General features: G+C 51.5%; 38 protein-coding genes (2 of these 38 only partly in view). 4 read left to right on the top strand and 34 right to left on the bottom strand.

The window, feature by feature from the left end; translation table 11 throughout:
- The 5 genes from GZZ87_RS18065 to GZZ87_RS18045 all read right to left on the bottom strand — a co-directional run.
- Positions 1–366 carry the start of an alpha-L-fucosidase gene (locus GZZ87_RS18065; protein WP_162025949.1) on the bottom strand. 1053 nt of this gene lie to the left of the window's left edge, so 366 of the gene's 1419 nt are visible here — the first part of the coding sequence; its start codon is at positions 364–366; its stop codon lies beyond the left edge, outside the window.
- The gene (locus GZZ87_RS18060; RefSeq protein WP_244648069.1) at positions 363–1886 is read right to left on the bottom strand and encodes a sulfatase-like hydrolase/transferase; all 1524 of its coding nucleotides are present in this window, start codon (positions 1884–1886) and stop codon (positions 363–365) included. Before GZZ87_RS18060 ends, GZZ87_RS18065 begins: the two co-directional genes overlap by 4 nt.
- A 4-nt stretch (positions 1887–1890) precedes the next feature.
- Positions 1891–3408, bottom strand: a complete 1518-nt coding sequence (locus GZZ87_RS18055; RefSeq protein WP_162025950.1) for an arylsulfatase — start codon at positions 3406–3408, stop codon at positions 1891–1893.
- A 1-nt stretch (position 3409) separates the two neighbouring features.
- Complete coding sequence (locus tag GZZ87_RS18050) at positions 3410–5005, bottom strand: alpha-L-fucosidase (RefSeq protein ID WP_162025951.1); 1596 nt, start codon at positions 5003–5005, stop codon at positions 3410–3412.
- A 230-nt stretch (positions 5006–5235) separates the two neighbouring features.
- The gene (locus GZZ87_RS18045; RefSeq protein ID WP_162025952.1) at positions 5236–5886 is read right to left on the bottom strand and encodes a hypothetical protein; all 651 of its coding nucleotides are present in this window, start codon (positions 5884–5886) and stop codon (positions 5236–5238) included.
- Positions 5887–7021: 1135 nt separating this feature from the next.
- On the opposite strand from GZZ87_RS18045, the gene GZZ87_RS18040 reads away from it, so the two are divergent.
- A complete protein-coding gene (locus GZZ87_RS18040) occupies positions 7022–9022 on the top strand; it encodes a histidine kinase (RefSeq protein WP_162025953.1) in 2001 nt (666 codons plus the stop codon).
- A gap of 1 nt (position 9023) precedes the next feature.
- Positions 9024–9686, top strand: coding sequence for a response regulator transcription factor (locus GZZ87_RS18035; protein WP_162025954.1), 663 nt, complete (start codon positions 9024–9026; stop codon positions 9684–9686).
- Positions 9687–9824: 138 nt separating this feature from the next.
- On the opposite strand, the gene GZZ87_RS18030 is transcribed toward GZZ87_RS18035, so the two are convergent.
- The 15 genes from GZZ87_RS18030 to GZZ87_RS17960 form a co-directional block, all read right to left on the bottom strand.
- A complete protein-coding gene (locus tag GZZ87_RS18030) occupies positions 9825–11393 on the bottom strand; it encodes a sialate O-acetylesterase (RefSeq protein WP_162025955.1) in 1569 nt (522 codons plus the stop codon).
- 161 nt (positions 11394–11554) lie between these two features.
- A complete protein-coding gene (locus GZZ87_RS18025) occupies positions 11555–13078 on the bottom strand; it encodes an alpha-L-fucosidase (RefSeq protein WP_162025956.1) in 1524 nt (507 codons plus the stop codon).
- Between the two features lie 20 nt (positions 13079–13098).
- Entirely contained in the window at positions 13099–14598 is a 1500-nt protein-coding gene (locus GZZ87_RS18020) for an alpha-L-fucosidase (RefSeq protein WP_162025957.1), read from the bottom strand.
- A 6-nt stretch (positions 14599–14604) separates the two neighbouring features.
- Positions 14605–14883 (bottom strand): hypothetical protein, encoded by a 279-nt coding sequence (locus GZZ87_RS18015; protein WP_162025958.1) that lies wholly within the window; start codon positions 14881–14883, stop codon positions 14605–14607.
- Positions 14884–15015: 132 nt separating this feature from the next.
- Positions 15016–16188, bottom strand: a complete 1173-nt coding sequence (locus tag GZZ87_RS18010; RefSeq protein WP_162025959.1) for an alpha-L-fucosidase — start codon at positions 16186–16188, stop codon at positions 15016–15018.
- A 2-nt stretch (positions 16189–16190) separates the two neighbouring features.
- Entirely contained in the window at positions 16191–18221 is a 2031-nt protein-coding gene (locus GZZ87_RS18005) for a GDSL-type esterase/lipase family protein (protein WP_162025960.1), read from the bottom strand.
- A gap of 188 nt (positions 18222–18409) precedes the next feature.
- Positions 18410–19975 carry an arylsulfatase gene (locus tag GZZ87_RS18000; protein ID WP_162025961.1) on the bottom strand — a complete coding sequence of 522 codons (1566 nt, stop codon included), beginning with the start codon at positions 19973–19975 and terminating at the stop codon, positions 18410–18412.
- A gap of 27 nt (positions 19976–20002) precedes the next feature.
- Positions 20003–21511, bottom strand: coding sequence for a sulfatase-like hydrolase/transferase (locus tag GZZ87_RS17995; RefSeq protein WP_244648068.1), 1509 nt, complete (start codon positions 21509–21511; stop codon positions 20003–20005).
- A gap of 30 nt (positions 21512–21541) precedes the next feature.
- The gene (locus GZZ87_RS17990) at positions 21542–23083 is read right to left on the bottom strand and encodes a hypothetical protein (RefSeq protein ID WP_162025963.1); all 1542 of its coding nucleotides are present in this window, start codon (positions 23081–23083) and stop codon (positions 21542–21544) included.
- A 430-nt stretch (positions 23084–23513) separates the two neighbouring features.
- Positions 23514–25016 carry a sulfatase-like hydrolase/transferase gene (locus GZZ87_RS17985; RefSeq protein ID WP_162025964.1) on the bottom strand — a complete coding sequence of 501 codons (1503 nt, stop codon included), beginning with the start codon at positions 25014–25016 and terminating at the stop codon, positions 23514–23516.
- A gap of 19 nt (positions 25017–25035) precedes the next feature.
- Entirely contained in the window at positions 25036–25905 is an 870-nt protein-coding gene (locus GZZ87_RS17980) for an alpha/beta hydrolase (RefSeq protein WP_162025965.1), read from the bottom strand.
- 40 nt (positions 25906–25945) lie between these two features.
- Positions 25946–27319, bottom strand: coding sequence for a sulfatase-like hydrolase/transferase (locus GZZ87_RS17975; RefSeq protein ID WP_162025966.1), 1374 nt, complete (start codon positions 27317–27319; stop codon positions 25946–25948).
- A gap of 527 nt (positions 27320–27846) precedes the next feature.
- Positions 27847–29373 carry an arylsulfatase gene (locus GZZ87_RS17970; RefSeq protein WP_162025967.1) on the bottom strand — a complete coding sequence of 509 codons (1527 nt, stop codon included), beginning with the start codon at positions 29371–29373 and terminating at the stop codon, positions 27847–27849.
- A 279-nt stretch (positions 29374–29652) separates the two neighbouring features.
- Positions 29653–31197 carry an alpha-L-fucosidase gene (locus GZZ87_RS17965; protein ID WP_162025968.1) on the bottom strand — a complete coding sequence of 515 codons (1545 nt, stop codon included), beginning with the start codon at positions 31195–31197 and terminating at the stop codon, positions 29653–29655.
- A gap of 156 nt (positions 31198–31353) precedes the next feature.
- Positions 31354–32193, bottom strand: a complete 840-nt coding sequence (locus GZZ87_RS17960; protein WP_162025969.1) for a PEP-CTERM sorting domain-containing protein — start codon at positions 32191–32193, stop codon at positions 31354–31356.
- A 153-nt stretch (positions 32194–32346) separates the two neighbouring features.
- Here GZZ87_RS17960 and GZZ87_RS17955 point away from each other — a divergent pair, with 153 nt between their 5' ends.
- Complete coding sequence (locus GZZ87_RS17955) at positions 32347–34335, top strand: histidine kinase (RefSeq protein WP_162025970.1); 1989 nt, start codon at positions 32347–32349, stop codon at positions 34333–34335.
- Positions 34317–34991: a response regulator transcription factor gene (locus tag GZZ87_RS17950; RefSeq protein WP_244648067.1), complete on the top strand. Its 675-nt coding sequence runs from the start codon at positions 34317–34319 to the stop codon at positions 34989–34991. The genes GZZ87_RS17955 and GZZ87_RS17950 overlap by 19 nt, the downstream gene beginning before the upstream one ends.
- 229 nt (positions 34992–35220) lie before the next feature.
- Here the strand turns inward: GZZ87_RS17950 and GZZ87_RS17945 are convergent, their stop codons facing one another.
- From GZZ87_RS17945 to GZZ87_RS17880, 14 genes are all read right to left on the bottom strand, one after another.
- Entirely contained in the window at positions 35221–36033 is an 813-nt protein-coding gene (locus GZZ87_RS17945) for a LamG domain-containing protein (RefSeq protein WP_162025971.1), read from the bottom strand.
- Positions 36034–36685: 652 nt separating this feature from the next.
- Complete coding sequence (locus GZZ87_RS17940; protein ID WP_162025972.1) at positions 36686–37840, bottom strand: putative glycoside hydrolase; 1155 nt, start codon at positions 37838–37840, stop codon at positions 36686–36688.
- Between the two features lie 839 nt (positions 37841–38679).
- A complete protein-coding gene (locus tag GZZ87_RS17935; protein ID WP_162024798.1) occupies positions 38680–40164 on the bottom strand; it encodes an arylsulfatase in 1485 nt (494 codons plus the stop codon).
- A gap of 24 nt (positions 40165–40188) precedes the next feature.
- Positions 40189–41718: a sulfatase gene (locus GZZ87_RS17930; RefSeq protein WP_162024799.1), complete on the bottom strand. Its 1530-nt coding sequence runs from the start codon at positions 41716–41718 to the stop codon at positions 40189–40191.
- Positions 41719–41793: 75 nt separating this feature from the next.
- Positions 41794–42510: a GDSL-type esterase/lipase family protein gene (locus GZZ87_RS17925; RefSeq protein WP_162024800.1), complete on the bottom strand. Its 717-nt coding sequence runs from the start codon at positions 42508–42510 to the stop codon at positions 41794–41796.
- Positions 42511–42519: 9 nt separating this feature from the next.
- Complete coding sequence (locus tag GZZ87_RS17920; protein WP_162051257.1) at positions 42520–43986, bottom strand: phosphoglycerate mutase family protein; 1467 nt, start codon at positions 43984–43986, stop codon at positions 42520–42522.
- A gap of 63 nt (positions 43987–44049) precedes the next feature.
- Positions 44050–46158: a sulfatase-like hydrolase/transferase gene (locus GZZ87_RS17915; protein ID WP_162024802.1), complete on the bottom strand. Its 2109-nt coding sequence runs from the start codon at positions 46156–46158 to the stop codon at positions 44050–44052.
- A gap of 97 nt (positions 46159–46255) precedes the next feature.
- Positions 46256–47545 (bottom strand): Gfo/Idh/MocA family oxidoreductase, encoded by a 1290-nt coding sequence (locus GZZ87_RS17910; protein WP_162024803.1) that lies wholly within the window; start codon positions 47543–47545, stop codon positions 46256–46258.
- Positions 47546–47837: 292 nt separating this feature from the next.
- A complete protein-coding gene (locus tag GZZ87_RS17905; protein ID WP_162024804.1) occupies positions 47838–49334 on the bottom strand; it encodes an arylsulfatase in 1497 nt (498 codons plus the stop codon).
- A gap of 52 nt (positions 49335–49386) precedes the next feature.
- Positions 49387–50889, bottom strand: a complete 1503-nt coding sequence (locus GZZ87_RS17900; protein ID WP_162024805.1) for an arylsulfatase — start codon at positions 50887–50889, stop codon at positions 49387–49389.
- A gap of 4 nt (positions 50890–50893) precedes the next feature.
- Positions 50894–52408 carry a sulfatase gene (locus tag GZZ87_RS17895; RefSeq protein ID WP_244648066.1) on the bottom strand — a complete coding sequence of 505 codons (1515 nt, stop codon included), beginning with the start codon at positions 52406–52408 and terminating at the stop codon, positions 50894–50896.
- Between the two features lie 62 nt (positions 52409–52470).
- Entirely contained in the window at positions 52471–53718 is a 1248-nt protein-coding gene (locus GZZ87_RS17890) for a hypothetical protein (RefSeq protein WP_162024807.1), read from the bottom strand.
- Positions 53715–55919, bottom strand: a complete 2205-nt coding sequence (locus tag GZZ87_RS17885) for a right-handed parallel beta-helix repeat-containing protein (RefSeq protein ID WP_162024808.1) — start codon at positions 55917–55919, stop codon at positions 53715–53717. Before GZZ87_RS17885 ends, GZZ87_RS17890 begins: the two co-directional genes overlap by 4 nt.
- Positions 55920–55955: 36 nt before the next feature.
- Positions 55956–57671, bottom strand: the 3' portion of a protein-coding gene (locus GZZ87_RS17880) for a glycoside hydrolase family 97 protein (RefSeq protein WP_162024809.1). 189 nt of this gene lie beyond the right edge of the window; the window shows 1716 of its 1905 coding nt (coding positions 190–1905); its start codon lies beyond the right edge, outside the window; it ends in the stop codon at positions 55956–55958.

Below are 57671 nucleotides of genomic sequence, written 5' to 3'. Positions count from 1 at the left end.
GTAATCACTCACGTCCGAATCAAACATCGCAAAGCCATCGTGGTGCTTACTAGTGATGGTGATGTATTTCATACCAGCGTTTTTAGCGACCGCCACCCACGCATCCGCATCGAATTTGGTCGGATTAAACTTCGCAGCCATCTCCTTGTATTCCGCAACAGGTATTTTGCTTCGTGCCATCACCCACTCGCCATTGGCCAAAGTTGAATAGACCCCCCAGTGGATGAACATGCCATACTTCGCTTCGTCGAGCCAAGCCGCGCGGCCCGTGCTGGGGTCTGCACTCGGTGCTGGAACAACTTGAGCGAACAAGGGGGCAGACAGCACGCCTGCGAATGCTGCGATTTTTAATAGATTATTTTTCATTCGTTGTTCATGAACCGGTTAAAGGCCTCGCTCACATCGACAGGATCATTCATCTCCGCCTGCAGTGTTTGGAATTGTGTAAACAGTGTATTGAGCAATTCCACGGGACGCGTGCGCCCTTCCGCGAGGTCGTTGGTTTCAAGCGGATCTTCGATCATATCGTAGAGGCGAACGATATTGATTGTCGGGTAAATGATCATCTTGTAGCGATCATTTCGATACATTCGCTGACAACCGAAATAGGCACCATAGATGACATCATAAGCACCTTTGTCAGTTTGACCAGTGGCCAGTGGCAGCAGACTATTGAACTCCACCTGAGCGGGTTTCTCAAAACCAGCAATATCCAGCGAAGTGGCCATCGCGTCTTGCAAATAGATCGGCGCATCGACTGTGCTATCCGCGGGCACGCTCGGGCCGGCCATCAAAAACGGCACGCGCATACTGCTGTCATACATGTTCTGCTTGCCAAGGAAACCGTGGTCCCCGACTGCCAACCCATGGTCAGCGGTGAAGAAAATGTAGGTATTGTCCGCTTTACCCGTCGCTTCGAGCGCATCGAGAATACGGCCAATCTGCAAATCCATGTGGGTGATCAGCGCGTAATACTCTTGGCGCGTCACTTGAATCGCATGCTCGGTGCGTGGGAACGGCGCAGTGCGTTCATCGCGTAGTCCACGCCCGGCTCCAGCAGCTTCGTTATAAGGATACTCGGGCAGGAAATTGACCGGCACGTCCATCTCATTGACATCATACATGTCTAGAAACTCCTTCGGTGCCTGACGCGGATCGTGCGGGGCATTGAAGGCCAGATACATGAAGAACGGCTTGTCGCTTGTAGCTGCCTGTTGGAGAAAGGCCTCCCCATCCTCTCCAAGCACTTCGCTCCAGTGCTTGCCGCCCCTCCAAAATCCGCCCTCGGATGTATCATACGACCAGCCATCCGGCTCGCCGGGAATGAATTTCCTCGAGTAATTTTTCTTCGCTCCACCTGGCATGCCGCCACGCTCATGCACCACATGATCAAAGAGTTGCTTAGCCCTCACGCCTGGAACATGCCATTTGCCGGACATATAGGTTTCATAGCCAGCCTCTTTCATCCATTGAGCCCAATAGCCTTTAGGCTTCCCTGTTGGGACTGAAAATTTCGGCATATCCTTGGGAGCATTGGGATCTTTCGCATTATTCCCCTTAGGAGAGATCGCTGCCGCATTCCAAACAGAGGCCCCCGTATTCAGCATCGTGCGACTGGCCACACAAACAGCCGGTGTAAAAGAACCCTGATTATAGGCGTGGGTAAACAACGCCCCCTGCGCGCGGAGGCGATCTAGGTTCGGCGTGATCACCGAGCTCTCCTCTAAGCAGCCTAGGCTGTTCCACATCTGGTCATCCGCGAAGATGAAGAGAATGTTCGGCTTCGACTCACTCACCACAGACGGTTTATCAGCAGCGAATGCATCGCCACTGGCACTGAGTCCACTCAACAGAACCAACGAAATTCTAAATAACTGCTTCATCATAATCTTAATTTTTCTTCCTTAATTTTTCTTCCTTCGCCAGCGCGCGGTCGACGATGGATTGGTGACCACGTTTCATGGGATCCATCTTCTTGAGCATGGCTGCACTCGGCCCCCCGCCGAACTGTTCCCAGTAAGCGACTTTCAACGGATTCATTTTCGGGCCGATCACATCTTCATTCACAAAATCGGGCTGCACACTCTGCCACCACTGATCATACGTGGCGCGGAACTCCGCCACCACTTCTGGGTATTGATCGATCACGTTATTCTGCTGTCCTGGATCCGCGACGAGGTCGTAGAGTTCATCATAGTTCACCAGTGCAAAACGACTGTTTTGGATAGAGCACTCTCGGTGTTTGAATTTTTCCGAGGCACCCGTCGCCCAGCTGCCTACATGTTGAATCAAGGTTCGTTCCGGCCAATCTGACTCAGGGTTCTTCAGCAGAGGCAGCATACTGCGGCCTTCGAGTTGCTGTTTGACCGCGTCCGATAGCTCGGCACCGGAAACTTCAGCGAAGGTCTGATAAAGGTCAATATGTGCGGTCAGCTTATCCGACTCCCCCCCTGCTGGCACTTGCCCAGTCGGCCAACGGATAAATGCAGGCACGCGATGCCCGCCCTGATAAGGAGACATTTTTTCGCCCTTCATGCCGGCATTGAAGATCTTAGTGGCGGGTCGATGCCCACCGTTATCGCTACCGAGGTAGATGAGCAGCGTGTTATCGGCGATGCCGAGCTCGTCCAACAGGACTAGTAGCTGGCCGAAGTTGGTATCGATGTTCTCGATCATACCATAGAATTTGGCGACGCTCTTCGCCTCTGGGATCTTAAGATAATGCTCATAATACTCCTTAGGCAGCACATGCGGACCATGAGGCGCGTTCGGAGCGATGAAGGCAAAAAACGGTTTCTTTTCCGCGACTGCGGACTGGATCCACTGCTCCGCCTGACCGAAAAAGAGATCGGTGCAGTAGCCCTCAGTCTTCACCCATTTGCCGTTGTGCCAAAGCGCCGGATTGATGTTTGAATTACCCGGGGCATCGCCGCAGGAACCTGAAAAAGTCTGCCCAATGCCGCCCGCGCCGTGAATATACACTTCGTCAAATCCACGGTTCTCTGGACGGTAGGCCTCTTCGTCGCCGAGGTGCCACTTTCCAAAAATCCCGGTCGTGTATCCAGCGGACTTAAGCATATCCGCCATCGTCACCTTATTCAGGTTCATCCGTTCGCGCTCGAGGATGGTATGTGTCACCCCACTGCGAAACTCATGCGCTCCACTCATCAGAGCGGCACGGGTCGGACCGCATTTGGGGCTGACGTGAAACTGCGTGAGCAGCAACGCCTCATCTTTGAAAGCATCGATCTGCGGCGTTTGAATGTAGGGATTGCCCAGACAGGCATAATCACCATACCCCGCATCATCCGGCATGATGAGGATGATGTTGGGCGGTTGAGCGGCCTGCACAGAGGCCGCATAGATACATAACAGCGAAGTCGCGATGGTTCGTTTGAAGTGACTCATGTTATTTTTTCTTCTGTTTCTTGGCGTTACCATCGAGATCCACGGCCTTCGTGCCCTTCAAGGCAGCCGAGGCATCTTTGACAATCACATTGGGATGATGTTGTTCGGCATCAGTCACAATCTCAAAGGACCAGGCGTGCTGACTCTGCCCCAAGTCTGCGGGCGGCGTAATGCGTAAGCCTTGCTCAGTCATCGTCCATTCAACTTTAGCACCCGAGCCTAACAAGCGAACGCTCTGAATCTGCTCCGCGCTCCAGCCTGCCGTGCCGGTGATGGTGAAGGCGGCCTTCGGTTCTTTCAGCTTGATCGCATAGAGCTTCTTACCGTTTGTTGTGAATGCGAGGTGTTCGTTTTTCTGCTCGCTTTGCTTCCAGTAACGACTGCCGTAGATGGCTGCGGCATTAATACGGAGCCAATCTCCCATGGCGTGCAAACGCTCCACTTGTGGCTCGGGAATCGTGCCGTCCGCCTTGGGGCCGATGTTCACGAGGAAGTTACCATTACGGCTGATCACTTCCACCATTTCATGGATGACGCTTTCGATCGATTTATAGGTATCGCCTTCTAAATAGCCAAACGACGTGCCAAAAGTGGTGCAACTCTGCCACTTAGGGCCGATCACCTTGAGCTTCAGATTATCTTTTTCAAGACAGCCGACACCGTCAGGCCAGTTGCGATTACCGCCCTTGTTGTTGACATATACCGCTGCGCCGCGCGCCGCGCCATCGTTCATAAAGTCAGTGATCATCAGGCGACATTGATCATAAAAATACTGCACTTCAGGCTTTGCCTTGCCCTTTAGCACTCGGTTGCCGTCGCGCGTCCAGATCGGAATGTCGTCGATCCATAAGAAGTCAGGCTGATACTTGGTCTGGATCTCCTGCCAACGCGCCACGTAGTCATCCACAAATTCCTTATTGATACCGAATGGACCGTAGAGCGAAGCCGCTTCTGGCACGCGCTTGATCTCCTCGGCAATTGCATCCTGTGGTTGTGCATCGACCACATAGAGCTTCTTCGCAAAAAATGAGGCATGACGCTCACGGTGATAGGACGGCGCATATTTGAGCCCCTGCCGCTTGAGCGACTTACCGAGATCGCCGACAAGGTCGCGCTTTGGCCCCATGTCCACCGCATTCCACGGCGTCAGATCCGAGTCCCAATTAGCCCATCCATCATGATGCTCCGCAGTCATCACGACATACTTCGCGCCGACTTCGGCAAAAAGCTCCGCCCACTCATCAGGGTTCCAGTTCTCCGCCTTAAACTCAGGAATCATATCTTTGTAGCCAAACTCTGGAGGTGTGGCTCCCCAGCGCTGCTCGACATAGGGATAGTAATGCTTTGGATCCGCATAAATCATTTTTGGCACGTGCTCGGAATAGCCACGCCCCCCCTTGCGGTAACCAATCACACTATAAGGCCCCCAGTGAATGAAGATGCCGACCTTGCCATCATCAAACCAGTCTGGGACTGGCATTGCCTGTAGCGACTCCCATGAGCCGTCATACGGTTGATTCGAGCTGTCTGCGTTTACATTCGCTTGCGGTAAGAGCGCTAACGCTAAGAGTGGAAGAGTTATTTTGAGGTGTTTCATAAAATAGTGAAAATGTGATAAATAGGGTGCTAAATCTCATCTAGCGCAGACGCTTGAGATAATTTCATCAGATTACCAGAACAAGCCCCACGCGTCAGTCCCCCGTATAGGGGACTGGCGGATCGTTTATTTGAATGGTGCCTGATCGAGGATAAACAAAAAAATATGGCTGCACTCGGAAGTGCAGCCATATCGTGAATAGAATTTAATCAAAAAAACTGATCTCTAACTTACTTGCGGCGACGCACCATCACGAAGCCTAGCCCAGTTAAACCTGCAAGCTGAGCGAAACTGCTTGGCTCGGGAATAGATGCCACCCAGAAAGTCGTATCAGCACTTTGGACACTTCCATTGAAAAACGCTTGGCCCCCGTCATAAGAGTTTGCACCAGATCGATCGATTCTGAAGCCTCCCGCGTCAGTAGTGCTGAGCGCAATCGTGTAAGTTGCGCCACTCGTTAGATTACCAAGAGCCGTTGACTCAGCCGATGTAAGTGCAAATGTGAGATAGTTATTTTCGGTGGCATCGAAAGTTCCAGTAGTAAATGAAAAGCTTTCAAGCTTATTAGCAAGGGCAACGCTCGTGCCAGTATAAATATCCATGGTCATCCCAGAAGCATCCTCATCTGAGGCACCCGTTGTATCATAAGAACGGAAGGTAATTGAACGAAGCTGCCATGCTTCGCCACCCGAGGTGGTGTGTGTAAACGATTGTCCAACAGGAGTTCTGGCACTGCTTAAAAGATATGCGCTTCCTTCGGTCGCACTGAAAGCGTCGCTCAAGAAATCCGTCGGTGCGTCAGTAGAAGTTGTAATGATAGCGGCATTGGCAATACAAGAGGCCAGCAGGCCAGCGGATAATGCGAGAAGTCGTTTATTCATATGTAGAGGGGTTCTATGTGGAGAGACTGAGGTAAACGGAGAATTTCTCCGGCAAAAGTATGCAGATTTATACCAAATGTTTCGACACCTGTCAGTCCCTCGTTTAGGGGACTCCTGCGAATTCGTTGATGCACTAGTGCCGCTCATCAAGAATTGTGATTTTTCGCTCAACCTATTTGGGAGGGACGAGTCCTGCTCTCTGATCTTTACCCATATTTTTGTGTGTTCTAGTTGCCGCGATGAACGCGGTTCTTTGAGCTCCACCCCCTTGGCACGGCGTAGCTCCCTTAGCAGCATATCCTTATACACAAGTCTGTAGGGCGTATTCGGATGATTGTCGCCCCAAGGGGGCAATCTATGTCAGCCCGGGGCAAGGCCCCGGGTATTCAATCCCCAAAACACAGCGAGCCCTGAAAGGGCGTTCTATTCAATGGGCCAAGCGCTTGCTCAATTAGATCACCCTTTCAGGGCTTTGGGTGGAGGGTTCATTCAACCCCTAGGGCCTTGCCCTAGGCTGACATCGGCCGCACCTTTGGTGCTACAATTAATATGTTCAGGCATTTTTCGTAGAGAAAGATATGTATAAGGACATGCTCCTAGAGACGTGTTTTTCCAGCGAGCTGGACGGAGCGCTAACGCGCGTAGATGGCGAACCGCCCCGAAGGGGTGATGAACCGGGTGCCCTTTGGGCAGGTGAAGAACAAACCGCTTATGTGCGCTAATTGACGCTTATCCAGAACAGTGAAACCCGATTTACTGAAGGATGTATTTTGAATTATGCCCAAAGATTGGTTTATAAATTATTAGGCCGAAGGCCTGACGCACATAAGCGATGATAAGGGCACATAAGCGGTCTTCAGCTACGCTGAAAATGCAGAGCATGAGCACTTGGACACGTCATTGCGGATGCGTTCGAAATCGATTAAGAACCAATAGATGTCGCTCTTCAACTTGTGTATAAGGATATGCTTCGCAGGGAAGGAGCTTGTTACCACTCACTTCACATGCCCCGACTAATGTATCAGCAGATGCTTGGTAGATCATCGGCTTGTCCGACCGGATTGATGCCCTTTAAGCTCAAACCTTTTTTTGAAGTGGTATTTACTCTAGGCAATGGTAAGAAATACAGAGCATCATGCGGCACCTCCAAATCATAGTCATCTATCTTTTCTTAAGTGGCCTACTGCTCGCAGTGACTGATGAGAAGGGAACTGCCCCGCCGCTGGGCGAACTATCTCTCAAACAACTAGAGACGCGTCTGGCAGAAATTGATACTGAACTAGAAGAATTGGCTCGCGTCACACTACGGGCGGGCACGGGCGCAGTTGGATATCGCTCCAAAACACATGGTGACCCAAGCCACACAGAGTCGATTCGAATCCAATTGAATCAAACGACCATGATCGATCAGGTCGTGCTGGTGCCGACACTCTATCGTAACCCAGATGGAGGCATACGCGCAGAGAGCTTCCCGCTTGAATTCCAAATACACGCAGGCACAGCTCATGAGAGCCAGATCGTTGCCAGCCGATCGCGGGAAGATCAACTACTACCGCGAATCGCGCCACTGGCAGTCTCATTTCCTCCAGTCAACGCGTCCTGGATCGAAATTGAAGCCACAACCCTGACCACTCAGATCTTTACGGATCATTACTTGCTGCAACTCTCCGAGGTCATGGTTTTCAGCGGGATGGAAAATGTCGCCCTGACTCTGAATACCAGGTCAAGCAAGTCCGGATCAGGTCATGACCGACAACGCTACCTGACCGACGGTTTTACACCTTATCTCATGAATGCAGCGCAGGGAGCGAAAAGTCAGACGCAACTCCTGCGCGTCCAAAACACCACAGTTGCCCCCAGCCTCACGCTCGACCTAAAAAGCAAGCAGACCATCAATCAAATCAACCTACACACGCATGATGTCTCTCTATCAATTCCAATGAGGCAGTTCAGCAATTCAGGCGTCCCTCGCCACATACGCATCACCGGAGCCAACCACGCCGACTTTCGAGACGAAAAGCACATCTTAGATCACGAGCAACTATCAATCTACGATACTGGCCCGATCAACATGCTAAAGTTCCCTGAGCTCACATGCCGCTTCATTCGTATCACAATCCTAGATCATCGCGAAGTCGTCTCATTGAGCGGAAACACTTCTGGAATTGGCTTTTCAGAGATAGAGGTGCTCTCCAATGGCCGTAATGTCGCGCTCAATGCCCCGATCACACTCAGTTCGAACCTAAAGATGGCCCCCGAACTCCTTCCACGGCTCACGGATGGGCTCAACTACTACGGTATGATTCTCCCAACCCGAGACTGGATGAACCAGCTCTCGCGCCGTCATGACCTAGAAGCCGAACGCCCGCTAGTCGCCGCCGAGTTGAACCTACGTCACCACCATCAACAGACTCATTTACAACGCCTCACCTGGTTCGCGGCTCTGCTGATCGTGGGTATTATCATCACCCTACTCCTCTTACGCGTGTTTCACCTGCGTGAGCTGAGTATCATTAAAGAGCGTATCGCCGCCGACTTGCACGACGAGTTAGGTGCCAACTTCCACAGCATTGGTTTACTCAGCCAACTGGTTGAGAAAAAAGCCGCTCCGCTCTCAGAGGACACCTCAAAGTTACTACAGCGCATCCGTGACGTCACCCAATCCTCGGGAGTCTCGGTGCGCCATATTTCCCGCCTACAGGATGCTAAAAACAGTATTAGTATGGAAACCGAGATGCGGCGAGCCGCGGAGCGAATCGTCGTCGACTTACAACACGAGATGAACTTCGAAGGGCAAGCGTGGCTCGAGAAGCTTCGACCACAGGAACGGGTCGATCTCTTCCTCTTCTATAAAGAATGCTTGATTAACATTTGCCGCCACGCCGGAGCCACCAAACTATACACCGACCTCAAGGCGGATGCGAAGAAAGTGACGCTCTCCGTCATCGACAACGGGGCTGGAGTCGGGGTGACCGATGACACTCAGATCCCTGCAGCTCTCGCCCGCCGTGCCAAACTACTCGGAGCCGACTTCGAACTGGACTCACCGAAAAGCGGTGGAACCCGCATCCTGCTATGCTACCAACCACGCAGTAAATGGTGGCGTAAACTTCCAGCGCTGAAGAATAGAAACTAACATGCAAACAATCAAAGTAATGCTGGTGGAAGACCACCCCACCTTTCGTGAAGCCATTGAGCTCTCTTTAGCTGAAGAGCCTGATATAGAACTGGTCGGTCAATTCGGCGCAGCAGAAGTTGCCCTGCGCAATCTGCAGGATGCCAAAAATGGCATTCACCCCGACGTCATTTTACTCGACCTCAACTTACCTGGGATGAGCGGCATCAAAGCGCTTCCATGGATCAAACAATACTCCCCAGACACACGTATCATTGTGCTGACTCAATCTGACAAGAAGGCCGATGTGCTAAGCGCCATTCATTCAGGAGCCAACGGTTATCTGCTGAAGTCTGCTCCGATTGAAGAAATCACACAAGGCATACACACCGTCATGAGAGGAGGTGCGTCGCTGGACGCCGAAGTCGCAAATTTGATCCTGAATCAAATACAATCCTCGCCGCTTCAATCGGAGAGCCTTGCCCTCCTCACTCCTCGTGAGGCGGATATACTTCATCGACTGGGTGATGGCCTCTTGAAGAAGGAGATCGCCGATGAACTTGAGATTTCAGCCCATACGGTGGCCGAACATGTCAAACGGATTTACATTAAGCTCGAGGTCAAGAATGCCCCCGCAGCGGTCGCAAAAGCGTATAAGACGGGGCTGTTTGATCAGGGTGCTTAAGTTCCGTGGCTTCTTTCGTAGCGGAGCCGTGAAGCGGTTTCGTGCTGTATGTATGTTCTTTGGTTCGGTGGTCGAAATGAGTTCCTCATTCCGCTACAAATAAAGTCACATATCAGATCAAACTCTATCGATTTAGTATTACTTGCCAACGACCTCATTAAACGAAAACACAGGCCAGCCGTTTTTGTCGCGTAGGTTTTGCTCCGCGATGTTGTTCCAAGCCATGCGAATGTAGCGAGGCGTTTTAACTTCAGGACTGGAGATTAGCACTTGATCTCCGTCGATCTGTGCTTGGGCGGCGACAAACACTTGATCTTCCCCGGCAAGTTCAAACCAGTTCGGTGCTTCACCGTCCGATGTTTCCAAGCCTTGATCGACATGCTCAAAGGAAACCTGCACTTGATTGCCTGCTAGAGAGGCTTTCAAAAAGCGCGGACCAGTCCAGACGACGTCTTTACCATAGTCATTTTTCAGTGCCATTGCTGCCAAGCGATCGCCGACCGTCTTCTTGCGGGGAGGATGCACATTCTTCACATTTCCAAATACCGTGTCGGGAATGTTGATGACATCGCAGCCTTTGATCTCTTTGGCTGCTTGATATTGAGCTGAGACCACTGAGTCATAGATCGCTTGCGGGCCGATGCCTTTCGCTTTTTTGTGCGCATAATTATAGGGCGCCACCTGAACTAAATAAAATGGCATATCCGGCACATTAAACACTTTCGACCAGCCGCCTGTTAGCGCCTTCAATTTCTCAAAGTAGTCCTGACTCTTCACATTGCCTTCGCCCTGATACCAGATCGTTCCTTTCACAGCGAAGGGAACCAGTGGAGCCACCATACCATTGTAGATAGCGTTGGTCACAGATGATTTGGGCACTTCCATATTTGCAGCGACCTTACGGTCGTTTTGGACGGCGGTCTGCGCCGCCTCTCGCCAGTTGGAAATATCCTGCGCGAGTTGATCGCGAACGACGATGGCTTCAGCTTCCTGACTGGCCTTAACTTGACGGTAGGCAATGCCTTCCATGTCATAACCTTCATCGGCGATCCATGGTTCGATCGCCGTGCCGCCCCAGGAGGTATCGATCACTGCAACTGGAACTTGAAGCACTTGCTGTAGCTTCAGTCCAAAAAAGTATCCAACTGCAGAGTGGCTGTCATAGGTTCGGATCTTTCCCGCTTCCATCTGTTTAATGAAATAGGAACCATCGCTCCAGTAACCGGCAGTATCTTTTAATGGCAGTGAGCTCTTGATCTTAGGCGCCACGCAGAACATACGCAGTAACTGGTTGTCGATCTGCTCCGAAATCAGTGCCTGCTCCTCCTTAACAATCGCGCCAATACTGAACTCCATATTGGACTGCCCCGAGGCGATCCACACTTCTCCCACAAGAATATCGTCGAGCGTGATCGTGTGATTGCCCGTGATGGTCATGACCTGTGGTGTGGCCGAAACATCGAGCGGATCAAGGTGCACCATCCATTTGCCATCGGCTCCTGCCGTGGTGTCCTTTGTCTGTCCGGCAAAGGACACGCTGACCGTCTCGCCAACATCAGCCCAGCCCCAGATCGGAGCATTCACTCCGTGCTGCAGCACCATTTGGCTATTGATAATGGCAGGGAGTTTGACGTCTGCGGCCGCAGATGAAGCCACCAGCAGAGACACGATGAATATGGAGAAGGATTTAAATTTTAAGGGCATCATGTAGAGTTCGTATCCTGTAACGTTGCTTATTTCGTAGCTAGTTTAATCGATTTTTTATTGGTTGCGTGCAGCTTTAGCAAACGTTCAGTGCCTCGGAACGAGCACGATGGAATGTTCGCGAAAGCTTCACGCTACGAAACTTGACCGATGTAAGGCTCCGATTATTTGGATCGAATCGCATCCCCGAGCTGCTGCAGTAAAGCGACCGACTCTGGTGAGACTGAACCATCTTCATACATCTCCAAATTGATCGAGAGGGGCGCGCGGTTCGCTTGCGCTCTCTTGATCAATCGGGTCAATCTTTCCAGAGAGTATTTGGGTTCCGGAATGGGGGTGTCGCGTTTGATGTGTCCCCACCTCGACTCAAACACAAAGCACCGGTGCGCCATCAAGCCCTTTTGCGGGCCTGATTGCAAAACTCCGCTCCCTGGTTCCAAATCGGCAGCGTCGAACATACCTTCGCCCGCAAAGTAGTCCTGATAATCAGTCAGTCTTGGTTTAACCCACGAGTTGTAAGCAACCACTCGCTCGGGATTCCCGCTTCTCGAGGCGAGCGTCAGCTCTTTGAAAGGCGCCGTTATAATTCCGATATTTCCGAGAGTGTTATCAAAGTGGCAATTGAAATAACGCTGTCCACCATCGAACCACCAGCCATGTAACTTATCGCCGTAGCGGTCTCCGATTTCGGAAACAATCGCCATCCAGTTATCAAACAATTCTGTTTTGTCAGCCTTGTATCCACCTACTGCCTCCATCCACTCCGCGTCGATGGAATGGTTGCAGTCATAGCTATAGTGATAGTAGAAAATCAGCTTAATATCGCGTTCATGCAGGGCATCGGCGATTTCTCCAAGTAGGTCGCGCTCCGTCGTGCGTCCAGCGATCAGCTTGTCCACAGACTTGATCGGTGCCGAGATGTATTGCTCTCCCCAAGTGACGGACCAGAGCACGTAGGCTGCACCTGAGGCATCCACCATGTCGATAAACGCATCGAGCTTGAAATCGTTTACTTTTTCCTCCCAAGGCTTGATCGGACCAGTTGGGGGCGTTGCGCGATTCGTCCATTGGAACATCAAACCGTAGCCGGCGTCTTGAAGCCAATCGGCTTCCACACGCATTGATTGAGCGTCCTCAAGAAGTTCTTTTTTAACACTGGGGATGACGAGTTCAAGTGCATCGAAGTTAAATGCTTCGCTTGCGGCGACCTCCAGCCGCAGCGTATTGAGGCCGGCTTTCAATGCGATTTCACCGAGCGGAACGCGATCCCACTTAGTTTCCACCACAGTTGCGACTTTACTTTGAACGTCATTACAGGAGAGCTTCAGTTCGGCCCCCTTGCCCTCAACGATTGCATCCACCTCATATGCCCCCGCTGCCGGAGCTTCTACGGACCATTCGATAAGGTGCGGCCCTTCCCCTTTGGGAATCATCCACAAGCTCATGTAATTCATAAAGCCGTTCTTAAACCCAGGTTCGTATTTGCCGAGATTACCAGCCACGACGTTGATCGTTGCAGGATCGATCGGAAGAACCGCATACCCTTTTCGATTTTTAGGTGCAGCGCTCGCCGCGTAGTCGAACTCCTCTTGCGTGAGTTCTTGCTTCGCGGAGAGAATCGCCGCTGATGAAGCCATCATTAGAGCAACGATCGATATGGGGATAAACTTGAATTTTGAATAGCTCATTAGAGTTAGGATGATATCGATTATTTCGATCGAACGGTATCGCGTAAACGCTTGAGAAGCTCAACTGATTGCGGTGAAACCGAGCCGTCTTCATACATCTCCAGATTGATCGATAGCGGGTAACGATGCTTTTGCGCTTTAGTGACCTTTCCAACGAGACTTTTTAAGCTATGCCTCGGCTTCTCGATAGGACTATTCAATTCGATATGCCCCCATTTTCTTTCAAAGATGAAGCAGCCATGTGACATCAACCCCTTTTGAGGGCCAGATTCGAAGACGCCTTCGCCAGGCTTTAATCCAGCGGGGATGTGCGCCCCCTCGCCTCCGAAGTAATCCTGATACTCCGTCAAACGTGGCTTGATCCATGAATTGTAGGCAACCACTCGTTCGGGGTTTCCAACCCTAGACGCGAGTGTCAGTTCTTTCCAAGGGGCCGATAGAATACCCTGATCTCCGAGAGTATTATCAAAGTGGCAGTTAAAATAACGCTGCCCCCCATCATACCACCAGCCGTGTAACTTGTCTCCGTAGCGGTCGCCCATTTCAGAAACAATCGCCATCCAATTCTGATAGAATTCGGTTTTGTCCGCCTTGTAGCCGCCGGATGCCTCCATCCAATCCGCATCGATGGAATGATTACAATCATAGCCGTAGTGATAATAAAAGATGAGCTTAATGCCACGCGCATGCAAGGCATCGGCCATTTCCCCAAGCAGGTCGCGCTTCGTCGTGCGGCCCGGAATAATCGCATCCAACGATTCAAGAGGCGCAGAGATATATTGGTTTCCCCAAGTAACCGACCAGAGCACATAAGCCGCGCCGGTGGACTCAACCATGTCGACGAACGCATCGAGCTTGAAGTCATTGACCTTCTCCTCCCAAGGCTTGATCCCGCCCTCTGGTGGCGTCGCACGGTTCGTCCATTGAAACATCAAACCATAGCCGGCATCTTTAAACCAATCGGGCTGCACCCGCATCGCTAAGGCATCTTCGAGCAGGGCTGCTTTGACTGCTGACTGGGTGAGCTCGAACGCATCAAAACTAAACTTTCCAGAGGCAACGACTTCAAGCTGCAGACGGTTGATGCCCGCTTTCAAAGTAATCTCACCGATCGACATACGGTCCCAACCGTTATGCACGACCGGAATCGCCTCATGCTGAACGCCATTCGTGGAAAGTAGTAATTGTGAGCCCGTCCCCTTAACAATCGCATCGACTTCATACACGCCATCCGCTGGAGCCTGCAATGACCATTCAACATGATGCGGCCCCTTCCCCTTTGGGGATAACCACAAGCTCATGTGATTCATGAATGCATCTTTAAACTCAGGCTCATACTTGCCTAGATTACCAGCGACGACATTGATTTGCGCAGGATCGATCGGTAGCACTGCATAGCCCTTCCGATCCTTAGGCGCAGCCATCGCTGCATAGTCAAACTCCTCTTGCTCTAGCTTGGCGGAGAGCGTCACTGCTGATAGAAGTAGCAACACTAAGATACTATATTTTATTTGTTTCATACTTATTTATTTCCCGCGGATCGCTTTGCGGACTGCTTCCATGACCGCCATGCATTCTGGGTTGAAGATCGGGTGGTCGTCGGTCACATCTGCCGTCATGGCCATGTTGATGGTCACAGGAACGCCCTGTTTCGCCATCTGCTTGAAATATGCCACATACGCCTGCGTCGGTTTCTTAGGTCCTCCGATCCATTTCCCGTTCATCGGTTTCTTGGGATACCATGTATCGACGTAGCACCACCAGGCTGGATCAACATCGCCAAATTGTTTACCGGGCCCGATCAATTCAGGATTTGCCTCAGCTAGCGAAGCTCCACCGTCGCGGGTGGAGAGGTCACTGAAAGGGCTGACCGTAGGGCCCTGATTCGAGCTAAATCCGATGACCGCATCTGGATTGCCCGCTTTGATGGCACGCGCCTAACTTTCCCAGTGCGGATCGAGTGGATAATCATGCATCAGGCATCCATCCATATAGCCGAAGCCCTTGAGTTTCTTTCCATAGCGCAGGCTGCATTCACGCAGAATCGCGACCATATTGTCGTTAAAACGGGAAACATCGGCCGCCCCGTAATCCGCTCCTAAGGCCTCACGCCATGGCCCTGGATCCACCCCGTTGTATCCACTGTGCAAATAGAACAAGGTCGCGATACCGCGCTCGGCCAGCTCGTCGATGATCTCCATCAGCAGATCGCGCTCGGTGGTGCGCCCCGGCATCACCGCATCGACCGCCTGGCTCGGCGCTGGCCAGAGAAAGCCTTGATGTGTTGCGGTAAAAGTCACCCAGGCGGCACCCGTGCGTTCGACCTGATCCGCGAAGTGCTGGACATCGAACATTTTGACCGACTCCTGAAACCAGTCCGCTCTCTTTTCGTTGCGGTTCCAACCATACATATTGGCTGAAAAATGGACGAACAGCCCGTATTTTCCCTCAACCATCCAGGACGAATCCCCTTTGATTGCTTGAGCACGCTCCAGCTGTGCTTGACGCGCTGCGGGCGTTCCCAGCTCGATCGAGAAAAGCATGAATTGCCCCTGATCGATATGCGTCGCTAAACCTTTATTTTTATTCGATGGCTTGACGGTAGAGTCCGGCAGGCGAAACGTAATTTGATTTACACCTTTTTTGAGAGAAAGCACGCCTGGGACGTGCTGACGCCAATTCCGCGGAGCTTGCTTCCATGTTCGCTTCAGCGAAGGCGTTGTGATGACGGCATCGCCGCTTTTGAACTCCATGGTCTGCACGTCGGGTGAAGCAAAGATGATGCTCAGAGCGTAGTCATCGCTTTCCGGTGCATCCACGTAAAACGTCAGTTGATCATCTGCCGCATAGAACCCTGCCACCCCGTGCTGGCCGGTCATCCCCCTACCTGCGTATATGTCCCCTGCTGAAGCAGCACGTGCCGCAACAATCGTGGTCAAATCATTCAGCCGCAGCTTGACCGGCAGGGATGCCGGATCCGCACGATACCACTGACCAGTTCTCAACGAGTCTGACTGCCCGGGATCTTCCGCCAATTCCTTGGCGTGCAGTGTGAGTGTAGCGGCTTGAAGGCAGACTAGTATGCCTGCAAGTAGTCTTTTAGTTTTCAAAATCAATTGTTTTGGGGCTTTGAATATTTCCGGATAAATTCCAACACAGGCGTCGGATCTTTCATGCCGTGCGAATGGCCTTTGTCTTCAACAATGACTGTAATCTCTCCACCGAGCGCTTTGTAGCGCTCTTCAAGGATCGCATCATTCTCCTCATAGGGAACCGCGGGGTCTTTGCTCCCGCACACCGACAAGATCGGCACGCCGGACTTCGCCAAGGGCTCCAGTAAATCAATCGGGCTCTCCTTTGTTTTAAGAGCTTCTTCGTCGGTTGTGTATCCGAACTTCTTCTTGAAACCTGCCCACGATGAAGCGGCACCGCTGGCGAATGAATCATTTCCAGGGACGAGTTTCCCCGCCGGCCAGCTCAAGACGTTTAAGACGCCATTATCAACATAGATACTGTTCACCTTCTCTGGGTTCTCTGACGCCCAACGAAACAGTGACAAAGTGCCACGACTCATCGACGCCATCGAGCAAGTCTTCGCAAAACCATATTCCTCTGTCAGGAGTGCATACGCGGCATCGATATTCGCACTCCCTTTCGGATGCCCCGCTACGTCGCCGTGAGCGAGCACGACATAGTAACCCTCATCAACGAGCTGCAGGTCAGTATTGCTGAATTGCTTAATCGCTTCCCAAAACAAGCTTCGCCACAGCCAAGGTTTGCCAGGCGCTGGATTTTTCGGACAGATGATCGAGAAGTGGCCGCTCTTTGTTTTGATCCGGTCGTAGCGGTCATATCCGCGGAAATCTGATTTTTTACCGGGAAACAGCATCGCTTCATCTCCGCTTCCAGTATCGCCACTCTGCTGCACTACTTGAATCGCGTCGAACCACTGCTTTGCCATGGTGTCATTGCCAGTTGCGTTCGGGTGTAGGTTGTCGCCGCGCATATTCGCCTCATACGCGGCATCGATGGCTTTAAACTGATCCACCATCGTGATCGCATGCCCTTTCGCGCGGTAGTCTAGAACGATGCGTGGCACCGATTCATTAAAGATCATGACATTAGTGCGATCCGCTTCAATACGACGATTCGGTGGAATCGTGCCCAATAAGACTTTAGGCTGTCCGATATTGGGCAGTGCATAAATCTCATCCAACAAGCCTCGAAGTCGTTGAGGGCCGTTATCCAAATCGTAGCCATGGCCGACATCGTTGGTGCCCAGCATAATTAGAATCATATCGGGTTTCACCGTGGCTAAGCGACCTTGTCTCCAGGCAGTTGGCAGAATTGTCCTGAAACCGCGACGCGTCGCATCGCCAATCAAAATCCCAGAGACACCGGAATGATAATGATAGAGATTATCCGCAGGCGATGCCCCAGTCGCGGGCAGGCCATCCACATTGCGAGCATGGTGCCCCGTATAGCTGAAGCTATAGCCGTTCGCCTTCAGCAAATCGTAGAGTGATTTACGCGGTGAACCCTGCGCATCGCCATCCGCATTACTCTGTGTAATCGAATCGCCAACGAACCAAATCGCACCTAGATCCTTGTCCGAAGCAGCACTTTTGACGGCCTCAACCACTTCAGAGGGCTGCACGCCCGACTGCAAAAAGGACACCTTATCAGATGCAGTGATACTTTTCTTAGAAAACACCTCTTGGCGGTTTGCATCCAGCACCTTGAGTGTAAAACCGTCGAGCCTCTGCCCATGGCTGTCGGTTCGGTTATAGACGATAATCGCTTCAATGTTTGCCATGCTCCCAAGATCCACTTCCCACCAAGGGTTGGCTTCAGTGGACGTGTGCGAAACCGAGTCATTAAAGAAATCGCCGTTGGCCTTACCGTCCACGGCACGGGTGGCTTCGCCCGAATAAGCGACAGAGGACTGTGTCGCCTGCTGATTCAGAGCAAGGTTGACTCCCTTTTCAAACACGCCCACTTCAGCCAGCGCTAAGGTTCGATTTTCGCCGGGCAACTCAATCCGAACAATCTGCCCACTTACTTTGGGTAATTCGCCTGCCATCACCGTAAAGGGCAACGACAAGATCCATAGAATGGAGAGGAAACGGGGTAATGAATGCATATTTGTGTATATGTTCTGAAGCGAACCAGAGAAGGCTAACTACGAATAGTTGAGAGGTATTTCCTTAAAAAAAAGAGAGTCCCCTATTATAACGATATTCTGAGCGCTGCATACCCCTCGTTTACGGGACAGGAACTCTTCTCTGTATTGATATGAGCGTAATGGCTGCAGTTCGATTTTTGATATCGCTACCTCGCAATATTTCCCTTCCAGAGCTTGATCTGATTGACGGGTATGTCGTTTGCCTGTTTTGGGCCTTCCGTGCTGCGACCATTCGCAACATCTTCTTTGAGCTGAGCCATGAGCGTCTCAACCACTTCAGGATTTTTCAGGTAGAGGTTGTTTTGCTCACCTGGATCAGCTTCCAAGTCGTAGAGTTGTCCTTCAGGTGCGTCGGCCACATTGGCCAGAGCCTTTTCGGTCGGAGCCGTCCAGCCAGCCGAGCCTTTCGCGAGCAAAAGCTTCCACTTTCCCTGACGATACGCAAAGTGCCCGCTCACACTGTGATTGATGATGCCCTTACGAGTGAAACTCACAGGTTCTCCGCTAAAGAGTGGCAAGATGCTTTCACTGTCTTCGCCGGCATTTTCCGGCAGTGACTTGCCCACCAGTTCGGCACACGTAGCGAGTAAATCGGTTTGGCAAGTCAGTTCGTCGGAGACACTCCCTGCTTGGATCACTGCTGGCCATTTAACGAGGAACGGCACGCGATGGCCACCCTCCCACAAGTCTGCCTTCGAACCACGGTATTGCGCGCTAGGAAAGTGTCCTTGCTTCTCTAAATTGCTGATGCCTGCCGCTTTGGAGCAACCATTATCACTGGTTACGATCAGTATGGTATTGTCTGTAATCCCCTTTGCTTGCAGCGCGTTGACGACTTGCCCGACGACATCGTCAGTTTGCATCATGAAGTCGCCATATTGGCCAAGACCACTTTTCCCCTGCCACTTTTTAGAAGGAACAATGGGCGTATGCGGCGATGGCAACGGCATGTAGATAAAGAAGGGCTCATTACCCTGGTAGTCGGTGATATATTCGACGGCCTCCGCCGCTAGTTTGTCCAGCACATCAATCGCTTCAAAGTCCTCGGTCGCTGGCCCAGGACGACGAAACGCTTTGGCATGTGTGCCTTCGCCGACCCAGTTGCGATTACGAATCCAAACATAAGGAGGGAAATCGAGCGATGCGGTAATGCCAAACCAGGAATCAAACCCAAGATCAACGGGACCGCCTTGAATCGTTCCTTTCCAATCAATATTGGAAAGTTCAGCCGGAGGAAAGGCGCCCTTCCCCCTTTTCGCACCGAGCCCACCGGCAGGGCGTGCTTTTTTACCGTCGATCGTCGCGATCTCTAGCCCCAAGTGCCACTTGCCAATCATGGCAGTGGTATAACCATTGTCACTGAGAAAGCTCGGCACAGTCATGCGAGTCGTCGGAATCAGCGGAAGGTCGTAGCCATCGAGCACGTGTTCCTGTTTCCATGTGCGCCAATTATAGCGACCAGTGATGATACCGTAACGTGTCGGCGTGCAGACCGAGGAGGTTGTGTGCGCATCAGTAAAGATCATGCCCTCTGCTGCGACGCGATCCATGTGTGGCGTAGCGATCATGCCTCGCTCCGGATTGAGGCACTGCACATCGCCGTAGCCCATATCATCGGCAAGGATGTAGACAATATTAGGCGGACTGACCGCAGCGACAGACGAAAGGGCTGCGAGGCAGCTTGCGAGAATGGTGAGGATTGGTTGTTTCATATAAAAGTTGGTTTAGTTGGTGTCACTCTATTGTGCCAGATCGACGACAAGCGCTTGGCAACGTTCGCGGTGAGCTTTAAGAACCGAGGCATATTCCGGATTGGTGGCCAAATTCGTCTGCTCTTTCGGATCTTTACTTAGATCAAACAGCTCTTCGTAAATGGGCTGCTCGCCCTCGATGGAAGCATCGGGTAGATACGCCTTGCGATCGTTTTCACGACTGAAGTAGCGGATATACTTAAATTGTTCGCCGCGCACCGACTCGGCACGGGGGTATTCCTGGTCGGTGAAAAGATTCTCAAGAAACACATCTTTACGCCAATCAACCGACTGACCTTCCAATAACGGAACAAGGCTCTGACCTTGATACGTTTCCGGCACCTTGACGCCACACATATCCAAAATAGTCGCAGGGATATCTTGGCCGACCACAAGCGAATTCAAGCGCTTGCCTGTTTGTGAGGATTCCATGAAGGGCGAATAGACCAAGAGCGGCACATGGACGGACTCCTCGTAGAGCATGCTCTTGCCGCTGATACCATGTTCACCGTAGATTAGACCATTATCCGAACAGAAGATAATGATCGTATTCTGATCCTCACCGAGTTCGACTAGCAGCTCGCGAAGGTTCTTGATAAAAAGGTCGACTCCATAGACTGCACGAGCGGTTCTCAACTTCGTGCTGCGCAAGGCCTTCCCGTTCAAGCGGTAGTAGCCCGGCATCTTGGCAACAGTCAGCACCTCTGCCGGAAACAAGGGCGTATCGGTCGGCACGATAATCTGCTCCTGTCGATCTTCGTAAAGAGTTGAGTAAAACTCAGGGTCACTCGGCTTCGACCCCATACCTCCAAGACTGGCTTGGTGAGGTAAGTTAAAGTTAATCCATGCGCAAAATGGTTTACTGGGATCACGCTGCGCAAGAGAATCTTTGATCGATACATCCGCGTTCTCAAAGAAGTAGTCGAATGCATTCCCAGGTTTCAGATACGCTTGGGTCGCCTCAAAGAGGCCTTCAATTTGAGAGAGATGTTTTAGATTCGAAAACGTCTTATCAGATTTTGCAGGGTGAAAGCCGAGGTGCCCTTCACCATAATAGCAAAAATCGATATTCTCTTTCAGTGGTGTATTACTGCGATCGGCAATCTTAGTATGATGCTTGCCAATGAAAGCGGTCGAATACCCGGCCTGCTTGAGCTGCATCAAAAAGCTATTCGCAAAGACCTCCTCTGAAATGATGTTTTTCGAGACGTAGTTAAACCCAATTCGGTTTTTACGCTCCCATTGCCCGGTGAAAATATTGGCACGACTCGGCCCGCAGATCGGGCTAGTCACAAATGCCTGATCGAAGAAGACCCCCTCCGCTGCCAAGCGATCGAGATGCGGCGTTTCCGTGATCGGGTCTCCCGTCATACGCAACGAGTCGTAGCGTTGATCATCCGAAAAGACGAAGATGACGTTCGGTCGAGCACTCGCATGCGCAAAAGCAGAAAGCGCCGCCAGAGAGGTAACTAGAAAGGATATAACTGTTCTTTTCATGATGACTTTCATTGAGGCTTCTTAGTTAGGTCACTTGAAGCTCAGTGACACTTTATCGAGTTGGGGCTTGGAATCGTTCTTGGTGAGATCCGTCAGGCGCACTTCAAACTGAAAGCCATAGCCTTCCGGCAGACTGGTGAGATCCAGTTGCGCAGGTGTCTTAGCTACTTGCTTAGCAAAGCCTGAGATGGCGGCGTAGCTCTCATTGACTTCCTGCCAGTCTGTCCATTGGTCAACTGATCCGTCGTTGTTGGTATCCACGCCAACACGCAACTCGACGCCCTCCACCCAAGGTCCAGGACTCACAAAATCCTGCTTCGTCTGAGTGATCAGATAGAATTCCCCTTCCGCGAACATAATGTCCGGATCAGGATGCCCTGCTCCGACATTGCCACAGAATGTGAACTGTTCATTGATGTCGGAAGAGGTAAACCACGCGACACTCATTGAGTTTTTGCCACCATGAGCGGTGGCCGGATCAAAATCACAAAAGAGATAATACTGACCACCGATGGAGATGGATGCCCAATCACCATATGCATTCTGCTCTGGTTCATGGATTTCGTATGTGGCATAGGCACGAATATCTCCTTTTTTCATTCGATGCTGTGGAATGTCCTCAGGAACAGGCTTGGTCGGAAATTGATCCTTCCGGCTACTTGAGTGCCAATGCGGATGGAAATACTCGGCGAACTTGCCAGTGGGAGTCGTGCGTTCATCGACCGCTGGAGGCAGTATCTCGAAATCTCCTTTTCCATCTTTACTGACCGCATGCATCGCAAGTGGCGAATCCCACGCGTGAGTGGACGGGTCGAGCGGACTCCAGTCCTCGAGAATCATATGAAAGTTCCCATCCAGATCACGGATCACCGCACAATCAGAACCATGCGATGGATCTAAAAAGGCCAAGCCCATACCTTCGCCCGGCTCGCCATCCGTTAGATCACTATCAATCACTAGGTGCGGATCCTCATCATTTGGGAAATCATAATAAAAATAGGCGTTCCCGTCTACCAATTCAGCGGTGGTCACGAGCCCAGCCTGCGGCGGAGTCGCAGCACCATGAAAGACCCAATTGACCATATCTCGGCTTTGCCAGCCATAGTAACCGCCAGGTTTCCCCTTCAACCCTCCGGGTGCAACGAAGAGATTCGGAATCTTTGTGCTCATGAGTGGAATATCAAAACCCTCCAACTCCGCAGCCGCAACTGGCTTTGAATTTTCGCTACGCTTGTAGCGACCGAAGAGCCAGTAGTTATCCGGCCCCATACGCAGAAACACAGGTGCATCACCTACATTACCAGGACCGATCTGTCCGACAGGACTCCAGTTCAGCCATGCCGTTGATTGATCAATCGTGATCGACTTCGCGGAACGTTTTTCGTCAAAGGTTTTCAGCGCGCTTTGAAAGGTCGCGGTCTTTGCCGTTGGCGTAGCCAAGCCATCTTTAATCTCAAGACTGGATTGGTTGGCAACATTTGCCTCCCAGTCGTCTTGTGTATCAATCACCCATTCACTCGCAGAGGCAAATAATGGAGTTAGAGCTAGAATTGTCAGTGTGGAGTATTTCATAGTATTCAATTTTATATAAAAGTAGGTCTATCGCAGACTTACCAGACAACGAATAAGCGCTCATAGTCAGTCAGTTGCAAAAGATGGAACCTTCAGCCACTAAGATAGACATCTAGATTCAACATGAGCTAAGGATCTCTACGATACTAACAGAATAACAGTGCCTGTATACCCCCTCATTCACGCTATTTCCGTAATACAAAACGCTCGCTGCCCGCGCCGAGCACAGGCTCAAATGCACCCCACTGCGTTGCGGTCGCGTGTGGATAGAGCGTTAAATGGCCAAAATTACGTTAGGCTAATGCTGTTCGCGTCCGTGACGATCTCAAAAGACTAAGCATACTTGCTCTGTCCAAGATTCGGCGGCGTCATTAAGAAAAAACCAAAGAAGATCTGCACCGAAGAAAAAAGTGCCGACCCCGACACCCAATCAATGCGCGCCGTCACCCGATTTCTTGCCTTTTGCTTTAGGGAAATCCGCTTTAGCTAATGAAGTCATCGGGTCTCCCATCGCATCCATACTGTCTTCCAGTTGTGCGGTGAGTTGTTGCACCTTTTCCGCGTATTCCGGATTGTCGGCGAGATTATGCATTTCCATGGGGTCTTTCTTTACATTGAACAGCTTCACTTTTTTCAATTGCGGGTAAGCGATTAGTTTCCAATCACCGCTCAGCACCATGCGCTGCGTATTGATGTAGGCACCATAGATTTTGTCATAGCTCTGAGTCGCGCGACCATCGAGTAACGGCAACACACTCTTATAATCAATGAACTCCGGCGCAGCCTGACCGCTGATTTCCAGCGCAGTCGCCATCGCATCTTGAATGTAGATCGGCGCATTAATCTTTGTGCCAGCCTCGACACCTGGCCCCCAGACGATGAAAGGCGCACGCATGGCATCTTCATACATATTCTGTTTGCCGACTAAGCCGTGGTGCCCCACCGACAGTCCGTGGTCTGCACTGAAAATGATCCAAGTATTATCTGCTTTGCCACTCGCTTCCAATGCCTCCAGAATCCGTCCGATCTGCGCATCCATATGGGTGATGCTCGCGTAGTATTCCTGACGATTCACTTTGACCGCAAATTCTGTGCGCGGAAACGGCATCAACTTTTCGTCGCGAATAATGGGCACGCCTTTCGGCCCCTGATCCGGATATTTCGGAATATAGTTTTCCGGAAGCTGAATGCGCTCCAGTGGATACATGTCGATATACTCTTTCGGTGCCTGACGCGGATCGTGCGGCGCATTAAAAGCAACATACATAAAAAATGGCTGCTCGCTGTCGGCCTGCTCTTGCAGATAGGCCACGGTCTCATTTGCCAGCACTTCACTCCAGTGCGTGCCGCCTTCCCAGAAACCACCCTGAGCCTTGTCCCACGGCTTCCACCCCGTCGCATAATCGGCTTCGTCCTTAGGACGATTATAGCCAGCGGGCTTTTGTTTCGGCATGCCGGCGCGCACCTTGCCTGTGCGATCAAACACCTTCGGTGCACTCACTCCGCCCACATGCCACTTGCCACTCATATAGGTTTGGTAGCCTTGCTCAGCCATTAACTGTGACCAGGTCGGACGTTTCCCTTGGGCACATTCGCGAGCGTCATCACTCGCCTGCCATAAGAAGCTCCCCGTATTGAGACAGGCGCGACTCGCCATGCAAACCGCGCCCGACCATGAGCCCATATTATAGGCGTGGCTAAAACTGGCACCTTCATTGACTAAGCGATCCAGATTTGGAGTGTCGATATCCGTCAACCCGTAGGCTCCGATTGTTTCATAGGACTGATCATCCGCAAAGATGAAGAGGACATTCGGCCTGTCCTGAGCGGTGCTGAGCTCCGTCGAAGTAGCCTGTCGAAGTGGTTTTTCACTCGCGGCCTGCGCAATCCCAGCAAGGGCAATCAGGGCTGTCAGAATAATAGCTGTCTTCATCAGTATACGATTCCTCGAACTATTTATTATCTACAAAACCGTGTGCGGTCAGGAATTCGATGCTGTCTTGCAAGCTCAGGTCATAGTCGTCATCCCCCTTTTTCTTGCGAAAGAACGAGCCATTAAAGAAGCCATGCCCTTTGCCTTCAAATGAAACGAGCACACATTCATTGCCTGCATCGTTCATGAGTTTGGTAAAGCGCTCCGCATTCTCAAACGGCACGGTCTTATCCGCAGTGCCGTGCATCACGAGCGTCGGCACGATTCCTGCCCTCACCTGATGGCAGGGCGATAGATCCGTTTGTTGCTCAGGCGTGAAATTCTTCGCACCATAGCCTTTGTCGGTTGTATCCAACACTGGATTGTAGGCGATCATCAGGTTGGGAACGGAACTGACCTCTAGATCCTCGCCGTCTTCCTCACAGCCTTCGATCACACCTGTGCAGAGCGCCACATGCCCGCCAGCGGAACCACCGGAGGCGACGATACGATCGGGGTCGACGCCCAGTTCAGCAGCATGAGCTCGCACCCAGCGGATTGCAGACTTGCCGTCTTTCACACATTCGAACGGCGTGGTTTGATTGCGACTCTTCACCCGATATTCGGCTGAGAATGCGACGATGCCCAGATCAGCCATGTCGCGCGCTTGTTGATAAAACTGCTTTGGGTCACCGCCCTTCCAACCACCGCCGAAAAAGAAAACAATAGCGGGTCGATGATCAGATGCCTGTAAGCCCTCAGGTTCAAACACGTGCAGTTTCAGCTCCACCTCACCGACGGTTTTGTAGAGCAACTCACGATCTGGTTGTATCTCAGCTGCCTGCATCGTCGCCGCGCTTAGTCCGGCACAGACAAACAGCAGCACATTTTTGATAGATAGTTGTTTCATATTTATTTCTAACAGTTTTGGGTATTGAGGTGAACCACCGTTAGTAGTTCAGCGTGCCGCCCTTTTTCGGCTTCCCCTTGTTCTCTAACCACCACTCGCTCGGGCCTTCCGCTTGAATGTCTTCCCAAGTCTCAAACATAGTCTTTTTAAGCTCGTCCAGCTTCTCTGGCATAGTCGCCGCGAGGTTATTCGATTCGGTCGGATCTTTTTCGACATTGAATAGCTGGAACACATCCATGGTGTCGTTGCTCACCAACTTCCAATCGCCAACGCGCACTGCGACACGACTACTTGGGGTAGAAACGTGTGTGCGCCAGAAAAGTGGCGTCTTGCGCTCGATCGGTTGGCCAGAAAAAGCGGGCACCATACTCTCGCCGTCAATTGTGCGATCGGTCGGTAGCGGCACGCCTGCGGCTTCGAGCACTGTCGTAAAGATGTCTGAGCCGATCACTGGAATCGTGCTCACCGTGCCTGGCTCAATATGCCCTGGCCAGCGCACGATGCCTGGCACGCGAATACCGCCTTCGAGATCGTCGCGCTTGCGCCCACTGAGTCCGCCAGTGGAGCCTCCTTTTGCCCCACCTTTTCCTTCTGGGCCGTTATCGGAGGTAAAGATCAATAAAGTGTTATCAGTTAAGCCTTCTGCATCGAGGGCATCCATCACTTCACCCAGAGCAAAATCGAGCTGAGTAATGTTGCCATAATACTTGGCGTTCTGATCCTTGCCGTAGGGCTCTAAAAATGGCTCATCGGTCGCAATGGGATGGTGCGGTTCGTGCACCCAGACAGACAATACAAAGGGCTTCTTCGGATCACGAATGTCTTCGAGCCAGTGAATCGCCTCTTTCGCGACGAAAGGTGCGGAGAAACCATTCACTTCGCCCACGGGCTCGCCGTTGCGGATGAAATTTTTAGGATTCTTATGGCTGGGAGCCGCATTGTTATGCGTGGACATCCAATAATCGTAGCCATGATCTCCAGGCTGCGGATACTCGGGATTGTTAAACTGCTGCTTAGAATTTAGGTGCCACTTGCCGACGTGGCAGGTTTCGTAGCCCGCAGCTTGCAAGAGTTTCGGATAAGTGATTTCGGAAGCACGCAAGTGCGCAGGACCATTCCCAGAGAGATGTGCCCAGACGCCATTGCGATACGGCGTGCGCCCTGTCAGGATGGCGGAGCGTGACGGCGAGCAAACCCCGCACGCGGCATAGGCCTGGGTGAAGCGCACGCCTTGTGTCGCGAGCTTATCGATATTGGGGCTGACGATCTTATCGCTGCCGTAAACGGCCGAGTCGCCCCAGCCCATGTCATCGGCGAGGAAAACCACGATGTTCGGTCGCGTATCGGCGGCAGACAGCCCTACAGCCAGTAACAGGCCGCAGACTAAAGTAGATAATAGGGGGTAATGTCTCATTCACAGATACTATCACACTGCCATTTTTCAGCAATCATGCGTTTACGCGATAAATGCCCAGCAAATGCTTGAGTTGTCTTGGTCGGCAGTAAAAGCGTGCATCCATCTGCTGTTGACTAGTCTCTTGTCAAATTTCGTAGCGTGAAGCTTTAGCGAGCGTGCGTCGTGCTGGCTTTCGTGCTAAGGCACTGAACGCTCGCTAAGGCTGCACGCTACCAATATCCGATTCAATTAGATCTGAAAAAACGTTACAGGATACTACAGGAAAGTGGCTTAAATCAGTGCCATTCGGCTCTCGGTCATTTCCTGTAGCACTCCACTCTATCAATTAAACGAAAAAGCCCGATCATTAAGAGGATCGGGCTTTCGGAAAAGGTGACTGAGATGACTATACTCACGCGCATCATGCGCGGCAGTATACTTGCGACGGCGAACCATCACGTATGCCTGTATCCCAGTGATCAGACATCTGGCCTTGGAAGTGTGACACCACATGCGAACTCCATACCAAACGGAAAGATGCCTAATTAAAAAGGCAGCAACCAATCCGGATCTTCGACATTCGCTTGCTGAGGGCCGGGCGTGCTGCGTCCGGCGCGGACCTGATTCTTAAACAGTGCTTCCAGTTGCGCAGCGACCTCTGGAGAGCTAGCGAGCACATCGGTGGTTTCTTTCACGTCATCGCTCATGTTATACAGCTCACGTGTGAAGGTCTTATTTTTACGGTCTAGTTGGAAAACCAGCTTCCAATCGCCGCGGCGAATCGCATAGCCACCATCAAAGTCGTGGTGGATCACAGCAGGATTCTCGGCGCGCTCTTTACCTTCATACAGCGGCAGGATATTATGACTGTCTGGCCCCGTATTTTCATCCAATTTCACTCCGGCAATCGCCGCTGATGTTGCCAGAAAATCGTTCAAGCAAATCGGCGTATCGTTGGAACTGCCTGCAGGTGTCACTTTCGGCCAGCGGACGATATACGGCACGCGGTGGCCGCCTTCGTAGATGCTGCGCTTCTGCCCGCGAAACTGATGCGTCAAATCGCAGCCCATCTTCTTTAGCTCGCCTAGCTCTTTGCCGGTGCTGCCGTTGTCGGTAGAAAAAATGACCAGTGTGTTCTCGGCAATTCCCTGCGCATCCAAGGCTTCCAAAACCGTCCCCACTGCCGCGTCCGTCTGGATAATCCAATCGGCATACAGGTTCAAGCCGCTCTTGCCCTTGAATTCATCGGACGGTGCGATTGGAGTATGGGGCGAGTTGAGTGAAAAATAGAGAAAGAACGGCTCATCCTGATGGGCTTTTTCCGCGATGTAACGCTCGGCATCCGCTGCAAGTGCAGGCATTACGGCCTCTAAGGTCCAACCAGGAGCCATGGGGCCGGCAATGCCAAACATCTTCTTCGGCTTCGTCTCAGTGGGTTGATCGACGATCATGTTGTCGCGATAAAACACATACGGCGGCATATTGGGAATATCGTCGCCGAAATAATAATTGAAACCATGATCGACAGGTCCGCCTTTGATCGGCTGCGTAAAATCAAGCTTCCTCCAGTCGTATCTTAAATTCACCTTCTGAAAGTCCGCGCAATTGACAAACAGATGTTGATCCAAACGCATCTCCTCGGCGATCGTCTGCCCCTGCTTATTCGTAAAATCGATACCGATGTGCCATTTCCCGATCATGCCGGTGTCATAGCCTGCATCACGTAGCACTTCTGCCACGGTCTCAATTTCGGGTTCGATCAAGGCAGGAAAGAAGCCCCAAGTCACACCGCTCTTCAAACCCGAGCGCCAACTGTAGCGCCCCGTCATTAGCCCGTAGCGGCTCGGCGTGCAAACCGAGGAGTCGCTGTGCGCGTCCGTAAAGTTCATTCCCTCTTCGACCAAGCGGTTCAAATTCGGAGTCGGGATGGTGCATTTTTCATTATTGGCCTGCACCGAGCCGTAGCCCATGTCATCGGCCAGAATGAAAATAATATTGGGACGTTGCGCTTCGTTCGCGGTAAGAACGGACGACAGGACCAATGAAGCGAGGAACAGCAGTTTTTTCATCATTATATTTAAAAGAGTAGTTAGGAGCTAAACATCAATGTTTTATGACGTCATTGGCTGTCGTCAAATAGCTTCGCCCTTGGATGCAACCGAAGGCCGAAGCCATTTGGCGAATGGTGGATGGTTCATAAACCGCTGATGATCAGCTCCTACCCCCCCGCATTCTAACGCTTCTTAGGATTACCAGATACTATCACACTGCAATTTTTCAGCAATCTTGCGTATACGCGATCATTGCGGGGCAAATACAGGGGCGTGGTGGTGGCCGAGTCGCCTGCGTGTCTATTTAGCAGTAATGCAAAATCCGGTGACTAGTGAATCGGGCAGCTTTTGTGGCAATTTGATTTTTAAGCCCTCGCCCGAGCGGTTCCATTGAATACGCTCGTTACTTCCCAGCATGGTGATTGATTTGATTGAGGCCTCGTAAATGCCACCAGTCGCCAGCGTTTTAATCAGGATATCTTCAGTCGGCGTAGCGAGCACGAAGGCATAGAGCGTGCCCTCTTTCGTTGCCTTTCCTGTGTCCTGACGATGGGTGAAGCGAATGTCTTCTTGGCTGTAGGGCGTGTGGTTTTCGTTACCGCGTCCGCCGTCGATCACCACGGGGCCTTCGCCAAAGACTTTCCATGGCCGACTGCCATAGATACCTTCGCCATTCACCTTCATCAGGTCGCGGAAGGCGTTCAAATAATTCATTTGATATTCGGGTATGGTGCCTTCGCCCGTCAGAGCGATATTGAGCATGACCACGCCATTCTTGCTGATGGAATCGACGGCATTCCCAACCATGGTTGGGATTTTCATGCGATTGGTCGCACCATCACGATAAAACCAAGTGCCGGAAAGATCCGTCGCCCACATCCAGGGCTCTGGCTCGATTTGTGCCGCACTACCGCGCTCCATGTTGTAGGTGAAGGCCTGCTTGTTCTTTTTCGAATCCTTAAATGAGAGCACAACGTCCTGTTTGCCGTGATTCTCCTGTAAATCCTTATTCACATAATCCGTAAACAGCTTCAGCCCCAAGCCGTTTCCCGATTTAAGATCCGGATACGGCGAATCGTTGTTAAACATATCGGGATCATACTTCTCAATAATTTCCCAGCAGCGCGCATACCAATGCTCGTTCCAGGCATCGTCCGAATTGTAGTGCTTGACCGAGTAATCCATATTGAACAACTGCCATGCCAGCGTGCCCGGCTTCTGATATTGGCGCGCAGAACTGAAAAAGCGCGGCGACCAGTAGAGGTGCGTCGATACCCCAAATTTCAGGCCATGCTTTTGCGCAGCGGCTTTCCACTCCTTGAGCGTGTCGCGCTTCGGCCCCATATCGAACGAGTTCCATGGATGGGAGGAATCATACATGTCGAAGTTATCATGGTGCGTCGCAACCGGCATGATGAAACGTGCACCGACATCCTTGACCTCTTGCACCAGTGCATCGGGATCCCACTCCTCTGCCTTGAACATTGGAATAAGGTCTTCGTAACCAAACTCTGCATGAGGGCCGTAGGTCTTGTCGTGCCAATCGGTAAGACGCTGCACGGCTTCGGGATGCTTCGACGCACTCAACTGCCCCTCGGTGCCATACATCCAGGCGCCGTAGTGAGAGCCGTCATGCGGGCGGCCATCCTTGATCGAGGAGGGAATGCCCCAGTGAAACCAGACACCGAGCTTGCCATCGACAAACCAGTCCGGCACTTGATATCCCTCTGCTAAGGACTCCCAAGTTGGTTCGACTGCGCTCACCAAAGGTGGTTCAATGTGCTCTGCACAGGCAAGACTGCCCGACAGGCCTAGAAAAAGTAGCGTGATATATTTAGCTTTCATAAATGTTATATAAATCGGTCCAGCCTGCCTCGATGAATGACGATCAACAAAAAATCCGACACACTTTTGGCAAGTATGCCGGATTCTAAAAGTCACCGACCCTACAGGTGATGTTTAACCCTAATATAGAAAGGAGTGGTCGAGCCGTAGATATCCTTAAGCTTGGCGACGACGAAGCATCACAAATGCCAAGCCAGTGAGACCCGCGAGCAGCGCGTAGGTGCCAGGCTCGGGGATGACAGTGATCGCCAATCCCAAATCGCCTCCACCAATATCGTATGCGTAGTCCGTAGTGAAAGACTGCCCCGCTTCCAAGCCGGTCACGTTCACGCTGGCGAATGTGCCAGCAATGGTGCCGTAGTCAAATAGCTCATAGGTTCCGAGCTCAGTTCCAGCGGTCAGCGCAGTCAGATCGAGATTCAAAGTGGCGTTGGCGATCGACAGCGTATTAGTGACTTCGAACAGCGTCACGGCACCCGCAGCGGAAGCGTTGAAGGTCGCTATTTCATTGTCACCCGCGCCAGTCAAATTACGATTAATGTCCAGATTAGTCACCTTCGCGGTAGCACCGGAATTGACCACCACAAAAAGCCCGCCACCAAATGAATTACCTAGATTTCCATCGGCTGTGCCTGTAGTCAGATCCAGCGTGCCGCCGGTCGCTAGTGTCAACGTGGCTCCGCTTCCGCGGAAATTAACCCCCGAATCCGTTGCGACCGTCAAGGATTGACCATTGCCAATCGTGAAATCGGAATTGAAGGCCACCCACACATTGCCGCTTCCTGCAGTAGGAATATTGTTCACCACCGCAGAGTCTGAACCGCTGGTGGGAACCGTGTTGTCGGGTGTTCCTGTCCAGTTGTCGCCGGCGGCCCAACCGCTTTCATTATTGGCGTCATTCGTCCAAGTAATCGTAGCTGCGTGGGAGACAGATGCGAGCGCCACTGTGCAAGCGAGTGCCAGAGAGGATGTTTTGATGATCGATGTCATTTTCATAAGTGTATATTTTTAGTCTTCAGAGGGGTGGGAGTTAGCAACACGTCTTATTACACCATAATTCCTGCATCTTGCATACCGTCCGTTCGGACGGTAGAGCCGAGCCCCATTCCTCTGGACGCGGATACGATCTCGCTTCAATCTGAAAAAATCATGTTTCCGTATCGGCTTCAACTCGCGCTCATCACCTTTTGCACAGGGCTTTGCTGTGCGACTCAAGCGCAGGAGCCACAGATCGATTTAAAAACGCGCTCCATTAGTCAGCTCGAACAGCAGCTGAATGACATAAATTCCGAGCTCAAAGGCTTGGCCCATCTCAGCCTGCGTAGCGGGATCGGTAACGTCGGCTACCGCTCGATGCAGCAAGTAGCGGACGATCACCCGGAATGGGTGGAGATTCAGCTAAATGCGGAGTATCCCATTGATCAAGTGGTGCTGGTGCCCACGATTTGGCGCGACACCGAAGCAGGCTTTCAAGCCGATGGCTTCCCCTTGGAGTTTCAGATCCGGGCAGGCACCGAAGCAGACAAGACAGGCAAGGTGATCGCCAAATACAGCGAGGCCGATGGCCTTCTGCCGCGGATCGCTCCTGTTATCGTCGCAACCGACGACACCACCGCCTCGTGGCTACGGATCGAGAGCTTCAAACACTCTCGCTGGAAACACTATCCAGAACCTAAATACACACTGCAATTCTCCGAAGTGCTCATCTTCAGTGGCACAAAGAATGTCGCGCTGCATCAAACCGTTCACACTTCAAGCAATATGACTGACAGTGCCGGTGCCTGGGATGAGCGATTTCTGGTCGACGGCTTTGTCCCCTACTTAATGGACTCCGCACTCGGGAGTCAGAGCTTGGCCTACGTCAGCTCGATTGGGCAGCGCCCCACGTTGACGCTCGATCTGGAGCGCCCCTATCCCATTAATCAAATTCATTTACACGCCGTCGATCAAAGCGACACCGTGCCACAGGTCTATGCTGGCGATTTGGGTATTCCACCACACCTTCGGGTTGAAGGTGCCATGCAGCCTAATTTTTCCGACGCAGTCACGATACTGGATTACCAGCGAGAGAGCATCAACAACACTGGGCCGATTCTGATGTGGAATGTCCCTGAAACGACCTGCCGGTATGTCCGGATCGTATCGCTGGGAGCAGACCGTAAAACCGAATTCAGTCCGGATAAATTCAGGATCGGCTATGCTGAAGTAGCGTTATTCTCGGGCGGGCACAATGTAGCATTCGGTAAAGCTTTCCAAGCAGAGGGGACACAAATCCCACCTAGCAGCGCTCGGTTAATCAGCTCATTGACGGATGGCAATAATCTATATGGTCAGATACTGCCGATCCGAACTTGGATGGAAGAGCTGGCTCGTCGGCATGACTTAGAGACGCTCAAGCCTTTGATAGAACAAGCGCTGGCCCAACGCTACGCCCGCCAGAAGTCGCAACTCCGAATGGTGAGTGGGTTAGCAGCATTACTCGCGGCTGCGATCGGCCTGATCATACTGATCCAACGCAACGCGCGACAGCGACAGCTGGCCGAACTGAAAGAACGCATGGCGGCAGATCTCCATGACGAACTCGGAGCCAATTTGCACACCATCCGTCTCTTCGGTGATCTGGCCAAAGAAAGTGTCGATTCACGCAGTGAACTGCTGGAGCTACTGGATCGCTCTTCAGACTTCACGGAGCGGAGCATTCAGGCGGTGCGCAAAAGCCTCGGCGCCTTGGAATCGAAAGACCTGCACCTGCAACTGGTCGATGACATGCGTGACATCTCCAGTCGAATCCTAACGGACCAAAGCCATACAATTACTTTTGAAGGCGAAGCCATGCTACAACACCTCAAGCCACGAAAGCAGGTCGACCTCTTTCTATTCTATAAAGAATGCCTGACCAACATCGTTCGCCATTCGGGTGCAACACGCGTCACCACACAAGTCATCGCCAACCGAAAAAGTATCCAGATCATCGTTACTGACAACGGTCATAGCCTACCGGACTCATTACAGAATCCACCCGCCTCACTCGCCCGCCGTGCAAAGCTCATCGGCGCACACTTAACCGTGGCAAACACTGAGACAGGCACTCACATCACCCTCATCCTCCCCCTGCGCAAATGGAATCTACTGAAATAACCTCGAACATACGTGTATCACTGGTGGAAGACCACCCCGGTTTCCGAGAAATCATCACCCTCTATTTTAAGCGCATCGAAGGCATCGAGCTCATCAGCCAGTTCGGAACCGCCGAAGCGGCACTACGAGTGCTGGAAAAGAGCTCCACACAGACATGCCCTGACGTGATTTTGCTGGATCTAAACCTCCCGGGCATCTCGGGGCTCGATGCGATACGTTGGATCCAAGACTATTCACCAAACAGTAAAATCATCATCCTCACCCAATCCGAAAAGGAGGCCGATGTCGTCGCCGCGATTCGCAGCGGTGCGGTCGGCTACTTGCTAAAATCCGCCACGGCCCAAGAAATTACGGATGGCATCCGTAATGCCATGCAAGGCGGGGCGTCTTTAGATCCCAAAGTGGCAATCTATATATTGAATCTGCTTCAAGGTGCATCGCCCAAAGAGACGCTCGATAAACCGCTCTCCGAACGCGAACTAGAGATCTTGCAACTACTCAGTGCAGGCTTAGTCAAAAAGGAAATTGCTGATCAGCTGAATATTACCATCACCACCGTCAAATATCACATACGCCACATTTATGAGAAGCTACAGGTGGTCAATGCGGCAGCAGCAGTGGATAAGGGGCACCGCACGGGTATTATAGATCGGTAATTCGATTCAATTAGATCAACCATAGAAGCGTGCTTTCAGCTGCTTTTGACTAGTCTCTTTCAAATTTCGTAGCGTGAAGCTTTAGCGAGCGTGCGTCGTGCTGGCTTTCGTGCTGAGGCACTGAACGCTCGCTAAATCTTCACGCTACCAATATCCGATTCAATTAGATCCGAAACAATCAACGTTACAGGATACAGAAAAGTGGCTTAAGTCAGCGCCATTCGGATTCTTACCGCGACCGTCGTCTCAACATCGCACAAGCAATGCTGAGAAAACCAAATGCGATGGCAACGTTCGCTGGTTCTGGAATATCCACATAGTTGCCTTTCTTGCCTGCTTTGTAAAGAGGCTCCAGCGGCTTAACTGAGTCATAGACCCTTACATTCGCCAACTCAAAGCCATAGCCATGATTCAATCCACGGTTCACACCAAAGGCGAAATTTTTGAGCTGAGCAGCTAAGGAAATCGCTGCGCCGTCGAGCAGATCGCCAAAGCTTCCATCAACAGAGGAAATGGTAGTCGTCAGTTGCCCCCCATCGGATACAAGTCCCACGTGATACCACGTGTTGCTGTTGTGCGCAGCAACAGTAGGAGTGAACAACTTTTTCCTCGCTTGCCCAGCGATCAGCAACAGCGATCCATCTTCCGTTTTCTTGTTTCCAACCACAGGTTGCCCAGCGCTAAAGAACTGAAAGGAGCCGAGATCCGTGAGCGTATTGGAAGAGAAAATTCCAGGAAAAGCGCCCCCTTGATCGACCACATCAGTTCTCATCCAGAAAGACACAGTAAATTGTGTTAAATCTCGACTGGAATCAACCATCAGGTAGCTCTGGGGACTGTCTATCTTTGTCGAAGAAGTAAACACTGCACCTGCTGCTCCCAGAGTGACGGGCACCTCACCCGCATTCTTCAACTGGAACGCCGGTCCGACCTCATTATCCAATAGGTCTCCGTCTGAAAAGTCGTAATGCGCGACCAGCTTCGCGTGAGCCGAACTCAGCGTTAAAAATGTAAGTAACAGGGCAGAAGTGAGACGTTTCATATTGATCAAATTCGAGGGGATCAAACTTTACGAACACGTAAAATACGGGGGGGACGGGTAACTTAGATAAGCAGTATAACAGATAAAGCGAAACCTCAAGCACTGAGCTCAAGATTCCATGCTATCCTACAAGGATAGTAACGTAACTCCTGCCTAAGTGTCTATGACGTATTCACATGTTTCCGCCACAATCTTCCGATCTGAATCGTTGCTAGAGCTTGATATCAATGTCGTGGGCTTCCTTTCCTGCTCGCCATAGCCCCGTAGGGTGGAGCGATGCGGGCGACGGCGGGAGCCGTGCCCACCCGATGGTGCATGTGCAATCAATGGCCATGTCGGTCGAGCAGCTACATTCGACGGGCTCATGCCTGGCAACTAACACCTGATGACTACCTTCTAGCTACTCTTTTATAGGATAATGGTGCGGCCGCCTAGCAGGCTGTAACATTCAAAACTTCTCAAATCCTATGGTTTGGCTACAAACATCGAACGGCCAATGCACATTGGAATGAAAAGCGAATTTCTATTCAAAATTGGACGTTTCACGTTCGACGTTCATGCCGACCAAACTCCAGAATACTTCAGCTCTTCGAAGTCTCTCGAGAAACAGATAAAGACGAAACAACGCGAGAGATAAGGCACTAGGTTGATTCTATTGCTTCCAAACAATCTCAGACGTTTCCTGCTCAATATCAACCGTAACACTCGCGTGCTGGAACTCGCGTTGATACACGTAACCCTCTCGAGTCGCCTCCCCTGTCGGAGCACCCAGCGGATATTGATACTCTGGGATATCTTTCATCCAGTATTTGCTTCTGCCATTGTCGACGCCGTAGCCATCGGAAAACATGAAGTAGCTATGCTTTTCGGCGCAGATCAAAAAGAGCGCCAAGGCATACGTAAATCGATTGTTGGGTGAAGCGAATTCCTTGGTCGAGTCTTGGCTGGCTTCCATATCCATATCGGTATCAGCATAACTCCCCTGACCGATAGTAAAGGCAATGATCTTGCCCGACTGTGCAGCAGACTGAATGGCCGCAATCCCCTTTGCCATATACTCCTTGCGCGACATTCCGCCGACCGCGTGCTCGAAGCCTTCGATATAGGAACCGTCGAAAGGCTCCATATATTCGAGCCCTGCGTCAGTAAATCTCGCTCGGATGATGTTAGACACGACAAGGCTCTCTGTTCCAGCAATGGCTCGCAATTGCTTCATGATATGATGATAGCCCTGCTCGACCGCCGTTTTCTTGGCATCGCCTACCTGCCGCTTCAAATAACCGTGCTCCAGCGCCTTAATATTTCCATCCACGAAAATGCCGTCGATATACTCCGAGCCACAGGCCTGCTTGGCGTGGGTCAGCCACCAATCCTGCACCGCAGGGTTCGATAGGTCGTAGGCGGGCACCTTTCCCCGCACTAACTTAGTGTTTCCCTTTTGATCACTGAGAAACGCATCTGGAATCGAGGCTAACTGCGCATCCGCAGCGTAGGCCGAGTAATGCACCAAGATATTACGGTAATAGAGAACCTTCGTCCGAGGGTTGATCGCTTTGACCGCCTTTGCCGCTTTCCAGGTGCCGACCTCGGTGCCGCCAAACTCCTTGGCTCCGGTGGTCTTCTCAAAAGTAATCAGCGGAAAGGTCGCTAAATACTCCACTTCCTGGGGAGTAAACGACGTGGCCTTGCGCACATGCATATAGCGTGGCACCGTGTCCCAACTGAAGTCAGGAAGTCGATCTGCAAAACTAGCAGAATACGTGGTGATCGATAGGATCGCAGAAAGAGCAATTTTAAGAGTGTTCATGAATATAGGGGCGGAGTCAGAGACGAATAATCGGTGCGACTATAGCATATCCGCCGCCGCTCAAGTATCACTTGTTCACGTGATAGGCAGACCAGTCCGCTAACTATTTCTAGGCAAATTATCCCACGTATCCCAGTATCATGCGTTCTTTTGTAGCGGATCCGCGAAGCGGTTTCGGCCAGTGCCTATCGTAGTGCGCAGCTTCTGCTAGTCGAAATAGCTTCGCCAGTCCGCTACACTATTTCTAGGCAAATCATCCCACGTAGCCCCGTATCATGCATTCTTTTGTAGCGGATCCGCGAAGCGGTTTCGGCCAGTGCCTATCGTAGTCGCAGCTTCTGCTGGTCGAAATGGCTTCGCCAGTCCGCTACACTATTTCTAGGCACCTGATCCCACGTAGCCCCGTATCATGCATTCTTTTGTAGCGGATCCGCGAAGCGGTTTCGGCCAGTGCCTATCGTAGTGCGCAGCTTCTGCTAGTCGAAATGGCTTCGCCAGTCCGCTACACTATTTCTAGGCACCTGATCCCACGTAGCCCAGTATCATGCATTCTTTTGTAGCGGATCCGCGAAGCGGTTTCAGCCAGTGCCTATCGTAGTCGCAGCTTCTGCTGGTCGAAATGGCTTCACCAGTCCGCTACACCAGTTCTAGGCAAATCATCCCACGTAGCCCAGTATTATGCGTTCTTTTGTAGCGGATCCGCGAAGCGGTTTCGGCCAGTGCCTATCGTAGTGCGCAGCTTCTGCTAGTCGAAATGGCTTCACCAGTCCGCTACACCAGTTCTAGCCAGCTGATCAATGCGCGGCGTTGACTTCATTGATTTCCCTCCGGAGAAGCACCTACAGCACGTCCGGCGTCCACTCAGGGATGCCCGCCTCCCTAGCCTGTGCCTCGAGCTTCGCGAACGGTTGATCCTCCTTTGCCACTCTGGGGAGGTCTTCGTTCACCATCAGCGGTAGAGCCGACTCCCACCAACCGTCGTAGGCTTGGCGCATTTGAGCGACCACTTCTGGATATTGTTTAGCGACATCCTTCGTCTCCGAGGGATCGTTTTCAATATCGTAGAGCTGCTGATTGTTCACGAAACGCCACTTCTGCGTGCGCATGCCACATTTTTCATATTGAAATGTATCACGCTTTCCTGTCGGCCAGCGACCGCAGTGGAAAAACAATTCACGATCGGCCCAGTCTGCCTTTGAATCTTCTAGCAGCGGTAAGAGGGAACGGCCATCCAAGTCCTGCATCTCATTGGGGAGTTCTGCCCCAGCAAGCTCTGCAAACGTCTGATAGAGGTCAATATGAGCGACCAGGCCATCAATATCGACGCCTGCACCGAGCACGCCCTGCCATTGCCAGAATGCCGGCACGTGGGTGCCGCCTTCATTGGGCGAATTCTTACGCCCTCTCATGCCCGCATTAAACGGAAGCACCTTCTTGCCATTGTGGTTCATGGCTTTCATCGACATCCCATTATCGGTCATAAAGATGATCAGTGTATTCTCCAACGCGTCCCACTTTTTCAAGAGTGATAGCATATGCCCAAAGTTATCATCGATATTCTCGATCATACCATAGCGCGCTGCGGTGCCCTCGTCATAGCCGTCCGCTAAGAAGCGCTGTTTGTATTGGTCCGGTGCATACATCGGCCCATGCGGTGCATTCAGTGAAATATAGGCGAAATATGGTTGATTGGCCGCACGCTGCTGTTTGATCCAGCCCTCTGCTGCATCAAAAAACACGTCCGTGCAAAAGCCTTTCGTCTGAACCACCGTATCATTGTGCAGCAGCACATTATCAAAATAAACGTTTTCACCATTGGCTGGAAAATCGCCGAGACCCGTCTGACCGATCCCGCCTGCGCCATGCATCAGCACTTCGTCAAAGCCCCGATTTTGCGGTAGGTATTCCGGCTCATCACCAAGGTGCCACTTACCAAAGAGGCCTGTCGCATAGCCAGCGCTCTGTAGTGCTTGCGGCATGGTAAAGACTTTCGGTGCCATCCGCTCGCGTTGAAGAATCGTGTGGGTCACGCCGACCTTGAAAGGAAAGCGGCCACTCATGATGGCCGCGCGCGTGGGCGCACACGTCGGGCTGACTTGGAAATCAGTAAAACGCGTGGCGCCTTCGTAGAATTTGTCGATATTCGGCGTGCGCACGATCGTATTGCCCATACAGGAGAGGTCGCCCATGCCTTGGTCATCGGTGATGACCATGATGATGTTGGGACGCGATCCAGCGAGGTTGCTAGCGGCATGGCTGATCGTGTGGCTCGTGGCAAATAGCAGTGCCAGCGTAGCGAGAGGGAAAAGTGAGAGTGTTTTCATAAATGGATAAATGGTCGTCGTTTTCTATTTCGTTTTCTTAGCTGGCCTGACCTGCTTCTTTTCTAATGGAAGATTACGGTCGAACAGCTCACCGAACTTCGCGTGTTTACTGCCGGCAATCGCTTGCTCCTGCCAATGCTTTAGTTGGGCGTCGTAATTCTTACGCATGATTTCAAGCAAGGGTTGAGCCTCCGGATTGTGTGCGAGATTCGTCATCTCCAGCGGATCTTTGCTCAGATGAAACAATTCTTCTGTCGGCTCCATTTCTGAATCACCATACCACCAATAAGTATATTTGTGATCTTTAGTGACCACGGTCAGCGCAGAGGTCGCGCCGCTACCGAAACAGTTCATGAGTGCCATCTGCTCACGAACGTCCGCGCTTGGGTCCTTCAACAGCGGCAACAGACTAACACCGTCGATGTTCGATGGGATCGAAAGCCCGGCCAGTTCCAAAATGGTCGGGGCAAAATCGATGTTGCCGGTCAGAGCCGGGCTGCGGAGCTGTTTGCCAGAAGTCGCACTGCGCGGGTCATAGATCATCAGCGGCACACGCGAGGACTCCTCCATTGGCAGAACTTTCGAGCCATAGCCGTGCGCACCGTTGATGTAGCCATTGTCACTGGTATAGATGATCACCGTATTATCGGCAACGCCCTGCGCTTCCAAGGCCTCACGAATCATTCCCAGCGCCACATCGATCGCGTAGATCTGTTGATAGTATTTACGCATTTCACCGTCGTAGTCGGTATCGTAATGCCACTCCGTAAAACGTGGATACTGCCGCCCCTGCTTACTTTGCGGCGAGAGGTGTGCACCGTTCTCACGGCCGAAGTTCGCGGGTTTAGTAAACGTCTTACCTGCATAGATGTGATCAAATTGCGGATCCGGAGTTGCCGGCTTGTGCGGCGCTTTGAAGCTAATCGACAAGCAAAACGGCTTGTCCTGCTTCACCGCCTCGGTGATCACGTCCTTACTAAATGCAGCATACGACAACGTGGAATGCGGATAATCCTTCGCATACTTCGCCATGGATTTGTTTTTTCCAGTTCGATAACTCGTCTGCCCGTCGGCACCACCCCACAGATCAAAGAACTCGCTACCGTCATAGCCATGCCCATCGATTTTGAAGCCAAACTTACCGGCAAACGCGGTCAGATAACCAGCCTCCCGCAATAACACCGGATACGACTTTGACCAGATCTCGGATGTCATATCACCATGCCCAAAATTGGTGCCCGTTTTGTATTCATACATGCCAGTCATGACATTCGCGCGGCTCGCCATGCAAATCGCAGTCGTATTGTAATGCCGATCGAAAATCACACCATCCCGCCCCAGCTGATCCATCTGTGGTGTCTGCACTTCAGGGTTCCCGTAAATACCGACTGAACCGAAGTTCTGATCGTCTGCCATGAGGTAGACGATGTTCGGGCGAGAGTCAGCTAACACGTGATTACTGACAAATAATAGGAGTAGAGGCGCAGATAGCTTTAAGAACAACTTTGAAGTCCAGGCACTCGCCCTTTCTTTCGCTAATAGCGAAGAGCTCATTTTAAAAGCCTCCACGGAAACAGAGTGAAAAGTTTTAATACCGATTTTCATTTTTTTAAAAATAGCATTTTTGATCTATTTTGGGTCTACTGTTTCAGTGATTGAAGCATACTGCTGGATGCTGGCAGCAAACACATCTGCCATCATCTTTTTTCCGATGTTATTGTAATGAACGCCATCTCTGCAGTTCGCTTCCTGACCTGCCATAGCGGATTGAATATCGATCAGTGTTACACTGGGATCTTCCGCAATCTTCTCGATGATAGGGATGATGTGACGAACCAGATTATCACGTCGCCCGATCCGTTCGGCCTTCATCTCTTCCCGTTTTTCAGCCGCTGGGAAAACAGGCAATGGAGTCGCTACAAATATCTGCGGCTTGCTTGGCAAGGCTTGAAAAGTCTCGATCAGTTTTTGATAGCCCACCAAAAATTCTTCTTCGGCAGAGCCTTGAAACGGCGTTTCGCGCTCGAGATCGTCCCACCAGCGAGGGTTTGCATCGTTGGTCCCCAGCATAATGATGACGATGTCAGGATTGGATTGAATCGCCTTCTCATATTCAGGGATCTTATGGTATGGACGAAGGCTTCCTTCAATAACCGTCGCCGCACCTATTCCGCAGTTGATCGTTTCCCAACCATCTCCCAGCGCTTCCTGAAGTAACTTCGGATAACCTGCTTTCGTATTACTATCTCCAACACAAGTGATGCGAATCACCTCGCTCGCATCTACGTAATGCGCCGCAGACAGAAACAGAGACGCCATAACCAGAATAATATTTTTTATTTCCATAGAATTAATTTATTTCTTTAGAGTTTGAAGGTCATCTTCGATCACAGCGGCCACTTTTTTAGCGAGCGCGTCCGCCCCCTTAGGCCTGAAGTGAACACTACGGGAAACCGTAAAAGAGCCCCTCAAGTCTCGAACCCTGAACTTATCATCAGGACAGGACACAGTGAGCACCTTCATCGGAGCAAAGGTGAAATTGCCATCATCCTCTGTGACTCGAGAAGTTAACCCATCTTTGCCAACTCCAAATACATAGGAATCATCCGATCCGTATAAACCGTCAAAGCCATTGAACTGAACCGTCGCGCCGCCATCCGAACTCAACTCCACATTCTCCACCGAAAACTGGATCGAGTCTTCCTCGTCCACATATCGTTTGTTTGAGACCCCGAAGTATTCATCACTGGAATACACTTGAGCTTTCTCGCCAAGCTTCACTGCGGAGTCATTACCATTAAGTATAATGTCACCGTCAACATACCCCTTATACCGGATGTCCCACGCAAGTGAATCATTTGAGCCACCGACTCCATCCAGATCCTGATTTTTAATGGAGAACGAATAAACAATGTCCAATCCGTCCTCCACCTTAGTAATTTTTACATCCGAGTCACTAGCAGTCAGACCACTGATTTTTGCATCTGACAAATCAGCTTGCACATCATGAAACCTGACAGAAACATCTCCGTCAGCGTTGGCGGGGCCGACCCCAATGGGAACGGAGTTATACATTTTCAGTTTAAAACTTCCGTCCTCCTGCTGTTCCACCATCCAGATCCCCGTATTTTCCAACCCTCCACTGATTTCTGGGTTACCTTGGAGAAGTAACTTTAAGAGCGAAACTCCCGCGCTATTATGCCCAGCCAGAAGGATCGATTTTTCAGAGCCTCCAAAACGTCTTTTAATAACATCTATCGCGTGCAGTGAGGCGTGCTTCATGTAAGCGACTTTCACATTATCATCACTTCCCCGAGGGTATTTGCCGTAGTTATTGGTGGCACCCTCGCGCAGCTTGAAAAACAGCTTTTCCCTCTCTGGAAGAAGAATGGGCTCTCCCTTATTAAGTATATCTTCCTGCACATCTGGGATGTCTTTCGACAAGATGGCTTTCATTCCAGTGCCTTCCCTGAGCTCAGGCCAGACTTCACCCTTGCTACCAGTGATCTCCATGTATGGAAGGATCGTATTACGCGCTCTCCACAAGGGACTGCTGGCGATAAAATCAAACTTATAGGCCTTGAGCTTTTCCGTAGCTGCAAGCACCTCTTGATTCCCTTTCGGGGTGAACATATCAGGATTCCCCACATACGCAGGCCATTCCGACTGTGGGATTCCCTTCGCTTCCCAAGCTTTTCTCACATTATGCCCGCCCTCGGCATGGCGGATGTAATAGATCTTCAGCCCTGCTTCACAAACGCTCGTCGCCATCGACGCGCACGCCATCATAGCTAATAGAAGAAATCGTAGTTTGGTTTTCATCATCTTAGTTACCAGTTCGTCTCTGCTTAATTTCGTATTGACTGATTGAGATATGGCGAGCGACTAATCGCCGAGGGCTTTGGTGATCTTCTTCCGCGCCCCAAGCGTGAGCGAAAATTCCAATGGTTGCGGCTGCCCTGGTGTGCTGCGCCCCGAATCAATGCTGCCCTGCATCAAATCAGTCAGTGCCTTGAGTTTCTCCGGATGCTGCTTGCTGAGGTCATTCTTCTCCCCCAGATCGTCCTCTAACTGATACAGTTCGGTCTTTCCCGAAGTTAAAAAGATCGCCTTCCACGGCCCTTGACGAATCGCCAGATCACCCGACATCGATTGATGCACTGTGAACGCTCGGGTGGGCTCGTGGCTCTGCCCTAATAAAGCTGGCAGCATCGAGACGCTGTCCTCTCCGGCATTATCTGGGATCGTAGCACCAGTGATCTCCGCGCAAGTCGCCATTAAGTCCGTTTGACAGACGGTCTGATTCCAAATAGATCCCGCCGCAACCTTCCCTGGCCAGCGAGCAATGAACGGCACGCGATGGCCACCCTCATAAATGCTGCGCTTTGAGGCCTTCAATGGTTCATACGCCCGTTGTGCCGCGCCATTATCTGCGGTGGCGATGATCAAGGTATTCTCAGCAAAACCATTCGCTTCTAATGCGTCCATAACCTGCCCCAGCATCGCATCCCCTTGAAATACCCAATCACCATACAGCGGATCCTTCTTGACCACATCCTTCGCTCCACTCCCGAGGAATTGGGGCGCAGGGACAACGGGCGCATGTGGCGGGCATACAGGAAAATAGAGAAAGAATGGTTGATCGGCGGACTGCTGGTTAATCCACTCCACGGCCTTCGCCGCCATCAAAGGCTGACCTTCGACTTCTGCCACCTTGGCGACCATGGTATCACCTTCAAACAAATCCCCGAGACTGCGCGCCTCTGTGAAACCATACACGTAGTCGAATCCCAACTCATGGGGACCACCTGTAAAGGTTTCACCAACTTTTGGGGCTCCTTTTTGATTTCCCGTCCAATTCACTCCCAAATGCCATTTACCGATCAGAGCCGTGTTGTAGCCCTGCTGTTTGAGCATTGAGGCCACCGTCAGGCGCGAAGTCGGAATGATCGCGGGCGTTCTCGGCGAACACACACCGAACTGCCCAATCCGCGAAGGATAACGGCCCGTAATCACGCCATAGCGCGAAGGCGTGCAAACCGCCGCGGCGCTGTGACCATCCGTGAAACGCATCCCCTCTTTCGCGAGTTGATCCATATTCGGAGTGAGCAGTGCGGACTCGGGATCATAGCACTGTGGCTGGCCGTAGCCCATATCGTCGAAATAGACGAAAACGATATTGGGCCGGCTCTTCGACGAATGCGAAACCGGTATACTTACAGCTTTCGGCGCTAGCACGTTGTCCGATGCGTTTAGCGCGGTCAGCTCTTCACCGATGACTGCTGCCACCCGCTCAGCCAGCGCATTCGATCCTACGGGCTTGAAGTGCACATTCGTAGGCAGCTGCCACTCGTCAAGGTGCGGCAGGACATAGGCGTGTAGATCGTTCACCCGGATGCCGTTGGCCTCCATCATCTCAAGCGCAGTGGCGTTGTAGCGCACCGGAGCTTCCGGCACGCGCAACGGGTTCAGCGTGCCTGGCACTACCGGCGTAGTCGTGGCAAATATGAGCTCTGCTCCGGTTGCTTTGAGCTTTTCGATCAGCACCTGCATATTCGCAGTATACTCCTCAAGAGTTGCCTGCGTAGGATCATTCGGATCGTTCGATTTATCATTGGTGCCTGCGGTCTTCACATGCTTGAGATCATGCAACCCCCAGTTGAAATGGATCACATCCCATTTTTCTGCTGCCAACCATCGATCAATATTGGCGATCCCGTAACCAGTGCCATTGCAATTCTCGCGACGATTGCCTTTGCGCCCCATCGGACGAAAGACGTTGGCTCGGTCCGCCAGAAGCGCACGCACCTGCAGGGTGTAACCAATCGAGATGGAGTCACCTAGGATCAACACATTCGGCAGATCTGGATCGGACGTAAAGGTCCAGACCAGTGTTTTGTCTTTTTCCACCGCTGATCCGGCTTCGGGCGCAGCATGCGCGAATAGAAACGAGGAGAAAAAGAGGACAATTAGCAGAGGTGATAAAGATCTCATGGAAGTCGTTTGGTTATAGAGCGTGCGACGCGTGGAAGCTCAATGTCCATCGTAGCGAGTCGGCGACGCCCCGACTCACTACGATGTGCGACGAGCCTTAGCTCGGCAGTTCATAGCCCTTACGCCGTGGACGATCCTGCATGGATTGGGCTTCCGCATCCCCAAGAATCTGCTGTGCAGCAGGATCCCATTCGATCGAGCGTCCCTGACGTTCAGCGATCGCGGCAAGTTGGCAGATACTACCGGAACGGTGCCCCACAGAAGCTGGGCAAATCGTCGGCTCACGGGACTTCACGCAATCGATAAAGTTCTGACGATGATTCTTAGACTCGTAGACTTGGATGTCGCTATCGGTCAATCGGTAGCGGACGAGTTCTTTTGGCATCGTGGCAATTTTGCCGCGACTGACATGGACTTCCCCCTCAGTTCCGATGAAACGGATCATATGCCCATGATCTGGCTGCTTGTCGCGCCAGACGGTAATGCCGTCGGCGTAACGATAGTGATGATGCTCGGCGCCGTTGAAGCCCTTAGGGATAAACTCGACAGGCCCGGAATCATCGCGACCAAGTGCCCATTGAATGATGTCGAAGTGGTGCGCACCCCAGTCACCGAACTTGCGGCTACCATAGTCCCAGTAGCAGCGCCAACCGCCAGAGTATTGCGATTTAACGCGTTCATCGGTGTATTCGTAGAAAGGTGTGGGGCCGATCCAGCGATCATAATCAAACCCATCTGGAACCGGCTTCACTTGCGCATCTTGAGGCGGTTGAGGGAATGCTCCGAGTTTTACGTAAATCTCTTTGACCTCACCGATCTTCCCATTGCGCACCAAGTTCGCTGCGATACGGAAATGTGCCGAAGAGCGTTGTTGAGAGCCAACTTGCAGAATGCGACCATACTTCTGCTCCGCAGCGAGCACCGCTTTGCCTTCTTCGACAGTCAGCGTCATCGGTTTCTCCACATAGACATCCTTGCCCGCCTTCATCGCTTCAATCGCGATTGCAGCGTGCCAGTGGTCGGGCGTTGCAATGCACACGATATCAACATCAGGATTCTGCAAGAGCTCCTCGTAGTAGTTGGTGCTCATGACGGATGTCGCACCTTTAGCCGATAAGGTCTTGAGCGCATCCTGCAGTTTGGACTGGCGAACATCACAGGCAGCGACCGCCTGTAGATCCTTCATTCCAGCAAAGCTTTTGAGGTGCCCTTGCGCAATCAGGCCAGTGCCTATGAAACCGATGCCCATTCGGGAATTGGCTGCGGCTTTTGAGCCATTACCGAGCGTTTCAGCTCGGAGTATCATCGGGGCTCCCAGTATCGCGCCCGCGGCAAGTGCAGACTTTTTAAGGAAGGAACGACGTGGGGTATTATTGAGGTGTTTCATAAAGTATAATCTATCTAGAGGTTCAGTTATTTAAGGGTAATACGAAAGCCACAACCGGGAGTTCCAGCAGGGATTTCGGAAGCGAAATTGTCACCCCCTTGGCATAGTGCTCCGCAATCGAATCCAAGGTCGGTTCGACTTTAGTCAGTGTAGCGCCGAACAGTTGCGTCCCGAGCACGGGCATTGAAAGTGTCAGAAGATGTCTAATCATCATGATCAGACTATCATCAATTTGACCGGTTCAACATCACGTATTTACTGAGTTTCTTGCGGAGAGTGGGATATTTGGGGGTCAGCTTTGATCCTGGATGTCCTTCAGTAAGGTTTGCAGTGTCCTCACTTTTTCTGGATACTCTTTTGACAGATTCTTGTGCTGCGACGGATCTTCACGGAGATTGTAGAGTTCTACAGCATGGTTGCCCCCAGAGGTATAGCCTCGTTTCGTTTCAAACTCGGCGGCACGCTTGCCGTTATGATTACCGGACTTCGCAGCAATCAACACCCAGTCGCCCTGCCGCACGGCGAACGCTTTTTCATTCGTGTTATGCACCATATTTCGCCGCACGGATGTCGCCTCGCCCTTCAAGACTGGGAGCAAATTTTGAGAATCCGCCGCTTCTCCTTCCGGTATTGAGCGGTTGATCGAAGCACCAAGGGTCGCCATGAGATCGACTTGCGAGATGAGAGCCTCCGACACACTCGCGGGCTTGATCACTCCAGGCCATTTAACGACGAACGGCACGTGGTGGCCGCCTTCATAAATATCACGCTTCGCGCCACGAAACGGTTCCGACGACCAGTGGTCATATTTCAACGCGCGTGGATACGCGTAATGCTCAGATCCGTTATCCGCGGTAAAAATAACAATCGTATTATCCGACAAACCAGCCGTCTCCAGCGCTTGTAACAACTGCCCACAAGTCCAGTCCGTCTGCACCACAAAATCACCATAGGGTCCAGCTTGAGAGCTGCCTTCAAATTCTTCTGCCGGAACAATCGGCGCGTGCGGTGACGGGAATGCAAAATACAGGAAGAACGGCTCTGTCTCATCCTTGCGCCCCTCGATGTAAGTAACTGCTCGTCGTGTCATTTCCGGCAAAACATCATAAGGATCCCAGCCTTTAACCATCGGACCTGAACGGCACTCCCACTTCCCTTCCTTCAATGGCTTCCATAAGTCATCATCCTTCTGCATGTCAGGAATCTGCAGCATCCGATCATCTTGAATCCACGCGTAGGGAGGAAAGTTAATCACGGTATCCCCAAAGTAATGATCAAAGCCATGCGCTAGCGGGCCATCGGCAATCGGCTTTTCCCAATCAAAATCTTCAAAACCTCGTCCTCGTTTGCCTGGCTTGCGTATGGATGACCAGTCCCAGCCTAAATGCCACTTTCCGATTGCAGCGGTATGATAGCCCTCCTCTTGTAACATCTCTGGCAGCGTCAATTGCTCTGCTTTAAACACACTGTTTCCGAACGCCTGGACAATGCCATGAAAATCCCGCCAGTGGTAACGCCCCGTCAACAGCGCATAGCGACTCGGGGTGCAAATACCCGAGGATGAATGGCCGTCCGTAAAACGCATTCCTTGCTCGGCCAGCTTGTCCAGGTTGGGTGTTGGAATCTTCGAAGCTGGATTCTGAATTGCCAAATCCCCATAGCCCATATCGTCAGCATAAAGGATCAGCACATTCGGGCGCGTATCGCCTGCCCAGGAGTGAGTGACACCAGCGAGAGTCGCTAACAGCGCAACAGCGTATGAAAATAGTCTAGTTTGTTTTTTGCACATAATGTTCAGATTTCGGTTCGTTGATTCATCTATTTGTAGGCAATCGTCGCCCTCATTCCGCTGCGAAGTTTGGGATCACCAAATCGGGAACACCCGTTGTCTTTTTCTGTTCTCGTAAATACTCGACCCAACCCCCCAGCTTCTCGTCGATGTCACGGTCTTCATTGACCATCAATGGACGGCATTCATCCCACCAAGCACCATATGCCTCCATCATACCGGCGATGACCTCGGGATGTGCCTGACTGAGATCGTTTTTCTCTGCGCGATCATCCACGATGTTATGTAACTCCAAATCGCGATCCATTCCCTTGTTCACCGTTAAGCGCCATTGAGCGTCACGAACAGCAAATGAATTAAATTTGTTATTGTCCGCCCCGGGATCGCGACGGTGTTTTTCGTGCTTCGACTTCTCATTCCCCCAGCGTCCCTTGTGGAAAAATACGGTGCGTTGCTCCCACGAAGCATCGGCATCATCCAAAAGAGGCAGTAAACTTCGACCATCGAGGTCCAGCTCACTGACATCCGCTCCGGCCAGATCAGCAAAGGTAGGCAACAAGTCATAATGCCGCGCGAGTGTATTGATATCGCTGTCCGTTTTGATCTTTCCCGGTAGACGAACAAAGAAAGGCACTCGCGAGCCGCCTTCGTAAACACTGGTCTTCCCTCCTCGCATGCCGCCACCGTAAACCGAAGTAGCAACAGAGCCATTGTCGGTCATGAAAATCAGAATAGTGTCCTGCGCCATGTCCCACTCATCGAGTTTTTGCATGAGCAGCCCCATGTTATCGTCGATATTACTGATCATGGCAAAAAAGCCAGCCTTCTCGCGATGTTTGGGATCTTCTATATCTTCATACATTTTTAGATACTTCTCCGGCGCACTCCAGGGGCCGTGGGGGGCGTTGGGAAAGATACAGGCCAGAAATGGTTGCTTCGCATCATGTTGTTGCTTCATCCAATGCATGGCTTGCCCGAAAAACACATCGGTGCAGAACCCCTTCGTCTGCACGAAGTCCCCATTGTGCCGAATCAGCATATCGAAATAAGATCCGTTGCTACGGATACCACTGCTGCCCGCAATGCCCCCACCATGGATCAATGACTCATCGAAGCCACGATTATGCGGCTGATACGGATCGCTATCTCCCAAGTGCCATTTACCAAAAATACCCGTCGCGTAACCGGCCTCACGCATGACTTCGGGCATCGTTTTTTTATCCAATGCCATCAATTCACGATGAAAGATGGTGTGTGTCACGCCGACCTTGAACGGATGCACGCCAGACATGATCGCGGCACGCGTCGGCGCACAACTGGAGCTGACCTGAAAATCCTCAAAGCGTGTGCTCTCTTCGCGCAGGCGATCGATATACGGCGTCTGGATATATGGATGCCCACTCGAGCTCAGATCACCGTAACCCTGATCATCCGTCATCACGACGATGATATTGGGTCGCGTGCCGGACAAACTACTGGCGGCGTGACTGATCGTGTGGATGGCAGCGAAAAGCAAGGCTCCCGATGCCAGTGAAATTAGAGAGTGTGATTTCATCGTTTTATGCATCGTCGTCGTTCGCTTTCTTTTTACTCTTCTTTGCCGGCCTGACCTTTTTCTTTTCTAATGGAAGATTACGGTCGAACAGCTCACCGAACTTCGCGTGTTTACTGCCGGCGATCGCTTGCTCCTGCCAATGCTTGAGTTGGGCGTCATAATTCTTACGCATGACTTGCAGCAAAGGTTGCGCCTCTGGATTTTGGGCGAGATTTGTCATCTCCAGCGGGTCTTTGGTCAGATGAAACAATTCTTCCGTCGGCTCCATTGTCGAATCACCATACCACCAATAAGTATATTTGTGATCTTTAGTGACCACGGTCAGCGCACTGGTCGCGCCGCTACCGAAACAGTTCATTAGGGCCATCTGCTCGCGAACGTCCGCGCTTGGATCCTGCAACAGAGGCAGCAAACTGACACCATCGATGTTCTCCGGTATCGGGAGCCCAGCCAGTTCCAAAATGGTCGGGGCAAAATCGATGTTCCCCGTCAACGCCGGGCTGCGAAGCTGCTTGCCGGAAGTCGGACTGCGCGGATCATAAATCATCAGCGGAACACGTGAGGACTCCTCCATCGGCAGCACTTTCGATCCATAGCCGTGCACCCCGCAAATGTAGCCATTATCGCTTGTATAGATGATCACCGTATTACCGGCGACACCCTGGGCTTCCAAGGCCTCACGAATCATCCCTAGCGCAACATCGATCGCATAGATTTGCTGGTAGTATTTGCGCATTTCACCGTCGTAATCGGTATCGTAATGCCACTCCGTAAAACGTGGATATTGACGCCCCTGCTTACTTTGCGGCGAGAGATGCGCACCGTTTTCACGGCCGAAGTTCGCGGGTTTAGTAAACGTCTTGCCCGCATAGATGTGATCAAATTGAGGATCTGGATCTGCCGGTTTGTGCGGTGCTTTGAAGCTGATGGATAAGCAGAACGGTTTGTCCTGCTTCACCGCCTCAGCGATCACGTCCTTACTAAATGCAGCATACGACAATGTCGAATGCGGATACTCTTTGGCATATTTCGCCATCGATTTATTTTTGTCAGTTCGGTAGCTCGTCTGACCATCCGCACCGCCCCATAGATCGAAGAACTGACTCGCGTCGTAGCCATGCCCATCGATCTTGAAGCCAAACTTGCCGGCAAACGCAGTCAAATAGCCCGCCTCACGCAATAACACAGGATACGAATTCGACCAGATCTCAGTCGTCATATCACCATGCCCGAAATTGGTGCCAGTCTTGTATTCATACATGCCGGTCATGACATTGGCACGGCTCGCCATGCAGATCGCAGTGGTGTTGTAATGCCGGTCGAAGATTACACCATCCCTCCCGAGCTGATCCATCTGTAGCGTGAGCACTTCAGGATTCCCGTAAATACCGACCGATGCGAAATTCTGATCATCCGCCATGAGGTAGACGATGTTCGGGCGTTTGTCTGCCAAGGCAGAACTTATCAAAAGGGTGCCGAACAAGCCACTCACGAGAAGTTTATTTAGAATTGATTTCATGGAATACATTTAAATTAGGATACTAATAGCGAAGGGGCATTTGAGTTGAGGCTTCGACACTCTCACTTCTTTTTCAAATGATCGGTGCGAGCATAGGCCTGCCAAACCTTGGCGAACTCCTCGTCCATCAGCCAATTCGCGGTTGATTGATCACCCTTAAACTCCGCGTAAGGGGCAATCTCCAAGAGCTGCCGACCACCGGCGTCGACATCGTAAGTCGCACCCAACCAGCCGTCTTCGATCTTGATCGGCTTGAGTTCACCATCCTCGCCAAGTCGAACACGCATGGCTGCTTTGCAAAACTCTACGACAAAGTCCCAGACGATGTCTGGATCGACTGGGCCATGTCCGACGCCCGCCTCCATCATGGTGCACATGGCCGCGTCGCGCGTCTTACGCATCGCCTTCACCGTCTCATCCTGACGTGATCTGAGGAAATATTCATCGACTGTGCCCAACATCACCATCGCAGGCACTGTTTCAGTATTAGGGAACTCCAGATACTGCGTAAAACCGGGGTGAAATGATATCCAACCGATGGCCTTCTCCGGTCGTTGAGCAGGCCAACAAGCGGCAAAGCCAGTGCCATTCGAATGGCCGAAGGTTAATATCGGCGCATCCACCAGTTCAGGGTGCCCCGACAGTTCGGCGAGTTTTTTCACATGTTCGTCCGTCAAGCTGACATCACTGAGACCACGTTGAACCGGATTTCCATACATGCCGATCAGAGCGACCTTTTCCTCTTCCGCAAATTTCTGTAAAATGGGAGGTGTGATATCGCCCATACCATGACGGGACAGATAGAACGCGGCTCTCACCTTTTCCACGGACTCTGGGATATAGACATGAAATTCCGCCTCGCCACTGGTTTCTTTACCGACCGCATTGACTGAGACCATCTGTGCGGTAAAGCCCACCATCCCTTCCTGCATCGGCTCGGACTTCAGCTTCACCACCAGTGGCTTACCTTTTATGAAAAAATCAGTGGACCGAATCCGGATTTTCTCATCCACATGCCCCTCTTTCTCAAAGGTGAGTGTCGCAAGAATACCACGCTTGTTCGGCTTGATTTTTTCATCATAAACGAACTCGAAGGTAAAATCGCCATTGGGATCACTCGTCGTAACCGTATCAACGGGATTCATCGATACCTTCACGTCATTGAGCCAATTATCATCCGTATCCATCACCTTACCGGTGAGGATGATTGTTTGCCCTGAAATCAAACTGATCTCGCCCGAATTATCAGCGAAGACAGATAGTGGCGTTAGGGCCAATAAAAACAAGAAATGAGTCAGCATTTTTTTCATAGCTTTAACTCCGAGTTCTTACCCTTACGATTCCTGACCGTATGCTTAAAATGCATCGGCACTTTATTGGAAAAGCGTTTCAAGAATGGATCATCAAGCGTGCCCATTTGTTGAACCATCTCCAAGGTCAGTGGCTCAATCCCCAGTTCGAATGCTGGCGAACCCTGCTTGAAACCGAAATCACCATGGACGTGGTCAATAAACAGGGGGTCGCCCATCACACTATTTTGATCAATTACCTTTGTGCGGCTTCCCTTTTTCTGCGCTTCCAGCAGCGCCTGCCCCTTACCGCCTTCGTGGAAGTAGAGATTGTAATCCAAGCCTTCTTTAACGCCTTTCAACCCGTAGTGAAAGCCGTTGGCAAATGCCGTGTCTGTGTGGTAAAAAACATTGTGCGACAAATTTGAATCCGGATCGACGGTATTGCCCGCCCCACCTGTCAAGAGTTGGCAGTTCACAAAAATATTTCCGGTCGCAGTGTTGAGACCTTTGATTGTGACACCCTGATTGCCCATTGTGCCGAACATCAAATTGCCCTGCACGATATTGCCATGACTGTCATCATCCGTGCGGATCATAGAGCCTTGTGGGTGATTATAGGTCACATTGTAGCGGACAATATTGTTGTCCCCATCACCAGAGAGGTAAATGCAGTTGCCGTCGTGGAGGAGCTTGAGGCAATCGTGAATCTCATTGAATTCGATCACGTTGTCTCGTGCATGCATGTAAGGCTCGTAATTGTTCCAGTCTTGGATGTCGTCGCCCAGCGTGATCTCCTCCCAGCGGATCGTGCTAGAGTGCTCGCGTGTGTCTTTGGCAAACAGCCATTTAGTATAAGGATTCTTCTTCCCCATTTGCTCAAAGGTCGGACCAAAGAAACGCCGGCGCACACCGGAAATTACCATGCCGCTATAGGCGAGATCGTGGATGTGATTGTGAGCGATCGTATTATGCCCACTCTGCCAGACGAAAACCCCAGGAGAGTGCAAAAAGAGGCTACCCACCAATGTGATCTCATTATTACGGATCGTATTACCCTTGTTCACGTCCTTTTTCCCAGGGCCGTAGCCGGCGAGTAAGACGCCGGTGCCACCCAAATTAGTAAACGTGGAGTTTTCGACCGTGATGTTCTGAGCAAACAGATCCAAGCGCACACCGTCACTACCGCTATCGGTAAAAACACAGTCCGTCACGACACAGTTCTTGGCTCCGCGAAAACGAATCAGTCCGTTGGCCTTGTCCCACATATTCCAGTCGTGCTGGATGCCCTTGTCCTCTGCCGTCCATTTCTGGCGATCAGCGTAGGAAAACTGAAGTCCTTGAAAGACGATGCCTTCGACGGGTTGGTCGTTGGTTCCTGCAAGCGAAGAATCTGTGATGCCCTCCACGCGGATCAATTCGTCCAACGCAGGGGCGATGATTTGATCGCTTGGCTGACCCGACTTCGGCCAATAGTAGAGTTTGCCCTCTTGCGAGTTCAGCACCCATTCTCCCGGCGTATCAAGGTGATCAATACAGTTCTCGATCACGAACTTCCCGCGCATACGATAGGTCGCAGGGAACGCCAATCGCCCTTCCAAAGTCTTCGGGTTCAGCGATGCGATCGGGAGGTAATTGACCATCCACTTCGGACTGGGGCTACCGAACAGCTCGATGTCCTCCATGTTATCCCACATTTTCAAATCGCCCGCTTCATACAGAAACTCGATACGTTGCTCGGGAATGCTCGCATAAGTGCGATTGTTATTTTTGTTACCGATCACGATCTCATCGGATTGCGCGCGTTGCAGCAACTCACTGCCATCGAACAAGGCATGAAAATACGCGTCGCCCTTCGCCCAAGGCACCTCGGCGACCCAAATCTTGCCACCAGCCAAGTTAGACTGCTTCCAATTGTCGATCACCCGACCACCGCTGATAACGGGCAGTGCGCCCTCGCCTGCTCGATAACGAGTCACCGCACCCGCTGGTGCGGAGTCTTCAAGCCCGAAGATCAAAGTTGCATCCAAAGTGTAGGTGCCGCCGGCAATCACCACATCGACATTTCCACGTTCGCCGCCTGCACGCAGTTCACGAACAGCATCGCGAGCCTCCCTGAGTGAATCAATCTCACCTCTTGGTGAAACATGGATATCGATGCCAAATAAGGCGGAGGACTGCACCACTGAAAATAATGCAATGAGGAGCGATTTGATTTTCATAATCTTATATTTTAAATTTCTGGATTTGAAGGCGATCTACTTTACCGAACTCAGAATCATGGCGTGTCCGCCGCCCATTACCATTTTAGCGACGATCACATCATTCGCAGTCACCATTTTCTTAGAGATTCGATAAACTTCAGGGTTAGTCTCCCCATGCGCGTCAGCCGCGTCCTCGAAAATCTCAACTTCATAGGCAACTCCGTCTTCTAGAAAATCGAGCTCAATCTCTAAATCACGTGGCGTCTCATTATTCACCGAGCCAACAAACCATGTATCCCCCGTCCGCCGAGCGGTGGTGATGTATGTCGCCATCTCACTATTAATGACGCGTGTTTCGTCCCATGTTGCAGGCATCGCTGTTAGAAATTCAAAGAGGTCGGGCTTCTTCGCGTATTCTTCCGGCGCATCCGGTAACGTAATCAGCCCAGAACTAATCACTAGGCAGCGAGCCACTTCACTGACCACGGTCGAGATATAGGTATTTAGTTTCTCCGGCCCCTTCTCCCGCTCTCCCGCATTGATACTATTAATACCAAAATTGCCATTGGCCATGTCAAGTGGCCCTGTAAGCGCATTGATCATCGCCATTTTCAAGAACCCTGTAGGAGAAAACGCTTTTCGGGAGTCTTGTTGAGCATGGCAAAATTCGCGCGTGAAAAAATTCGGCATCGTCCGTTCCACCCCTGTCATGGCAGCAGGATTGTCATGATAAAAAATGAACAGTTGGTTCTCGGCAGTCCCCTGGATCGAAGATCGAGTAAATTCAACGTCAGCCCCTTGAAAGCCATACTTCATGCCCGCAGCTCCCAGCGAACTGAAGTATTCAAACAACTCCGGATCCGCGAGCAGCTTACCTTTGCGACCTCTCCGATCGAAATACAAAACAATCTCCACGCCCTGCTCTTTAGCATAGGCCATGACTTTAGGCATGTCGATCGCAGGATCGGCAATGAGTGTCCCATCGGGACTCCCCAGATACCAATGATCATCAATAGTTAAATACTCGATGCCATGCTTCGCAGCAAAATCGATAAATCGTAAATAGCTCTGCGTATTGATCCCATAGTTGAACTCCCCATTATCGTAGCCATGCACGCGCCAATCCCAAAAGCCCTTGCCTGCTTTGATCCAGCTGGTGTCTGCGATTTCACAAGGTGCCGCAAGATTCAGAGCGACCGTGCTCTCAAGCAAATCACCGAGGGAACCACCGACTAAAATAACTCTCCATGGCGTTACGAATGCCTGCCCATTCCCGATGCCTTTTCCTTCCAGTCGAAGTGCGGAACCATCTCCGATGGCAATCACGTTTGCCACTTCATCAAATCGCTCTGCCGTATAGAGATCCGACTCTAGTAACGCGAGCCATGTATCCTTGGAAGACTCTAATACAAATGGCATATTGAAACGCTTACCTCGCTTGATCAGCTTGCCTAAAGGAATGGGTCCCATCGGATCCCTTTCGCCTCGTGTGTAATAAGCCTCAGTGTCATCAGGCATATTAAACTGAAGCGAGAAGTTCATCGACTGATCCTTCCAACCAGCGTCTGCCGGCGCGGCAAAACGAAATCCGACGCCATCGTTGTAAACTCGACAAACCAGATTCAAGGGCAAGTCGGAGGCCTTCAGCTTAAACACGAGTTGACTGCAATGGTCACGAATCAGGCTATACGAGCCCCAGACGGGCTCCCATGAACTATCTTCTGCGCTCCTTTCAATACCGAGTGATTCATAGTTCGCACCCTCCAAGAG

It is taken from the genome of Lentimonas sp. CC4 (assembly GCF_902728235.1).
Taxonomy (GTDB): domain Bacteria; phylum Verrucomicrobiota; class Verrucomicrobiia; order Opitutales; family Coraliomargaritaceae; genus Lentimonas.
The sequence above is the reverse complement of the archived record's forward strand: the minus strand, read 5'-3'. Positions and strand labels throughout refer to the sequence as shown.

Coding starts and splice junctions, on each gene's coding strand:
- GZZ87_RS18060 (WP_244648069.1), bottom strand. CDS start 1,886: ATGATGAAGCAGTTATTTAGAATTTCGTTGGTTCTGTTGAGTGGACTC.
- GZZ87_RS18055 (WP_162025950.1), bottom strand. CDS start 3,408: ATGAGTCACTTCAAACGAACCATCGCGACTTCGCTGTTATGTATCTAT.
- GZZ87_RS18050 (WP_162025951.1), bottom strand. CDS start 5,005: ATGAAACACCTCAAAATAACTCTTCCACTCTTAGCGTTAGCGCTCTTA.
- GZZ87_RS18045 (WP_162025952.1), bottom strand. CDS start 5,886: ATGAATAAACGACTTCTCGCATTATCCGCTGGCCTGCTGGCCTCTTGT.
- GZZ87_RS18040 (WP_162025953.1), top strand. CDS start 7,022: ATGCGGCACCTCCAAATCATAGTCATCTATCTTTTCTTAAGTGGCCTA.
- GZZ87_RS18035 (WP_162025954.1), top strand. CDS start 9,024: ATGCAAACAATCAAAGTAATGCTGGTGGAAGACCACCCCACCTTTCGT.
- GZZ87_RS18030 (WP_162025955.1), bottom strand. CDS start 11,393: ATGATGCCCTTAAAATTTAAATCCTTCTCCATATTCATCGTGTCTCTG.
- GZZ87_RS18025 (WP_162025956.1), bottom strand. CDS start 13,078: ATGAGCTATTCAAAATTCAAGTTTATCCCCATATCGATCGTTGCTCTA.
- GZZ87_RS18020 (WP_162025957.1), bottom strand. CDS start 14,598: ATGAAACAAATAAAATATAGTATCTTAGTGTTGCTACTTCTATCAGCA.
- GZZ87_RS18005 (WP_162025960.1), bottom strand. CDS start 18,221: ATGCATTCATTACCCCGTTTCCTCTCCATTCTATGGATCTTGTCGTTG.
- GZZ87_RS18000 (WP_162025961.1), bottom strand. CDS start 19,975: ATGAAACAACCAATCCTCACCATTCTCGCAAGCTGCCTCGCAGCCCTT.
- GZZ87_RS17995 (WP_244648068.1), bottom strand. CDS start 21,511: ATGAAAAGAACAGTTATATCCTTTCTAGTTACCTCTCTGGCGGCGCTT.
- GZZ87_RS17990 (WP_162025963.1), bottom strand. CDS start 23,083: ATGAAATACTCCACACTGACAATTCTAGCTCTAACTCCATTATTTGCC.
- GZZ87_RS17985 (WP_162025964.1), bottom strand. CDS start 25,016: ATGAAGACAGCTATTATTCTGACAGCCCTGATTGCCCTTGCTGGGATT.
- GZZ87_RS17980 (WP_162025965.1), bottom strand. CDS start 25,905: ATGAAACAACTATCTATCAAAAATGTGCTGCTGTTTGTCTGTGCCGGA.
- GZZ87_RS17975 (WP_162025966.1), bottom strand. CDS start 27,319: ATGAGACATTACCCCCTATTATCTACTTTAGTCTGCGGCCTGTTACTG.
- GZZ87_RS17970 (WP_162025967.1), bottom strand. CDS start 29,373: ATGATGAAAAAACTGCTGTTCCTCGCTTCATTGGTCCTGTCGTCCGTT.
- GZZ87_RS17965 (WP_162025968.1), bottom strand. CDS start 31,197: ATGAAAGCTAAATATATCACGCTACTTTTTCTAGGCCTGTCGGGCAGT.
- GZZ87_RS17960 (WP_162025969.1), bottom strand. CDS start 32,193: ATGAAAATGACATCGATCATCAAAACATCCTCTCTGGCACTCGCTTGC.
- GZZ87_RS17955 (WP_162025970.1), top strand. CDS start 32,347: ATGTTTCCGTATCGGCTTCAACTCGCGCTCATCACCTTTTGCACAGGG.
- GZZ87_RS17950 (WP_244648067.1), top strand. CDS start 34,317: ATGGAATCTACTGAAATAACCTCGAACATACGTGTATCACTGGTGGAA.
- GZZ87_RS17945 (WP_162025971.1), bottom strand. CDS start 36,033: ATGAAACGTCTCACTTCTGCCCTGTTACTTACATTTTTAACGCTGAGT.
- GZZ87_RS17940 (WP_162025972.1), bottom strand. CDS start 37,840: ATGAACACTCTTAAAATTGCTCTTTCTGCGATCCTATCGATCACCACG.
- GZZ87_RS17935 (WP_162024798.1), bottom strand. CDS start 40,164: ATGAAAACACTCTCACTTTTCCCTCTCGCTACGCTGGCACTGCTATTT.
- GZZ87_RS17930 (WP_162024799.1), bottom strand. CDS start 41,718: ATGAGCTCTTCGCTATTAGCGAAAGAAAGGGCGAGTGCCTGGACTTCA.
- GZZ87_RS17925 (WP_162024800.1), bottom strand. CDS start 42,510: ATGGAAATAAAAAATATTATTCTGGTTATGGCGTCTCTGTTTCTGTCT.
- GZZ87_RS17920 (WP_162051257.1), bottom strand. CDS start 43,986: ATGAAAACCAAACTACGATTTCTTCTATTAGCTATGATGGCGTGCGCG.
- GZZ87_RS17915 (WP_162024802.1), bottom strand. CDS start 46,158: ATGAGATCTTTATCACCTCTGCTAATTGTCCTCTTTTTCTCCTCGTTT.
- GZZ87_RS17910 (WP_162024803.1), bottom strand. CDS start 47,545: ATGAAACACCTCAATAATACCCCACGTCGTTCCTTCCTTAAAAAGTCT.
- GZZ87_RS17905 (WP_162024804.1), bottom strand. CDS start 49,334: ATGTGCAAAAAACAAACTAGACTATTTTCATACGCTGTTGCGCTGTTA.
- GZZ87_RS17900 (WP_162024805.1), bottom strand. CDS start 50,889: ATGAAATCACACTCTCTAATTTCACTGGCATCGGGAGCCTTGCTTTTC.
- GZZ87_RS17895 (WP_244648066.1), bottom strand. CDS start 52,408: ATGAAATCAATTCTAAATAAACTTCTCGTGAGTGGCTTGTTCGGCACC.
- GZZ87_RS17890 (WP_162024807.1), bottom strand. CDS start 53,718: ATGAAAAAAATGCTGACTCATTTCTTGTTTTTATTGGCCCTAACGCCA.
- GZZ87_RS17885 (WP_162024808.1), bottom strand. CDS start 55,919: ATGAAAATCAAATCGCTCCTCATTGCATTATTTTCAGTGGTGCAGTCC.